Source organism: Devosia sp. SL43, from assembly GCF_021729885.1.
Taxonomy (GTDB): Bacteria; Pseudomonadota; Alphaproteobacteria; order Rhizobiales; family Devosiaceae; genus Devosia.
Map to the genome: position 1 here is coordinate 2,560,056 of NZ_CP063401.1, position 54,124 is coordinate 2,614,179.

The 54,124-nt window shown below is 63.3% G+C and carries 61 protein-coding genes (1 of these 61 running past the window's edge); 28 read left to right on the plus strand and 33 right to left on the minus strand.

Features of this window, described 5'->3' with window-relative positions; translation table 11 throughout:
- Positions 1-677: the 5' portion of a uroporphyrinogen-III synthase gene (locus tag IM737_RS12525; protein WP_236894268.1), read on the minus strand. The gene continues 55 nt to the left of window position 1, outside the view; only the first 677 of its 732 coding nucleotides appear in the window; it begins with the start codon at positions 675-677; its stop codon lies beyond the left edge, outside the window.
- Positions 674-1,615 (minus strand): hydroxymethylbilane synthase, encoded by a 942-nt coding sequence (hemC, locus tag IM737_RS12530; protein WP_236894269.1) that lies wholly within the window; start codon positions 1,613-1,615, stop codon positions 674-676. Before hemC ends, IM737_RS12525 begins: the two co-directional genes overlap by 4 nt.
- A gap of 79 nt (positions 1,616-1,694) precedes the next feature.
- Here hemC and tsaD point away from each other — a divergent pair, with 79 nt between their 5' ends.
- From tsaD to IM737_RS12555, 5 genes are read left to right on the plus strand one after another with little or no spacing between them, the layout of a single operon-like run.
- Positions 1,695-2,753 carry a tRNA (adenosine(37)-N6)-threonylcarbamoyltransferase complex transferase subunit TsaD gene (tsaD, locus tag IM737_RS12535; RefSeq protein ID WP_442874204.1) on the plus strand — a complete coding sequence of 353 codons (1,059 nt, stop codon included), beginning with the start codon at positions 1,695-1,697 and terminating at the stop codon, positions 2,751-2,753.
- The gene (locus tag IM737_RS12540; protein WP_236894271.1) at positions 2,743-3,729 is read left to right on the plus strand and encodes an NAD(P)H-dependent glycerol-3-phosphate dehydrogenase; all 987 of its coding nucleotides are present in this window, start codon (positions 2,743-2,745) and stop codon (positions 3,727-3,729) included. Before tsaD ends, IM737_RS12540 begins: the two co-directional genes overlap by 11 nt.
- 2 nt (positions 3,730-3,731) lie before the next feature.
- Positions 3,732-4,028, plus strand: a complete 297-nt coding sequence (locus IM737_RS12545) for a YciI family protein (RefSeq protein ID WP_236894272.1) — start codon at positions 3,732-3,734, stop codon at positions 4,026-4,028.
- 3 nt (positions 4,029-4,031) lie between these two features.
- Positions 4,032-4,466, plus strand: coding sequence for an EVE domain-containing protein (locus IM737_RS12550; RefSeq protein WP_236894273.1), 435 nt, complete (start codon positions 4,032-4,034; stop codon positions 4,464-4,466).
- A 58-nt stretch (positions 4,467-4,524) separates the two neighbouring features.
- On the plus strand, positions 4,525-4,950 hold the full coding sequence (locus IM737_RS12555; protein WP_236894274.1) for a DUF1761 domain-containing protein: 426 nt from the start codon (positions 4,525-4,527) through the stop codon (positions 4,948-4,950).
- Positions 4,951-4,979: 29 nt separating this feature from the next.
- Here IM737_RS12555 and IM737_RS12560 read toward each other — a convergent pair whose 3' ends face one another.
- The 4 genes from IM737_RS12560 to dapF all read right to left on the minus strand — a co-directional run bounded on the left by IM737_RS12560 (position 4,980) and on the right by dapF (position 9,180).
- Positions 4,980-5,600 (minus strand): septation protein A, encoded by a 621-nt coding sequence (locus IM737_RS12560; RefSeq protein WP_236894275.1) that lies wholly within the window; start codon positions 5,598-5,600, stop codon positions 4,980-4,982.
- Between the two features lie 91 nt (positions 5,601-5,691).
- Positions 5,692-6,909: a signal recognition particle-docking protein FtsY gene (gene ftsY / locus IM737_RS12565; protein ID WP_236894276.1), complete on the minus strand. Its 1,218-nt coding sequence runs from the start codon at positions 6,907-6,909 to the stop codon at positions 5,692-5,694.
- A gap of 154 nt (positions 6,910-7,063) precedes the next feature.
- Entirely contained in the window at positions 7,064-8,329 is a 1,266-nt protein-coding gene (gene mtaB, locus IM737_RS12570; RefSeq protein WP_236894277.1) for a tRNA (N(6)-L-threonylcarbamoyladenosine(37)-C(2))-methylthiotransferase MtaB, read from the minus strand.
- On the minus strand, positions 8,329-9,180 hold the full coding sequence (gene dapF / locus IM737_RS12575) for a diaminopimelate epimerase (RefSeq protein ID WP_236899915.1): 852 nt from the start codon (positions 9,178-9,180) through the stop codon (positions 8,329-8,331). The genes mtaB and dapF overlap by 1 nt, the downstream gene beginning before the upstream one ends.
- Before the next feature lie 290 nt (positions 9,181-9,470).
- Between dapF and IM737_RS12580 the strand changes: the two genes are divergently transcribed.
- Both IM737_RS12580 and IM737_RS12585 read left to right on the plus strand, forming a co-directional pair.
- Positions 9,471-10,430 carry a hypothetical protein gene (locus IM737_RS12580; RefSeq protein WP_236894278.1) on the plus strand — a complete coding sequence of 320 codons (960 nt, stop codon included), beginning with the start codon at positions 9,471-9,473 and terminating at the stop codon, positions 10,428-10,430.
- Positions 10,427-11,644: a GNAT family N-acetyltransferase gene (locus IM737_RS12585; RefSeq protein WP_236894279.1), complete on the plus strand. Its 1,218-nt coding sequence runs from the start codon at positions 10,427-10,429 to the stop codon at positions 11,642-11,644. The genes IM737_RS12580 and IM737_RS12585 overlap by 4 nt, the downstream gene beginning before the upstream one ends.
- 22 nt (positions 11,645-11,666) lie before the next feature.
- On the opposite strand, the gene IM737_RS12590 is transcribed toward IM737_RS12585, so the two are convergent.
- Positions 11,667-12,671, minus strand: coding sequence for a hypothetical protein (locus IM737_RS12590; protein ID WP_236894280.1), 1,005 nt, complete (start codon positions 12,669-12,671; stop codon positions 11,667-11,669).
- Positions 12,672-12,958: 287 nt separating this feature from the next.
- On the opposite strand from IM737_RS12590, the gene ffh reads away from it, so the two are divergent.
- Both ffh and rpsP read left to right on the plus strand, forming a co-directional pair.
- Positions 12,959-14,542, plus strand: coding sequence for a signal recognition particle protein (ffh, locus tag IM737_RS12595; RefSeq protein WP_236894281.1), 1,584 nt, complete (start codon positions 12,959-12,961; stop codon positions 14,540-14,542).
- Positions 14,543-14,571: 29 nt separating this feature from the next.
- Positions 14,572-14,973, plus strand: a complete 402-nt coding sequence (rpsP, locus tag IM737_RS12600; protein ID WP_236894282.1) for a 30S ribosomal protein S16 — start codon at positions 14,572-14,574, stop codon at positions 14,971-14,973.
- A 193-nt stretch (positions 14,974-15,166) separates the two neighbouring features.
- Here the strand turns inward: rpsP and leuB are convergent, their stop codons facing one another.
- The gene (leuB, locus tag IM737_RS12605) at positions 15,167-16,267 is read right to left on the minus strand and encodes a 3-isopropylmalate dehydrogenase (protein ID WP_236894283.1); all 1,101 of its coding nucleotides are present in this window, start codon (positions 16,265-16,267) and stop codon (positions 15,167-15,169) included.
- A 186-nt stretch (positions 16,268-16,453) separates the two neighbouring features.
- On the opposite strand from leuB, the gene IM737_RS12610 reads away from it, so the two are divergent.
- Complete coding sequence (locus tag IM737_RS12610; RefSeq protein WP_236894284.1) at positions 16,454-16,699, plus strand: hypothetical protein; 246 nt, start codon at positions 16,454-16,456, stop codon at positions 16,697-16,699.
- Here IM737_RS12610 and IM737_RS12615 read toward each other — a convergent pair.
- The 12 genes from IM737_RS12615 to IM737_RS12670 form a co-directional block, all read right to left on the minus strand.
- Positions 16,696-17,337 carry a CPBP family intramembrane glutamic endopeptidase gene (locus IM737_RS12615; RefSeq protein ID WP_236894285.1) on the minus strand — a complete coding sequence of 214 codons (642 nt, stop codon included), beginning with the start codon at positions 17,335-17,337 and terminating at the stop codon, positions 16,696-16,698. The two genes, IM737_RS12610 and IM737_RS12615, sit on opposite strands and share 4 nt — an antisense overlap.
- A gap of 109 nt (positions 17,338-17,446) precedes the next feature.
- Positions 17,447-17,836, minus strand: coding sequence for a RidA family protein (locus tag IM737_RS12620; RefSeq protein ID WP_236894286.1), 390 nt, complete (start codon positions 17,834-17,836; stop codon positions 17,447-17,449).
- 7 nt (positions 17,837-17,843) lie between these two features.
- Positions 17,844-18,449 (minus strand): 3-isopropylmalate dehydratase small subunit, encoded by a 606-nt coding sequence (gene leuD / locus IM737_RS12625; RefSeq protein WP_236894287.1) that lies wholly within the window; start codon positions 18,447-18,449, stop codon positions 17,844-17,846.
- Between the two features lie 81 nt (positions 18,450-18,530).
- Positions 18,531-19,139, minus strand: coding sequence for a DedA family protein (locus tag IM737_RS12630; protein WP_236894288.1), 609 nt, complete (start codon positions 19,137-19,139; stop codon positions 18,531-18,533).
- Positions 19,140-19,297: 158 nt separating this feature from the next.
- The gene (gene typA, locus IM737_RS12635; protein WP_236894289.1) at positions 19,298-21,112 is read right to left on the minus strand and encodes a translational GTPase TypA; all 1,815 of its coding nucleotides are present in this window, start codon (positions 21,110-21,112) and stop codon (positions 19,298-19,300) included.
- A gap of 214 nt (positions 21,113-21,326) precedes the next feature.
- Complete coding sequence (locus IM737_RS12640) at positions 21,327-21,539, minus strand: VOC family protein (protein ID WP_236894290.1); 213 nt, start codon at positions 21,537-21,539, stop codon at positions 21,327-21,329.
- A gap of 11 nt (positions 21,540-21,550) precedes the next feature.
- On the minus strand, positions 21,551-21,709 hold the full coding sequence (locus IM737_RS12645; RefSeq protein ID WP_236894291.1) for a VOC family protein: 159 nt from the start codon (positions 21,707-21,709) through the stop codon (positions 21,551-21,553).
- Positions 21,710-21,728: 19 nt separating this feature from the next.
- The gene (locus IM737_RS12650; protein ID WP_236894292.1) at positions 21,729-22,343 is read right to left on the minus strand and encodes an RNA polymerase sigma factor; all 615 of its coding nucleotides are present in this window, start codon (positions 22,341-22,343) and stop codon (positions 21,729-21,731) included.
- 87 nt (positions 22,344-22,430) lie between these two features.
- Positions 22,431-23,093, minus strand: a complete 663-nt coding sequence (locus tag IM737_RS12655) for a ferritin-like domain-containing protein (protein ID WP_236894293.1) — start codon at positions 23,091-23,093, stop codon at positions 22,431-22,433.
- An 11-nt stretch (positions 23,094-23,104) separates the two neighbouring features.
- The gene (locus tag IM737_RS12660) at positions 23,105-23,764 is read right to left on the minus strand and encodes a ferritin-like domain-containing protein (protein ID WP_236894294.1); all 660 of its coding nucleotides are present in this window, start codon (positions 23,762-23,764) and stop codon (positions 23,105-23,107) included.
- A gap of 208 nt (positions 23,765-23,972) precedes the next feature.
- Positions 23,973-26,102 (minus strand): putative bifunctional diguanylate cyclase/phosphodiesterase, encoded by a 2,130-nt coding sequence (locus IM737_RS12665; protein ID WP_236894295.1) that lies wholly within the window; start codon positions 26,100-26,102, stop codon positions 23,973-23,975.
- Positions 26,103-26,228: 126 nt separating this feature from the next.
- The gene (locus IM737_RS12670; RefSeq protein ID WP_236894296.1) at positions 26,229-27,452 is read right to left on the minus strand and encodes an argininosuccinate synthase; all 1,224 of its coding nucleotides are present in this window, start codon (positions 27,450-27,452) and stop codon (positions 26,229-26,231) included.
- A gap of 127 nt (positions 27,453-27,579) precedes the next feature.
- Between IM737_RS12670 and IM737_RS12675 the strand changes: the two genes are divergently transcribed.
- Genes IM737_RS12675 through IM737_RS12685 form a run of 3 tightly spaced genes read left to right on the plus strand, consistent with a single transcriptional unit; the run spans position 27,580 to position 29,594 of the window.
- Positions 27,580-28,047 (plus strand): Lrp/AsnC family transcriptional regulator, encoded by a 468-nt coding sequence (locus tag IM737_RS12675; protein WP_236894297.1) that lies wholly within the window; start codon positions 27,580-27,582, stop codon positions 28,045-28,047.
- Between the two features lie 51 nt (positions 28,048-28,098).
- A complete protein-coding gene (locus tag IM737_RS12680) occupies positions 28,099-28,746 on the plus strand; it encodes a LysE family translocator (RefSeq protein WP_236894298.1) in 648 nt (215 codons plus the stop codon).
- On the plus strand, positions 28,746-29,594 hold the full coding sequence (locus tag IM737_RS12685) for a 23S rRNA (adenine(2030)-N(6))-methyltransferase RlmJ (RefSeq protein ID WP_236894299.1): 849 nt from the start codon (positions 28,746-28,748) through the stop codon (positions 29,592-29,594). Before IM737_RS12680 ends, IM737_RS12685 begins: the two co-directional genes overlap by 1 nt.
- Before the next feature lie 2 nt (positions 29,595-29,596).
- On the opposite strand, the gene IM737_RS12690 is transcribed toward IM737_RS12685, so the two are convergent.
- The 5 genes from IM737_RS12690 to thpR form a co-directional block, all read right to left on the minus strand.
- Positions 29,597-29,995 (minus strand): bleomycin resistance protein, encoded by a 399-nt coding sequence (locus IM737_RS12690; protein ID WP_236894300.1) that lies wholly within the window; start codon positions 29,993-29,995, stop codon positions 29,597-29,599.
- The gene (rlmN, locus tag IM737_RS12695) at positions 29,995-31,203 is read right to left on the minus strand and encodes a 23S rRNA (adenine(2503)-C(2))-methyltransferase RlmN (protein ID WP_236894301.1); all 1,209 of its coding nucleotides are present in this window, start codon (positions 31,201-31,203) and stop codon (positions 29,995-29,997) included. The genes IM737_RS12690 and rlmN overlap by 1 nt, the downstream gene beginning before the upstream one ends.
- A 201-nt stretch (positions 31,204-31,404) precedes the next feature.
- Complete coding sequence (locus IM737_RS12700; protein WP_236894302.1) at positions 31,405-31,908, minus strand: invasion associated locus B family protein; 504 nt, start codon at positions 31,906-31,908, stop codon at positions 31,405-31,407.
- 91 nt (positions 31,909-31,999) lie between these two features.
- On the minus strand, positions 32,000-32,518 hold the full coding sequence (locus IM737_RS12705; protein ID WP_236894303.1) for an invasion associated locus B family protein: 519 nt from the start codon (positions 32,516-32,518) through the stop codon (positions 32,000-32,002).
- 223 nt (positions 32,519-32,741) lie between these two features.
- The gene (gene thpR, locus IM737_RS12710) at positions 32,742-33,281 is read right to left on the minus strand and encodes an RNA 2',3'-cyclic phosphodiesterase (RefSeq protein ID WP_236894304.1); all 540 of its coding nucleotides are present in this window, start codon (positions 33,279-33,281) and stop codon (positions 32,742-32,744) included.
- A 197-nt stretch (positions 33,282-33,478) separates the two neighbouring features.
- Between thpR and IM737_RS12715 the strand changes: the two genes are divergently transcribed.
- From IM737_RS12715 to IM737_RS12725, 3 genes are all read left to right on the plus strand, one after another.
- Entirely contained in the window at positions 33,479-34,249 is a 771-nt protein-coding gene (locus IM737_RS12715; protein WP_236894305.1) for a Bax inhibitor-1/YccA family protein, read from the plus strand.
- 100 nt (positions 34,250-34,349) lie between these two features.
- Positions 34,350-34,847 carry a GNAT family N-acetyltransferase gene (locus tag IM737_RS12720; protein WP_236894306.1) on the plus strand — a complete coding sequence of 166 codons (498 nt, stop codon included), beginning with the start codon at positions 34,350-34,352 and terminating at the stop codon, positions 34,845-34,847.
- Between the two features lie 2 nt (positions 34,848-34,849).
- Complete coding sequence (locus tag IM737_RS12725; protein ID WP_236894307.1) at positions 34,850-35,317, plus strand: AAA family ATPase; 468 nt, start codon at positions 34,850-34,852, stop codon at positions 35,315-35,317.
- A gap of 9 nt (positions 35,318-35,326) precedes the next feature.
- Here IM737_RS12725 and IM737_RS12730 read toward each other — a convergent pair whose 3' ends face one another.
- The 6 genes from IM737_RS12730 to acnA all read right to left on the minus strand — a co-directional run bounded on the left by IM737_RS12730 (position 35,327) and on the right by acnA (position 41,071).
- Positions 35,327-35,806: a GNAT family N-acetyltransferase gene (locus IM737_RS12730; RefSeq protein WP_236894308.1), complete on the minus strand. Its 480-nt coding sequence runs from the start codon at positions 35,804-35,806 to the stop codon at positions 35,327-35,329.
- Positions 35,785-36,252 (minus strand): DUF1176 domain-containing protein, encoded by a 468-nt coding sequence (locus IM737_RS12735; RefSeq protein ID WP_236894309.1) that lies wholly within the window; start codon positions 36,250-36,252, stop codon positions 35,785-35,787. Before IM737_RS12735 ends, IM737_RS12730 begins: the two co-directional genes overlap by 22 nt.
- Before the next feature lie 17 nt (positions 36,253-36,269).
- Entirely contained in the window at positions 36,270-36,614 is a 345-nt protein-coding gene (locus IM737_RS12740; protein WP_236899916.1) for a DUF2794 domain-containing protein, read from the minus strand.
- A 334-nt stretch (positions 36,615-36,948) separates the two neighbouring features.
- Positions 36,949-37,686, minus strand: coding sequence for a DUF1223 domain-containing protein (locus tag IM737_RS12745; protein WP_236894310.1), 738 nt, complete (start codon positions 37,684-37,686; stop codon positions 36,949-36,951).
- Positions 37,687-37,761: 75 nt separating this feature from the next.
- A complete protein-coding gene (locus IM737_RS12750; protein ID WP_236894311.1) occupies positions 37,762-38,310 on the minus strand; it encodes a GNAT family N-acetyltransferase in 549 nt (182 codons plus the stop codon).
- Positions 38,311-38,398: 88 nt separating this feature from the next.
- Positions 38,399-41,071, minus strand: a complete 2,673-nt coding sequence (gene acnA, locus IM737_RS12755) for an aconitate hydratase AcnA (protein ID WP_236894312.1) — start codon at positions 41,069-41,071, stop codon at positions 38,399-38,401.
- Between the two features lie 167 nt (positions 41,072-41,238).
- On the opposite strand from acnA, the gene ccmA reads away from it, so the two are divergent.
- From ccmA to IM737_RS12780, 5 genes are read left to right on the plus strand one after another with little or no spacing between them, the layout of a single operon-like run.
- Positions 41,239-41,871, plus strand: coding sequence for a heme ABC exporter ATP-binding protein CcmA (gene ccmA, locus IM737_RS12760; protein WP_236894313.1), 633 nt, complete (start codon positions 41,239-41,241; stop codon positions 41,869-41,871).
- Positions 41,868-42,521: a heme exporter protein CcmB gene (gene ccmB / locus IM737_RS12765; RefSeq protein WP_236894314.1), complete on the plus strand. Its 654-nt coding sequence runs from the start codon at positions 41,868-41,870 to the stop codon at positions 42,519-42,521. Before ccmA ends, ccmB begins: the two co-directional genes overlap by 4 nt.
- Positions 42,522-42,533: 12 nt before the next feature.
- The gene (locus IM737_RS12770; RefSeq protein WP_236894315.1) at positions 42,534-43,298 is read left to right on the plus strand and encodes a heme ABC transporter permease; all 765 of its coding nucleotides are present in this window, start codon (positions 42,534-42,536) and stop codon (positions 43,296-43,298) included.
- Positions 43,295-43,447 carry a heme exporter protein CcmD gene (gene ccmD / locus IM737_RS12775; RefSeq protein WP_236894316.1) on the plus strand — a complete coding sequence of 51 codons (153 nt, stop codon included), beginning with the start codon at positions 43,295-43,297 and terminating at the stop codon, positions 43,445-43,447. The genes IM737_RS12770 and ccmD overlap by 4 nt, the downstream gene beginning before the upstream one ends.
- Complete coding sequence (locus IM737_RS12780) at positions 43,447-43,977, plus strand: DsbE family thiol:disulfide interchange protein (protein WP_236894317.1); 531 nt, start codon at positions 43,447-43,449, stop codon at positions 43,975-43,977. Before ccmD ends, IM737_RS12780 begins: the two co-directional genes overlap by 1 nt.
- A gap of 142 nt (positions 43,978-44,119) precedes the next feature.
- On the opposite strand, the gene IM737_RS12785 is transcribed toward IM737_RS12780, so the two are convergent.
- A complete protein-coding gene (locus IM737_RS12785; RefSeq protein ID WP_236894318.1) occupies positions 44,120-44,323 on the minus strand; it encodes a DUF1674 domain-containing protein in 204 nt (67 codons plus the stop codon).
- A 153-nt stretch (positions 44,324-44,476) separates the two neighbouring features.
- Between IM737_RS12785 and htpX the strand changes: the two genes are divergently transcribed.
- The 7 genes from htpX to IM737_RS12820 all read left to right on the plus strand — a co-directional run bounded on the left by htpX (position 44,477) and on the right by IM737_RS12820 (position 53,791).
- Positions 44,477-45,460, plus strand: a complete 984-nt coding sequence (gene htpX, locus IM737_RS12790; protein WP_236894319.1) for a zinc metalloprotease HtpX — start codon at positions 44,477-44,479, stop codon at positions 45,458-45,460.
- 9 nt (positions 45,461-45,469) lie between these two features.
- A complete protein-coding gene (locus IM737_RS12795; RefSeq protein ID WP_236894320.1) occupies positions 45,470-46,771 on the plus strand; it encodes an RsmB/NOP family class I SAM-dependent RNA methyltransferase in 1,302 nt (433 codons plus the stop codon).
- Positions 46,772-46,880: 109 nt separating this feature from the next.
- On the plus strand, positions 46,881-48,479 hold the full coding sequence (locus IM737_RS12800; RefSeq protein ID WP_236894321.1) for a heparinase II/III family protein: 1,599 nt from the start codon (positions 46,881-46,883) through the stop codon (positions 48,477-48,479).
- Positions 48,480-48,713: 234 nt separating this feature from the next.
- The gene (gene purH / locus IM737_RS12805; protein WP_236894322.1) at positions 48,714-50,300 is read left to right on the plus strand and encodes a bifunctional phosphoribosylaminoimidazolecarboxamide formyltransferase/IMP cyclohydrolase; all 1,587 of its coding nucleotides are present in this window, start codon (positions 48,714-48,716) and stop codon (positions 50,298-50,300) included.
- A 228-nt stretch (positions 50,301-50,528) separates the two neighbouring features.
- On the plus strand, positions 50,529-51,884 hold the full coding sequence (locus IM737_RS12810; RefSeq protein WP_236894323.1) for a lipopolysaccharide biosynthesis protein: 1,356 nt from the start codon (positions 50,529-50,531) through the stop codon (positions 51,882-51,884).
- Between the two features lie 81 nt (positions 51,885-51,965).
- Positions 51,966-53,372 carry a 3-isopropylmalate dehydratase large subunit gene (gene leuC / locus IM737_RS12815; protein ID WP_236894324.1) on the plus strand — a complete coding sequence of 469 codons (1,407 nt, stop codon included), beginning with the start codon at positions 51,966-51,968 and terminating at the stop codon, positions 53,370-53,372.
- Complete coding sequence (locus tag IM737_RS12820) at positions 53,363-53,791, plus strand: metallopeptidase family protein (protein ID WP_236894325.1); 429 nt, start codon at positions 53,363-53,365, stop codon at positions 53,789-53,791. The genes leuC and IM737_RS12820 overlap by 10 nt, the downstream gene beginning before the upstream one ends.
- A gap of 4 nt (positions 53,792-53,795) precedes the next feature.
- Here IM737_RS12820 and IM737_RS12825 read toward each other — a convergent pair whose 3' ends face one another.
- On the minus strand, positions 53,796-54,095 hold the full coding sequence (locus IM737_RS12825) for a hypothetical protein (protein WP_236894326.1): 300 nt from the start codon (positions 54,093-54,095) through the stop codon (positions 53,796-53,798).
- Between the last annotated feature and the right edge of the window lie 29 nt (positions 54,096-54,124).

Here is a 54,124-nt window from a genome sequence, read left to right on the forward strand (position 1 = left end):
TCGTCAGGCCGGTCGGCCAGGCTGATACGGTGGAAATGCGCTTCGAGCAGCGGCCCGGCCACGGCCTCGCTGAGACACAGCATGGCGATGCGGCGACGCTGGGCCGGATCGAGCGCACCGGCCAGTGTCGCAAAAATTTCCGCCGTGCGACGAGAATAGGCGAGAACCGAGCCGATGCTGCCATCGGCAAGGGCGGCCAGAACCGCATCGGGCAAGGCCTCGATCGCCACCATGTCGTAGATTTTGGCCGTCGCCACCATCACGCCCAGCGGGGCAAGCGCCTTGGCCAAGTCGCCGCTCTGATGGCGGGCCGTGGGATGAAACAGCGGCCCCTTGAGTCCTGAGATTCGGATCGCGTTGACCAGATCGCTCAGGGCGCCGGCAGCGCTGCTGACCTTGGCAAAGCCGGCCTCTTCGGCCTCGCGGGCCGTGCGGTCACCCACCGCCAGCACGGGCAGATGGGCATAATCAGCGAGCACCCCACGATCGGACAGTGACCGGACCGCATTGGCGCTGGTCAGCACAACGGCGGCAAAGCCATCTGGTGGTGGCAGGCTGGCATCGAGCGTCTCGCGCACCATCAGCGGCGCCGCCGTCGCCTCGATATCGAGCGCCCGCAGCCGCGCCAGCGTCACCTGCGCATCCGGTTCGGGGCGGGTGACCAGCATGCGCATCATGTGCGGGCCCATTGCGCCAGCCACTCGGTGCCGGCCTGGGCGATGAGATCGTCGCCGACCTGCCGGCCAAGCGCGATGGGATCGGTGCCGGTCGCGACACTGTCGAAAGCAGTCTTGCCGTCCAGACTCAGGATTTGCCCCTTGAGGGTCAGCGTGTCGCCATCGAACCGGCTGAGCGCCCCGACCGGGGTGCGGCAGGAGCCGTCCAGCACCGCCAGCATGGCGCGCTCGGCCGTGATGGCCGTGTGCGTCGGCGCATGATCGAGCGCTGCGACCAGACCGGCCATGCGCGCATCGTCGCTGCGCACCGCGATGCCGATGGCGCCCTGGGCAGGCGCCGGCATGAAGATATCAGGATCGAGCAGGGCCGTGGCGCGGTGGCCTTCGCCCAGCCGGTTGAGACCGGCCATGGCCAGCATGGTGGCATCGGCCACGCCGTCGAGCAGCTTCTGCAGCCGCGTCCCGACATTGCCGCGAAACGGCACGATCTCAAGATCGGGCCGTACCCGCAGCACCTGCGCAGCACGACGGATCGACGACGTACCGAACTTGGCCCGTTCGCCCAGGTGATCGAGGCTCTGCACCTTCACCGACATGAAGGCGTCACGCACATCCTCGCGCTCGAGGAACGCCACCAGCGTAATGCCATCGGGCAGGCGCGTCGCCACGTCCTTGGACGAGTGCACGCCAATATCGACGCGGCCTGATAGCATCGCGTCGTCGATTTCCTTGGTGAACAGACCCTTGCCGCCGATTTCGACGAGGCTGGCATTGCTGGCCTGGCTCCGATCGCCACCGGTCGAAATCACCTCAATGGCGATATCGTCCTCGCTGACACCATGCGCCTGTGCCAACAGGCTACGCACCAACCGCGCCTGTGTCAGCGCCAGCGGGCTGCCACGCGTTCCGATGCGGGCGAAAGGTGTCGATGATTGCAAAGTCCGAACGTCCTATAGTAGGCAGGGGACAACCCCCTGAGGGAGTAACCAGTTCATCGTGACCGGGCAAGCGCCAGCCATCATCCTCGGCATAGAGACCAGCTGCGACGAAACCGCGGCGGCCATCGTCGTGCGCGACCAATTCGGCAATTCAACGATTCGTTCCAATGTGGTCCGCAGCCAGCTCGATGAACATGCGGCATTCGGCGGCGTGGTGCCCGAACTCGCCGCCCGCGCCCACGTGACCTATCTCGACCACATCATCGCCCAGGCCTGCCGCGAGGCGGGTATCGCACTTGGCGATGTCGATGCCATTGCGGCCACCGCCGGCCCGGGCCTGATCGGGGGTGTGCTGGTCGGCCTGACCACGGCCAAGGCGCTGGCGGCGGCGCTCGACAAGCCGCTGATCGCGGTCAACCACCTTGAGGCTCACGCCCTGACGGCGCGGCTGACCGATGGGGTAGCCTTCCCATACCTCATGCTTCTGGTCAGCGGCGGGCATAGCCAGTTCGTGCTGGTGCGCGGCGTCGGCGACTATGAGCGCTGGGGCACGACCATCGACGATGCGCTGGGCGAGGCCTTCGACAAGGTGGCCAAGTTGCTCAGCCTTGGGCATCCCGGCGGACCGGCAGTCGAAGCCATCGCGAAGTCGGGCGATCCGAAGCGCTTCAAGTTTCCCCGCCCCCTGCTGCGCGAAGCCCGACTCGATTTTTCCTTCTCCGGCCTCAAGACCGCCGTCCGGTTGCAGGCCGAGGCGCTGGCGCCGTTGCGTGACCAGGACGTGGCCGATATCGCCGCCAGTTTCCAGGCTGCGGTGGCGGAGATCGTCGCTGTGCGCGGCCGACAGGCGCTGGCGCGGTTCAAGGCGGAGCTGCCAGGCCATGAACCGAGGCTGATCGTTGCCGGCGGTGTCGCCGCCAACCAGGCAATCGGTGCCGCTTTGCGTCAGGCCTGTGCCGAAGCCGGCGCGAGCCTGATTGTGCCCCCCATCGCCCTCTGTACCGACAATGGCGCCATGGTCGCCTGGGCCGGCGCCGAGCGCTTTATGCTGGGCGCCATCGACCCACTCGATGTCGTCGCCCGCCCCCGCTGGCCATTGGATCTGCCCGACATGAAGGTGACTTCAGATGCCGCTTGAAACCGTCAGCGTCATCGGCGGCGGCGCCTGGGGCACGGCATTGGCCCAGGCTGCAGCCATGGCGGGACGAACCGTGTCGCTGGTCGTGCGCGACCAAGCGCAGGCCGACGAGATCAATACAAAACATACAAACAGCCGGTATCTTGGCGAGCAAACCCTGCTCCCCACCCTTTCGGCGAGCGTTTCGGCAGAGCCGGCCGATATCGTCATCCTCGCCGTGCCGGCGCAATCAAGCCGCTCGGCGCTGGCTGCCCTCGACCCGGCCCTGCTGGCGCACCGTCCGGTCATCCTGTCCGCCAAGGGCCTCGAAACCGGAACGCTTGACCGACAGAGCGAAATCCTGGCCGATATGGCGCCGTCGGCGATCCCCTTCGTGCTGTCAGGCCCTAGCTTTGCCGCCGACGTCGCCGCCGGCCGACCAACCGCGGTAACCCTGGCCGGCGACGACGCCAGCCAGACCTCGGACCTTGCCGCCGCGCTCGCCGGCCCAAGCTTCCGCCCCTATGCCGCCGATGACCGCATTGGCGTCGAGGTCGCCGGTGCCCTCAAGAATGTCTATGCCCTGGCCTGTGGCGCCGTGGATGGCGCCAATCTTGGCGCTTCGGCCCGCTCGGCATTGATCGCTCGCGCCTATGCCGAAATGGCGCGCATGGTCTCGGCCATGGGCGGATCGGCCACCACGCTGACCGGCCTTGCGGGCCTGGGTGACCTGACGCTGACCTGCACCTCGGTGCAATCGCGCAATTACCAGTTCGGCATGGCGCTGGGCCGCGGCGAAACCGTCGAAGCCATCATGGCTTCCGGCGCCAAGCTGGCCGAAGGCGTCAGCACCACGCCGGTTGCCGACGCCCTGGCCCGGAGCCTCAATGTCGACGCACCGCTGATTTCGGCCGTGCATGCCGTGCTGGGCCGCAAGGCCGATATTGCCACAGTGGTGGCGGGACTGATGTCCCGGCCGCTCAAACGCGAGGACTGACAATGCCGCTATTCGCCATGATCGCCAAGGACAAGCCTGATATGGGCGACAAGCGCATCGCGACCCGCCCGGTGCATCTGGAGCATCTCAAAGCCATGGGCGAGAAACTGGTGCTGGCCGGCGCCCTGATGGGTGCCGACGGCAACCCCGAAGGCTCGCTCCTGGTACTCGAAGCCGACACAATCGAGGCCGCCACCGCCTCCTTCATGGCCGATCCATTCGTCGCCGAGGGCATTTTTGGTTCGGTTGAAGTCAAGCCCTGGCGCGTGGCCATCAACCACACAAACCGGGAGTTCTGAGCCATGGCCTATTGGCTGATGAAATCGGAGCCGGACGTCTTCTCGTTCGATGACATGGTGGCCAAGACCAAGCGCGGCGAACCTGAGCAGTGGCACGGCGTGCGCAACTACACGGCGCGCAACAACATGGTGGCCATGCAGCTGGGCGACCTCGCCTTTTTCTACCACTCCAATATCGGCAAGGAGATCGTCGGCATCATCAAGGTGATCGCCCTGGCGCATCCCGATTCCACCGCCGAGCCCAATGACAAGGGCAACATCGTCTGGCAATGCGTCGACGTCGAAGCGGTCAAGCCTCTGCCCAAGCCGGTGACGCTGGCCACGGTCAAAGCTACGCCCGAGCTGGCGGAACTGGAGTTGGTCAAATACTCCCGCCTGTCGGTGTCGAAGGTCAGCGAAGCCGAGTGGAACCTGATTTGCAAGATGGGTGGCCTGTAGCGTCCGCTAAACGAGCGCGCTAATCTCCCCGCGCGCACTCGCGCTTGGGGGACACATCATGATTTCGCATTTCGCCGTCAACTGGCTGGCCGTCGTGCTGGCCACGGTCGCCAGCTTCGCCTTCGGCGCCGCCTGGTATATGGGCCTGTCCAAGCAATGGATGGCCGCGCTGGGCAAGACCCCAGCCGAGCTCAACGTTGGCTACACGCCATTCATCTGGTCAGTGGTCGTCGAGTTCATCATGGCCTATTTCCTGGCCTTGCTGGCGCCGGCTCTGCTTGGCGAGGTGACCGTCCTGGGCGGCGCCATCGTCGGCGCGCATATGTGGCTGGGCTTCGTCATCACCACCCTGATCCTCAACCACCGCTATGAAGGCCTCAAATGGTCGCTGACCATTATCGACGGCCTGCATCTGCTGGGCGTTCTGGTGATCCAGGGTGTGGTTATCGGCCTGTTTGCCGGTGGCGCTGTGCCTGCGGCCTGAGGCACATCAAGCTGGTCCGCGTCTGCGGATCAGCTTTCCACCACGATGGGCGGTACATGGGCCGGCTCGCTGGCCGGGGCATACTTGTTGAGCAGCGACAGCTGGCTGATCGAGAAGATCACCGTCAGCGGCATCACGCCCCAGACCTTGAAGGCCACCCAGATATCGGTCGAGAAATTGCGCCACAGCACTTCGTTGATGATGGCGAGAACGACGAAGAACAGGCCCCAGTTGAGTGTCAGCTTGCTCCAGCCCTCCGGCTTGAGCTTGTAGACATCGCCAAACACGTATTTTAGCAGCGAATGGCCAAACAGCAGGCCACCCAGCAGCACCGCCGCGAACAGCGAATTGGTGATGGTCGGCTTGATCTTGATAAACGTATCGTCCTGCAGCCAGAGGGTGAGGCCGCCAAACACCAGCACCACGACACCGGTCACCAGCGGCATGACGGCGATCTTCTTGAGGATCAACCAGGTCAGCACCAGCGAGATCGCCATGGCGCCCATGAACCAGGCGGTGGCGACGAAGATGTCGGCCCGCGCATTGGCGATGAAGAAGATCACCAGCGGCCCCAGTTCGAGTGCCATCTTGATGATCTGCGGGCGCAGTTCGTCCCAATTGATCTCGGGCTCGGCGGCTTTATCGGTCATGGACAAATCTCAATCGGCAACAGGGGCAATGTGAGCGCAAGCGCAACACCATGCAAGGGCGGGATAGGCCGCAAGCGTGGTAAGATTACGGCTAGTCGCGCCCAGCGATGGCCTTGGCGAAGTCGCTGGCGGTAAACGGTTCGAGATCGCCGACCCCTTCGCCGACGCCAATAAAGTGTACCGGCAGGCCGAATTTCCTGGCGATGGCGACCAGAATGCCGCCCCGCGCCGTGCCATCGAGCTTGGTCATGACCAACCCCGTCACGCCTGCCCGCTGGCCGAAAATCTCCACCTGCTTGAGCGCATTCTGCCCTGTCGTAGCATCGAGCGTGAGCAATGTGGCATGCGGCGCAGACGGGTCGACCTTCTTGATGACGCGGATGACCTTTTCGAGCTCGTTCATCAGCTCGTCGCGGTTCTGCAGCCGTCCGGCCGTATCGATGATCAGCACGTCGCGACCTTCGGCCCTGGCCTGCGTTACGGCATCGAAGGCAAGCCCCGAGGCGTCCGACCCGGCAGGACGGCTGATCACGGTTGCATTGGTGCGCTGACCCCAAATCTGCAGCTGCTCGATGGCTGCGGCGCGGAACGTGTCGCCGGCCGCCAGCATTACCGAACGGCCCTCGGCCGCATATTGCTGCGCCAGCTTGCCGATCGTGGTGGTCTTGCCCGAACCATTCACCCCGATCATCAGGATGATGAAGGGCTTTTGCGCGGTATCGACGACCAGCGGTCGCGCCACCGGGCCGAGCACCTTCTCGACCTCGGCAGCCAGCACGGCCCGCACGTCTTCGCCCGACACATCGCGATCGAAACGATCGCGGCGCAAAGTCTCGGTGATCGCCATCGCCGTCTCGATACCGAGATCGGCCTGGATCAGCACATCTTCCAGTTCATCGAGCGTCGCCGCATCGAGCTTGCGCTTGGTGAAGACCGAGGTGATCGAGCCGGTGAGCTGATCCGACGAGCGCTTGAGGCCGGTGGCAAGACGCGCGAACCAGCCTTGGCGCGGCGCTTCTACGGGCACCTCGAGCACCGCAGGCGGGTCGAGGGCGACCGGAATGGTTTCCACTGCCATGGCCGCAGCGGCTTCCTCGATGTCTTCGACATAGTCAGGCGTGGTTTCTGGCGGACCGGGCAGCGGTACCTCTTCGGGCGCCGGTTGCGGTTCCGGGGCAGGCGTCGGCTCGACAGGCTGTGGCAGCGGAACCGGTTGCGGTGCCGGCACAGCTTCCGGCGGCGCAGGCGGCTGCACCGGCTGCTCGCCGCCGAACAGGCGCTTGAAAAATCCCGGCTTCTTGTCGGTCATAGTTCGCTTTCAGTCTGTGCCACGCACTCGTGGTTCGAGGCTCGTGAAGAACTCGCACCTCACCATGAGGGCTACTCCAAACTCGATGCTCCAGCAGTCCTCATGGTGAGGCGGAAGCACTTTGCGACCCTCGAACCACGAGGGCGTGCCCAGATCAAGCCGCTTCTCTCAGCGCTTCACCGACGAGGCCGTCGGCTAGGGCACCCGTAATCCGAACGGCCAGCAGCTGACCCGGTTGCTCACCCGGCATCGCAACCGGCATGAACTGCTCGGTTCGCCCCAGGCCACCGCGCTCCACCAATACCGATTCGATAACCCCAACCCGCGACGCCGCGAGCTTGGCGAACTGCTTGTCCCCCTCTGCCCGCAACAGCATTGCGCGGTCACGGGCCACGCGCCGGCTGACCTGCGGCATGCGGGCCGCTGGCGTGCCTTTGCGCGGTGAATAGGGGAAGACGTGGAGATAGGTCAGCCCGGCCTCATCAACGATGCGAAGCGTGTTTTCGAACATCGCATCCGTCTCTGTCGGAAAGCCGGTAATGATATCGGCGCCGAACACAATGTCGGGCCGCAGGCTGCGCAGCTTGGCGACAATGGCCAATGCATCGTCGCGCGAATGGCGACGCTTCATGCGCTTCAAGATCAGGTCGTCGCCCGATTGCAGGCTGAGATGCAGATGCGGCATCAGCCGGCGGTCAGACGCCACTGCATCGTACAGAGCCTCATCCGCCTCGATCGAGTCGATCGACGAAATCCGCAGGCGCGGCAGGTCAGGCACATGACGCAAGATCGACTGCGTCAGCTTGCCCAGCGTCGGCTGGCCCGGAAGATCGGGACCATAGGAGGTGATGTCGACGCCGGTCAGCACCACTTCGCGACAGCCATTGGCGACGAGCTTCTTGATCTGCTCGACCACGGCGCCCATCGGCACCGAGCGCGAAGGGCCGCGGCCAAACGGGATGATGCAGAAGGTGCAGCGGTGATCGCAGCCATTCTGCACCTGCACGAAGGCCCGCGTATAGCCGTCCATGCCCTCGATCAGGTGGCCCGCGGTTTCCCGCACGCCCATGATGTCGTTGACCTGCACCTTGTCGTTGAGCGGCGCGCCGAACACCATCGGCTGGTAGCTTTCGGCCTTCATCTTGTCGGCATTGCCGATAACGAGGTCGACTTCCGGCATGTCGCCAAAGGAGCGGCCCTCGGTCTGCGCCGCGCAGCCGGTGACGATGATGCGCGCTAGAGGATTGTCGCGCCGCGCCTTGCGCACTGCTTGTTTGGCATGCTTGACCGCCTCCTGCGTCACGGCGCAGGTATTGACGATGATGGCATTGTCGAGCCCCGCCCTTTCGGCCTCGGCCTTCATCACCCCGGCTTCATAGGCGTTGAGCCGGCAGCCGAATGTCAGCGTTTCGACAGCCATCAGGCCGCGGCCTCGCTGCGCGTCCAGGCGCCGGTGGCCGGATCGAGCGTGCCGGTCCATTCGAGCTCGGCCGGCCCGGTCAGCACGACATGGTCGTCATCGCGCCATTCGATGAAGAGATCGCCACCCGGCAGTGTCACGGTCACGGCACGTCCAGTGCGGCGCGTACGGGCGCCATTGACCACGGCGGCGCAGGCAGCGGTTCCACAAGCCTCGGTAAGGCCGGCGCCGCGCTCCCAAGTGCGCAGGATGATCTTGTCCGGCGCCATCACCTGGGCCAACGAAATATTGGCGCGCTCGGGGAAGATGGGATGGTTTTCCAGCATCGGGCCGAAGCGGTCGAGGGCGTAGCTCCACACATCCTGGTTGACCCAGAAGGTGGCATGCGGGTTGCCCATTGAGGCCACCGACGGCGAATGCAGCACCGGTGCATCGATCGGCCCGATCTGCAGCTCGATCTTGCGCGTATCGGCGAATTCCTCGGCCAGTGGAATGTCGTACCAGGCGAATTTAGGCGTCCCCATATCGACGGTGATCATGCCATCGGGCTGCTCTTCGCCGAACAGAATCCCCGCGACCGTCTCGAAGGTGAAGGCCTGCCGGCCCTGTTCCGCCGTCAAGGCCTGTACCACGCAGCGCATGCCATTGCCGCAGGCTTGCGCCTTGCTGCCATCGGAATTGATGATCTCGATATAGTTGGCCGTGCCCGGCGTGCGCGGATCATGGATGGCCATGATCTGGTCGAACTTGGTTCCTGATGTGGCATTGATGGCGATCGCAGCAGCGGCCGTGACGCGGTCGGCACGACCGCGCATGTCGACCACGACAATCTGGTTGCCCAGCCCGTTCATCTTGAGAAACGGCACGCCGCTCACAGTCTGCCTCGCCCGCAATTGGAAGGATTGGTTCCTATATGGCTGATGATGGCGAAAATTGCCAGTCCGACCGGTTTCCTGTTGAGCCCGAGGGCAAAACAGGCCGGGTGCGAAGTTAAAAATATTCATATATCAGAAGGGTTTCACACTTCATGGCGCCTTAACCAGAGTCCGAGCTTGGCCGCGCCAAAGCTGATCTTGTGCGTTACCTTCCGACCAGATGCTGAGGATCGACCCTTTTCTGCCATCCATTTGGAGCCCGGCCCATGAATATGACCATGCTGACCGACCAGATCATCACCGACTGGCAGCCGCACTTTCCGTCCCTCTTCGGCAATCACTCGCTGGCTATGTCGCATAGCCTGGCCAACTCGCCGCTGTTCACCGATGATGCGCTTGCGGCGTTGATCGACAAGACCCCGCGCGAAGCCTATCACGTCAATTATTCGCAGAAGACGCCGGGCAATCCGCCCAAGCGCCGCGAAGGCGAGATCAAGGGCCTGACCGGCCACCAGGTGCTCGACGTCGTCAAGTCGGGCAATATCTGGGTCAACCTCACCGCCCCGGCCAAGACCGACCCCGCCTATGGCGCGCTGCTCGACAGCCTCTATGCCGAATTTGAGGAACGCGTTCCTGGCTTCAAGAGCTACAAGCGGAACCTGACCATCCTGATTTCGTCGCCGAACGTCTCGGTAAAGTACCATTCTGACGTGCCCGGCCAGAGCCTGTGGCAGGTGCGCGGCACCAAGAAGCTCTATGTCTATCCGGCTTCCAAGCCTTTCATCAGCCAGCCCGCGCTGGAAAAGCTCATCCTGGGCCAGTTGCGCGAAACCGACATGCCCTACGAGCCCTGGTATGACGACTATGCCGAGGTCCACACGCTGGACGCCGGCAAGATGATCCACTGGCCGCTCAACGGGCCGCATCGCGTTGTCAACCATGGCATGCTCAATGTCAGCTTTACCACCGAGCATTGGACCGACGAGCTGCGCAAGCATTACGCCGTCAACTATGCCAATGGCATCCTGCGCTCCAAGCTGGGCATGAACAATCTCAGCCAGCAGGTGACGGGGCTCTCCTACCTCGCCAAGCTGGCAACGGCTGCTGCCGTCAAGTTCACCCCGCTCAATCCTCAGAAGAAGAAGGTCTACAAGGTCGACTTCCAGGTCGATCCGGCCGCTCCTGAAGGCGTGCGCGACATTGAGGGTTATTCCTTCAGCAAATGAGCTCACTCAGCGCCCTTCCCAGAGCCGATGAGCGGCGGCGGTCTACCGCCGCCCTGGTGCGCGATACCGCCAACGCTCGGGCCGTCCGCGCCGACGTCGTGAAGACGCGCGAGGCCTTCGACGCCATCGCCTATCAATGGGAAGGGCTCGAGACTCAGGCCGATGGCGCTGTGCTGTTCCAGGGCAGCGGCTGGGCCAGGGCGATCTTCGATTTCGAAGCGGCCCGCGGCAATGCCGATTTCGACCCTGTTATCGTCGCCATTCTCGACGGCCAGCGCCTGGTTGCTGTACTGCCGCTCGAGCGCATCCGCACGCGGGCTCGCACGGTACTGGCGCCGCTCGGCCATGCCTTCAGCCAATATTCCGACGCCCTCATCGCCTCGGGTACAGACCCCAAGGACGCTGTGTCTCGCCTGCTGCGCGCCGCCATATCAGCCGCCCCATGCGACGCAGTGAGCTTTCTCAAGGTGCGCGACGACAGCGTGCTGGCCAAGGGCATGCCGGCCAATCACCTGGTCACTGGCTCCGAGCAAGGCGCGCCCTACGTGGCGCTCAATGCCTTCGAGGACTATGCCGCCTATTTCCAGACCATCAAGCCCAAGACGCGCAAGAACATGCGCAATGATCGCAATCGGCTGGAGCGCGAAGGCACCCTCGTGCACCACATCGCCGAGACGCCAGAGGAAAAGCTGGGTGTGATCTGCCGCACCCTGACTGGCCGCGCCGAGCGCCTGCGCGATCAGGGCCTGACCTCGCGCGCCTTCCGCGACACCGCTTTCACCGATTTCTGCAAGACGTTGGCCAGCCGCGAGGACATGCCCGTCATGGCCATGTCGCTGCGCCACAATGACCAGCCCATCGCCGAGCAATGGGGCTTCGTCCACAACCAGCGCTATTATGCCTTCGTCGCCTCCCGGGACTTCGGCAATTCCGACGAAAGCCCGGGCAAGCTGCATCTGGGCGAGGTCATCCATGCCTGCGCCAATGCCGACCTCAAGGGCGCCGACCTGATGGTGCCGGTCATGCCCTACAAGCTCACCTGGGCCACCGAAGTCGTCACCGTCCGCGACTATGCCCTTCCGGTGACGCCACGGGGCCTGCTGGTGTTGAACCTCTGGGACAAGACCATGCGACCGTGGTTCAAGCAGCTAGTGCTGAACATGCCCAAGGGCATGCGTGGCTTGCTGATGAAGGCGAGTGGCCGGAGTCTATGACCCACATTCAAACTGTCAGGCCTTACTTCTCATAGGGTACGTCAGGGTCCGCGCAATAATCGTGGCCAAGCTCAGTCTCATTTACTGACAAGATGTCGGCCAGCACTCGGCACATCCGCTTGGGTTGGAGATCGATCATTCCGAAAATAGTGGCATTGCTCTCGACTCTACGGGTCATGAGTTCCTTGATTGGCGCTGCGTGGCTTGCCGCCGCCGCGCCACCATAAGCAAGGGCATAGGCCAGTTCGTAGAGGCGATTCCGGGTGTCCCAGGCGATCACATCATCCTTGGGTAGGGTGGCCAGTAGATCGGCCATCAGCCGTTCAACAGAGTCGAGGGCCCTTGGATGTTGCCCAGCCACCGCGACTTGCGCCGCACCCGTCCCCATCGAGTCATGTGCCGATATCTCGGCAAAAGCTCTCCCGGCAAAGGGCGTGGCGACCAACCCCAGGCTGGCAAGGGTGGCGCGGGCGAGGGGTCGCAGGTCGCGCCGTGCAAAATACTCCGACTCTTGGGGCGTGTCGTTGAAGGCGCTGGCAGCAACAATGGCCACAAGCTCGCTGTGTGGCCCAGGAAGGCGCGCGATGAGGTTCAGCGTATACTCCACCGGACGCCCCCTCCGTAAATGGTCGGAGCCATTGATCAACTGCACCGCCCGTTGGAAGGATTCGAGGCTGTCGCAGACAGGTTGACCCACGTCACGGTACCTGCTGTTCGCAAGGAACTTATGCGCGCCGATCGCTAGACTTCCACCCTCTTGGGCGGAAAAGGACAACACATCAATCGCCGCCAATGTGAGGGCGTATTCTCGCTCGGTGGGAATGGCACAATCGTCGCGACCAGCAAGCAAAAGTCCGGCTGGAGGCTCAGCTCGCACTAATTCATATGCCGGGCTGGCAATCGGTCCAATCCACGTTGTGGGGCTCATTCGGCCAAGCACAAAGCCCGCAGTCAGGACGAGCGCGGACAAACACAGGGCGACCAACAACACAAGAAGTCGCCGCAACCAGGCGGCAAGCGTATTCATTTCTGTGTCCCCTGACAGGCGCTGCGTTCGCCCCAGTAATATGTCCAGCCTCGCTTAACGAAAGCTTGGAGGCGATGACTAAAACCGGCCTTCCTTGACTCTCCCGCCCGTTTCCCCTAAACGCAGCCCATTCATCAGGCCTTGTTCCTGACCAGCCGACCGGGGCGACCGATACCGATCCCGGAGGCCACCATCCACCAGCGCGTTGCGCCCGTGGGTGGGTTTGGCGTTTGGACCGATGGATCCCATATCTCCTCGGATCATCCGAAGAGACAAAGGACGGCACGATGTTTGAAAGCCTGAGCGACCGGCTTGGCAAAATCTTCGAAGGTCTTCGCGGACGCGGCGCGCTCAACGCTGCCGATGTCGATGCGGCCATGCGCGAGATTCGCCGGGCGCTGATCGAGGCCGACGTCTCCCTTGAAGTGGTCAAGGCCTTCGTCGAGCAGGTGCGCGAGCGCGCCGTTGGCGCCGAGGTTACCCGCTCGGTGACGCCGGGTCAGCAGGTCGTCAAGATCGTCAATGACGAGCTGGTCGCCGTACTCGGCGCGACAGCCGTCGCTATCGATCTCAATGCCCCGGCACCCGTGACCCTGCTGATGGTGGGTCTGCAGGGCTCGGGCAAGACGACAACCACAGCCAAGATCGCCAAGCGCCTCAAGGACCGGAACAAGAAGAAGGTCCTTCTCGCTTCGCTCGATACCCGCCGTCCGGCTGCCATGGAGCAGCTGCGCGTGCTCGGCGAACAGGTCGGCGTCGATACGCTCCCGATCGTCACGTCCGAGAACCCGGTCCAGATCGCCCGACGCGCCGAGCGCGAGGCGCGCCTGGGCGGCTATGACGTGCTGATCCTCGATACAGCCGGCCGCACTCATATCGACGAAGAGCTGATGGCCGAGACCGTCGGCATCAAGGACGTCGCCAAGCCGCACGAAATCCTGCTGGTCGTCGACGCCCTCACCGGCCAGGACGCCATCAACGTCGCCCGATCCTTCGACGGTCGCCTCGACATATCAGGCATCGTCATGACCCGCGTCGACGGCGATGGCCGTGGCGGCGCAGCGCTCTCGATGCGCGCGGCCACCGGCAAGCCGATCAAGCTGATCGGTGTCGGCGAAAAGATGGATGCGCTGGAGGATTTCCACCCCAGCCGCATCGCCGACCGCATCCTCGGCATGGGCGACATCGTCTCGTTGGTCGAGAAGGCCGCCGAGCACGTCTCTGCCGAAGACGCGCAGAAGATGGCCAAGAAGCTCAAGAAGGGCTCCTTCGACCTCGACGACCTGCGCAGCCAGCTGATCCAGATGAAGAAGATGGGTGGCATGGGCGGCCTGATGGCCATGATGCCCGGCATGGGCCAGGTCAAGAAGGCCATGGCCAATTCCAATGTCGATGAGAAGGTGTTTGATCGCCAGATCGCCATCATCAATTCGATGACCAAGAAAGAGCGCGCCGAGCCCGACCTGCTCAATGCGTCGCGCCGCAAGCGCATCGCCGCCGGCGCTGGCGTCGAAGTCAGCGAGATCAATAAGCTGGCCAAGCAACACCGCCAGATGGCCGACATGATGAAGAAGGTCGGCAAGGGTGGCATGGGTGCGCTGGGCGGCATGTTCGGCGGCAAGATGGGCAATATGCTCGGCGGCATGCCCGACCTGTCCAAGATGGATCCGGCCCAGCTCGAGCAGATGGCCCGCCAAGCCGGCATCGACCCCAACCAGCTTAAGGGCCTGCCCTCCGCGCAAACCCCTCAACTCGCCGAAAAGCTCCCGACTGACGTCGGCGCCCTGTTCAAATCCGCTGGAACCGGCCTGCCCGGTCTCGGTGGCGCTCCCCGTTTCCCTGGCCTTCCCGGCCTGGGCAAGAAGAAATAATCGAACCTAACTCACTCAAGGATACCAAAATGGCCCTCAAGCTCCGTCTCGCCCGCGCTGGCACCAAGAAGCGCCCGTTTTACCACATCGTCGTTGCCGATGCCCGTTCGCCCCGCGATGGCCGCTTCATCGAGAAGCTGGGTACCTTCAACCCGCTGCTGGCCAAGGACAATGAAGGCCGCGTCGTGCTCGACACCGAACGCGCCAAGCATTGGGTCTCGGTTGGTGCCCAGCCGACCGACCGCGTCCTGCGCTTCCTCGACGTTGCCGGCATCGTGACCCGCGAAGCCCGCAACAACCCCGAGAGCGGCAAGCCCGGCGAAAAGGCTGTCGCCCGCGCTGAAGAGAAGGCCGCCAAGGCTGCTGCCATCGAAGAAGCCAAGAACGCACCCAAGGAAGCTCCGGCGGCTGAAGAAGCTGCTGCCGAGTAATCGGTGGTTCCATGAATTGAAAAAGCCCCGGTGCGATGCGCCGGGGCTTTTTTGTTTGGTCTCGACCTCTTCACAATCACAGGGTCATTCCGGCGTAGGCCGGAATCCATGCGGTGAACCATCCCGCGCACTGCATTTGCAGAGGCATGCGGACATGGATCCCGGCCTACGCCGGGATGACATCGCGCCTGTGTCAGGCCTTGAGCTTACCCAGGATCGCCGCGCCCATTTCTTCCGTGCCAACCGTCTTGCGATTGTCCTGAGCGATATCGCCCGTCCTCAGCCCATCGCTGAGCACTGCCGAGATCGCATTCTCGATGCGCGTGGCCAGCTCGATCTGGCCGAACGAATAGCGCAAAGCCATCGCTACCGACGCAATCATAGCGATCGGGTTGGCAATTCCCTTGCCGGCAATGTCAGGCGCCGAACCGTGCACGGGCTCATAGAAGGCCTTGCGCTTGCCGGTGACCGGATCGGGCGCACCCAGCGAGGCCGAGGGCAGCATGCCCAGCGAACCGGTCAGCATGGCCGCGACGTCGGAGAGAATGTCGCCAAACAGGTTATCAGTCACCATGACGTCGAACTGCTTGGGATTGCGCACCAGCTGCATCGCGGCGTTGTCGGCCAGGATGTGGTGCAGTTCCACGTCCGAATAGTCCTTGGCGATGCCCTTGACCACTTCGTCCCACAGCACGCCGGACTTCATCACGTTCTTCTTGTCGGCCGAGTGCACCTTGTTGTTGCGCGTGCGGGCCAGGTCAAAGGCGACGCGGGCGATGCGGTCGATTTCGTAGGTCTCGTAGACCTGCGTATCGATGGCACGCTTCTGGCCGTCACCCAGATCGGTGATGGTCTTGGGCTCGCCGAAATAAACGCCGCCGGTCAGTTCGCGGACGATGAGGATATCGAGGCCTTCCACCAGCTCGCGCTTGAGCGAAGAGGCATCGGCCAGCGCCGGATAGCAGATGGCGGGGCGCAGGTTGGCGAAGACGGCCATTTCCTTGCGCAGGCGCAGCAGCGCGGCTTCGGGACGATGCTCATAGGGGACATTGTCCCACTTGGGACCGCCCACGGCGCCGAAGATCACGGCATCGGCCGCCTTGGCCTTTTCGGTATCTTCATCGGTGATGGCCACCTGGTGCTTGTCATAGGCGGCGCCACCGGCGAGGCCCGTATCGGTCGAGAAGTCGGTGAGCTGTTCTGAATTCGTCCAGGCGATCAGCTTTTCCACCTCGACCATGATCTCGGTGCCGATGCCGTCGCCGGGCAGCAGGAATAGGGAATGGGTGGCCATGTCGGTCCTCGCCGTACTGGTGGTTACGCCTTGTTGCCGCGCACATAGCGTCATTTCTATCAGGGGCGCAAGGGCGCCCTTGGCGTGAACGCTGACTGAATACCGGGCTCAGTGCGAGTTCAACGCCAAGAGAGCAGAACAGCCTCAACGATCCGGCCTGCATGCCGGCCCACCGAGGACACTGAAATGGTCAAACTGATCCACATTGCCGCCCTGGCGGCCATCACGCTGGTCGGCGTCACCGCGGCCCACGCCAAGGTCAACACGCTGGCTGAATGCTATCAATCGGTCATCGCTGACTGCAACGCGGGCGACCGCCCACAAAGCTGTGCCAATGCCGGCATGGACGAGTGCGACGCGCTCTTCACCACGCCGCTACCCCGCAATCCCGGCCTGTTCTTCGGCGACGAGCCCGGCGAGACGATTCGCTAGACGAAGCCGTTGCGGTCGAAGAAGACCCAGAAGGTCAGCACATTGGTCAGGACATGCGCGATGGCGACCCAGAACACCGATCCGGTGCGCCAGGCGATCCAGCTCCATAGCAGCCCAAGCGCCGCCGCCCCGCCGACCAGGCTGACCCAGCCGCCGTCAAAAGCCACGCCATGGCTCAGCGCCAGCGGGATGTGCCAGGCGGTGAACAGCAGCCAGCCCAACCAGAAACCCAGGCGCGGCTTGTCGACAAACCGCACCATGAAGCCACCACGCCAGGCTGCCTCCTCAAGCGGGGCATTGATGATGGCGATAGCCGCGGCCAGCATGGCGCCGCGCGTCGTCAGATGCGTCGTATTCTGGAAGAATGCCGCGATCCCGATCGCCACCACCTGCAGCAGCAGCAGCAGCGGCACCCACCAGTCGCGCCAGGCGAGCTTTTCCGAGAACAGCCGCCCATCATGGCGCTTCCAACTATGCAGCGCGATGACAGGGATGCAAAAGCCCAGCCAATAGACGGTGAGGCTCAGCAGATATCCGAGTTGGCCACCGAGCGCCTGGGTCAGGGCCGGAACGAGCAGCAGCAGCGCTGCGATCACCACGAGCGCGTGAAGGACGAGCGTCGACTGGCTTCGGTTCATCAGTAGACCTCATCCTGAGCTCGTCGAAGGACGAGGTCGTGGCGGGATGGCGGGCACGACCTCCTGGTTCGACAAGCTCACCATGAGGTCTACTGGGAGGCCGTCTATCCTAGCTTTTGGCTGCGCCGATCCGAGCGGTGACTTCGATCTCGATCTTCATGCCGGGCTCGATCATCTGCACGATCAGCATGGAAGCAGCTGGCCGGATGTCTTTGAAGACGGGACCCACGGCCGCGACCACCGCGCTGACGTCATTGCGGTCGCCGACATAGTAGACCACGCGGACCGTATCCTGGATGGACGAGCCGGCTTCCCTCAGCGCCTTGTCGATGGTGGTCAGGGCATTGGCCGCCTGCTGGCCGACATCGTCGGGCATAGTCATGGTGGCATAGTCATAGCCGGTCGTGCCGGAGACATAGACCGTGTCCTCGTGCCGGACCGCACGGGAATAGCCAAAGGTCGCCTCGAAGGGCGATCCGGTGGAGACGCGCTGTACCATCAGAACCTCAGAGCCAGGGGCGGTCGGCCGCCATCTTGTTTTCGAAAGACGAAATCGACGGATCGGACTTCAGCGTGCCGGCGATATCGTCGAGGCCTTCGAGCAGGATCTGCTTGCGGCTCGGATCGATATCGAAATGCAGCGTGCCGCCATCGGGGCCCTTGATGGTCTGGCTTTCGAGATCGACCGTCAGCGTCGCGTTCGAACCGCGCTCGGCATCGTCAAGCAGCAGCTTGAGCTGCTCGGGCGTCACCACCAGCGGCAGGATGCCGTTCTTGAAGCAGTTATTGTAGAAGATGTCGGCGAAGCTGGTGGAGATGACGCAGCGAATGCCGAAATCGAGCAAGGCCCAAGGCGCATGCTCGCGGCTCGAGCCACAGCCGAAATTGTCTCCGGCCACGATGATGGTGGCGCCGCGATAGCCGGGCTTGTTGAGCACGAAATCGGGGTTCTCGGTGCCGTCTTCGTTGTAGCGCATCTCCGAAAACAGCGCGGTGCCCAGACCCGTGCGCTTGATGGTCTTGAGATACTGCTTGGGGATGATCATGTCGGTATCGATATTGATGATCGGCAGGGGCGCCGCGACACCGGTCAGACTGGAAAACTTGTCCATGAGGAAACCTCGCTTTGAAGAGCGTATTCGCGCGAAAGCGCGGCTCAGGTCAAGCCGCGATGCCGCAAATCCGTTCGCCGCTCAAACGGCCTGCTTGCTTGGCTTCCAGGTGGCGACCTTGAACAGGTAGAGCAGGACGACGAGGCCGAGCACGATATAGCTCAGCGGATCGAGCACAACTTCGATCGTCTCGTAGTGCTCATGCAGGATGTAGCCGGCCAGTGTCAGGATGGTGTTCCAGATCAGCGCGCCAACCGTCGAGGCCAGCAGGAACACCGGCAGGCTCATGCGGGCGAGGCCCGCCGGAATGGAAATCAGCGTCCGGATGATCGGCATCAGGCGGCCGAACAGCACGATTACGGGGCCGAAACGGGTAAACCAGCTCACCGCGGTGTCGATCTCATCGGCATTGAACGCCATGATCCGGCCGAAACGATCCGCCAGCCAGCGCACGCGCTCCAGTCCGAACAGCCGCCCGGCGAAATACCACGGCAGCATGCCGACCACCGCGCCCAAGGTTGCCGTGGCGATGACACCGAACAGGTTGAGATCGCCATTTGCGGCAGCGAAGCCGGCAAACGGAATGATCAGCTCGGACGGAATCGGCGGAAAGATCGATTCCGCCAGCATGACCAGGAAGATGCCGGCGTAACCCCAGTTGGAGATGGTCTGGATGATCCAGTCGGTCATGGGGTTTCCTCCGGATACCCCCCACCTAGCCTCCCCCTGAAGGGGGAGGGACAGTGCGGTAGGAGGGGCAGCATCTTGCCAACAACTGGATGGGTTCCTCCCCCTTCAGGGGGAGGTTAGGTGGGGGTGGGGCAAAGCCCACCGCCCTCCGGCGAACCTTACGCCGACTTGGCGGCGCGGCTCATGCGCTTGCGATCGTTGGGGTCGAGCCAGATCTTGCGCAGGCGGATCGACTTGGGGGTCACTTCCACATACTCGTCTTCGGCGATGTAGCCGAGCGACTGCTCCAGCGTCAGCTTCTTGGGTGTGGTCAACCGGACCGCTTCGTCCTTGGACGTGGTGCGGATGTTGGTCAACTGCTTGCCCTTGAGGGCGTTCACTTCGAGATCGTTCTCGCGGGAATGCTCGCCGATGATCATGCCTTCATAGATATCGACGCCGGAGTCGATCATGATCGGACCGCGGTCCTCGAGATTCCACAGCGCGAACGCCACCGAGGTGCCCGTACCGTTGGAGATCAGCACGCCAGTGCGACGGCCCGGCAGGTCGCCCTTATAGGGCACGAAGGCGTGGAACAGACGGTTGAAGATCGCCGTGCCACGGGTGTCGCTCAGCAGTTCCGGCTGGTAGCCGATCAGCGAGCGTGTGGGAACCAGCAGCTTGATGCGGGTACGGCCGACGCCGGACGGACGCATATCGGTCAGCTCGCCCTTGCGCTCGGTCAGCTTCTGCATGACCGTGCCGGTGAATTCGTCATCGACGTCGATGATGACTTCCTCGATCGGCTCGTGGCGCACGCCGTCGATATCCTGCATCAACACCTTCGGGCGGCCGATGGTCAGCTCGAAGCCTTCGCGGCGCATGTTTTCGATCAGCACAGCCAGCTGCAATTCGCCACGGCCGGCCACGTCATAGGAGTCGTTGTCGTCACCGGGCGTCACCTTGATGGCGACATTGCCTTCGGCTTCGCGCATCAGGCGCTCGCGGATGACGCGGGACTGCACCTTGTCGCCTTCGCGACCGGCCAGCGGGCCGTCATTGATGCGGAAGGTCACCGACAGGGTCGGCGGATCGATCGGCTTGGATGCGATGGCCTTGGTCACCGACGGGGCGCAGAGCGTATCGGCCACGGTCGAGGTCACGAGACCCGCAATGGCGACGATGTCGCCGGCTTCGCCGATGTCGACCGGCGTGCGCTCGAGGCCACGGAAGGCCAGGACCTTGGAGATACGGCCCTTCTCGACTTCCTTGCCCTCACGGTTGAGCGTGTGGATGGGATCGTTCGCCTTGACGGTGCCCGACGTGATGCGGCCGGTCAGGATACGGCCCAGGAAGGGGTTGCGCTCGATGGTGGTGACCAGCATGCGGAACGCGCCTTCTTCGACGGTCGGCTGCGGCACGTGTTCGACGACCTTGTCGAGCAGCGGGCCCAGGTCGTCCTTCGGACCAGCCGGGTCCATGGCCATCCAGCCCTGCTTGGCCGAACCGTAGAGCACCGGGAAATCGAGCTGCTCGGGCGATGCGTCCAGCGCGATGAAAAGATCGAAGATTTCCTCGAGCACTTCGAGGTGGCGCTCGTCGGCCTTGTCGATCTTGTTGATGGCAACGATCGGACGCAGGCCCTGGGCCAGCGCCTTGCCGAGCACGAACTTAGTCTGCGGCATCGGGCCTTCGGCCGCGTCCACCAGGATCACCACGCCGTCGACCATCGACAGGATGCGCTCGACTTCACCGCCAAAGTCGGCGTGGCCGGGGGTGTCGACGATATTGATGCGGGTGTCCTTCCACAGCAGCGACGTGACCTTGGCGAGGATCGTGATGCCGCGCTCGCGCTCGATATCGTTGCTGTCCATGGCGCGTTCTTCGACGCGCTCGTTTTCACGGAACGAACCGGACTGCTTGAGCAGGACGTCGATCAGCGTGGTCTTGCCGTGGTCAACGTGGGCGATGATAGCGATGTTGCGCAGCGTCATAGGGGTCAGGCCTCTTTGGCATGATCCCAAAACCTTGGGCCGCGAGAAGGAGCGGCGACATCAGGCTGAACCATGCTGGAATAACAAGCGCGCCAACTTGCCGTCAGAAGGACGGGATTGGCGCATTTGGCGCTGCCATACAGGAACAATGGGTTTTCCACAAGCGCAGGGCACGCAAGGGTGGGTTGCGACCGGCCTGAACCGGCCGCCATGGTTACTTCAGCGACCGCGGCAAGTCCCCCGATTGCCAGAGCCCGAGGCCAAAGCCATCCGGGTCCAGAAAGTCGCCGCTCCAGCCGCCCGGAGCCTCCGACACCGGCGTGACGATAGTGACGCCCTGCTCAACCAGCCCGGCGACGATGTCGTCGATGCCACCCTCATCGACGGTAAAGATCAGCGCCGGCGTATTGCCGCGCACGCCATCCATTTCGAAGAAGATCAGCTCAAGTCCGCTGGCCAGCCGGCCCTGCAGCCAGAACGGTTCGGCCCCTCCTCGCGGGTCAGTTCGAGACCCATGGTCTCATTATAGAATTTCTCGGTGCGGACGATATCGCTGACATAGAAGACGACGCTGGCACTTTTTGGTTTGAAGCTCATGGAGCCCTCCTGAGTTGCTTTACGCTTCCAGTTGCCGTGGCACCGGCTTTTGTGAGCGCCGGACGATAAAAAGATGCCCATCCGGATCATGGCTAGCAAACACCCCGCCATCGCGCAGCAGGTGCGGCAGCAGCGCATCGCGAATGCGGCCATAGGCCAGATCGAGATTGAGGCCCGGCAGGTCGCTGGGTAAAGCCAGTCCTGCCTGCACGATTTGGCGCTTGAGCGCCACGATGCGCTGGCGCAGGGCCGGGTCGGACAGCTTGAGCAGATAGGCGATCTCGCGCCGCCTGTGGCCGGACAGGATCAGCGCGGCGACCGCCTTGAGCGACGACGGCAGCGGCGCAACGAGCTTGGCCAGTTCGCTATCCTGCTCGGTCGGCTCTGAAGGCGACGAGGCAGCGAGCCATTGCCCGTCGCGACTGCGCCGCCGAGCCGCGCTGCGGGCAGCCATGCGCGCTTGGTTGCGTAGCGTGCCGACCAGCCAGCGGGCGTTGTCGGGGCGCTCGAAATCGGTGCGGCCGGCCAGCACCGCCGCCAGCAGGGCCTCCTGCACCATGTCTTCAGCCGCGCTCACATCCCGGCCTTCGCGGCGGGCAACGGCACAAAGCTTGGCATAATGGCTGGGACGCATGCGCCAAATTGGCAAAGCGGGCCGACAAACGCAATCGCCGCGCTCCCGGGGGAACGCGGCGGTCGGTTTCAAGCCTGTAGGCGACTGTCAGGCGAGGAAGGGTGTAGCGGCAGCGAGGACTTCTTCCTTGGTCATGGGCTCGTCGAAAGCACCATCCCAGGGCTTCTTGCCACCGATCTTGCGGACGATGGCCGCGTGGCGGGCCTCGACCGAATGGATCTGCAGCGCCACCGTGAGGATGTCGTCATTGACGGCAACCACACCGGCCTGGCCCTTGTAGGCCGCGACGCCCAGATCCTCGAAGGTCTGGCTCAGCGTCAGGTAGGTGTCGAAGTTGCTCAGCGCGTCGGCATACTTGCCGCCAGCGGTGAGGTCGAGCGCCGGACGCTTGATGGCGGCCGAACCCAGGGCCGTGGTGAGGAAGGCCACATGGGCTGCCTCATGCTTGCCGATCTGGTTGAAGATGCCGACATACTCGTCCGGGATGAGGCCAGCGGTCTCGAGGCCCGAGCGATAGAAAGCGTCCTCGATATGCTCGAGCGTCAGTGCGAAAACCAGCACATCGACGACCTCCTGCGGCAGGTCCTGGCCGAAGGCGTTCTGTGCCGTCATCGCCAGCAGCACCGGCGCCGAAGCCATAGCGCCGAGCTTGAGGGCAGACGAGCGGAAGAATTCGCGGCGGTTGGAGACCAGGATGTCCTTGATTTCGGGATCAAGGCCGGCGATCAGGTGGTTGGTTTGATTGATCATGATGGCTCTCCTCAAACCAGCGCGTTCGCGGTGACTTCGGTCTTGATGAATGGATCGGCTGCGGTCAGGACCGTGAGCGGATCGTTGACCACATCGAGGCCGTTTTCATCGACGACATCGTCGCCGGCAAAGGACACGCTGTTGGGGTTGAGCAAATCGCGGATGGCGGCGGCATGACGAGCCTCCACCGAGACGATACGGCCCGCTTCGGCCAGATAGGCAACGTCTTCGATGAGCTTGCCGGCGCCGTTATAGGCCGAGACGCCAAGGTCTTCGAAGACCATCGCAGTGCCCAGTACGCTGGCACGGTCGGTGAAATCCACGGCCGAGAAATCGACTTCCAGATCGGGAATAGCGCCATCGGCAAGCGCGCCCTTGAGGAAATCGCGGTGCTCGACCTCGTGATCGCGGATATCGGTCAGAAGCGCGGTTTCTTCGGCAGTGATACCCTCATAAGGGCTCTCGATGACCTTGGTGTAGAAGGCCGCTTCGAGCTGCTCAAGAGCGTAGGCATAGTTGAGAATGCCGACATCGCCTTCGCCCAGATCGGCGGCGAAAGCGGCTGACATGCCGAAATTGGGCAGCCAGACACCAGAGACGGCAACGGTTGCAGCGGCAGCCCCACCCCACTTGAGCAGGCGACGTCGAGACGTATCGTGCGTGATTTCCATTTTGAAAATATCCCGTGTTGCAGGACGTACGCCCTGCGGCTTCTTGACTGACGCTTACGTTCAGTTACGGCCCACAACAGAAGAAGTTTCAAAAATGTTAAGGCGATCCCGCGCATATATATTGCTGGAATACTTCAGAATATATGGAACGGTACGTGCCAATTCAACGTTTGCGCGAGCCAATTTGAAGTGACAATTGGCTGCAAGGCTATGAAGCCTTCTTGCGATCGACCTGCGCCTTGACGGAATCCGAGTGCAGCAGGTTGGCCAGTGCCGCCGGTGGCAAAGGTGGCGAGAACAGGAAGCCCTGGACTTCGGTGGCGCCGTGCTTCCGCACCATTTCGAGCTGTTCTTCGGTCTCGACGCCCTCGGCTGTCGTCGTCATGCCCAGGCTTTTGCCCAGTCCGATGACCGCCTGGATGATCGCCTGGCTGTCGCCCCGCGTGGTCAGGTCGCGCATGAAGGAGCGGTCGATCTTGATCTTGTCGAAGGGGAAGCTGCGCAGATAGCTCAGCGACGAATAGCCAGTGCCGAAATCGTCCATCGAGATGCGGACACCCATGGCGCGCAGCTCGTGCAGCGCCTTGAACGTCGTCTCGTTCTCTGCCAGCAGCAGGCTTTCGGTAATTTCGAGTTCGAGCCGCGTGGCCGGCAGATGCGCATCGGCAAGTGCCGAGCGGACCAGGGATGTTAGGTCGCGGCTTTTGAACTGGATGGGAGAGAGGTTGACGGCAACGCGGACATCGCCCGGCCAGGTGGCGCAGGTCTTGAGCGCTTCGCGCAGCACCCACTCGCCGATAGCGACAATCAGGCCGGTCTCTTCGGCGATCGGGATGAACTCGACCGGCGAAATCGTCCTGCCGTCATGGTCCCAGCGCAGCAAGGCCTCGACGCAGGTGACGCGGTTTTCGGCCAGTCCCAGCAGCGGCTGGAAGACGAGCCGCAACTCTTCGCGCTGCAGCGCCAGCCGTAGGCCCGCTTCGATCGAGCGGCGCTGCTGCAGCTCGGCATCCATGCCGGTTTCGAAGAAGTGGTAGGTCGAGCGCCCCTCGCTCTTGGCCTTGTAGAGCGCCAGATCGGCATTCTTGACCAGCGTGTCGGTCTTGACGCCGTCGCCCGGCCCCACGGCAATGCCGACGCTGGCGCCGATCTCGATCTGCTGTCCACCGATGATCATCGGGGCGCCAATCGACTTGATGATGCGATCAGCTACCTTGGCAGCATCGGAGACATGCTCGATCGGCCGCATCAGCAGGGCGAATTCGTCGCCACCCAGCCGCGCCAGGACGTCGGTCTCGCGCGTCGTGCCCCAGAGCCGCGCCGAGGCCTGCTTGATCACTTCGTCGCCTACGGCGTGGCCCAGCGTGTCGTTGACTGCCTTGAAGTGATCGAGGTCGATATAGAGCACGGCGGCCATTTCGCCGCGGCTCAGGCCCGCCTCGGTCTTGGCCATCTGTTCGAGGAATTCGATGCGGTTGGGCAGGTCCGTCAGCGCATCATGCCGCGCCAGGTGGCGGATGCGCGCCTCGTTCTGCTTCTGCTCGGTAATGTCCTCATGCGTCGACACCCAGCCACCATCCTTCATCGGATGGTGCTGCATCATGATGGTGCGGCCGTTGAGCTCGTGGACATTCTTGCCATATTCGCGGCGGGCGATGACATCGCGGCGCCAGGCGATATATTCCTCGCGGGTGCCGCCGGCACTCATGCCCATGTCGAACAGGTGGCTGAGGATGTCTTCTAGCTGGGTCCCCGGCTTGATCAGCCGTTCGGGCAGATTGTAGATGCGCGCATAGGGCTCGTTGCAGATGATCAGCCGCCCCTTGGCGTCCATCATGCACAGACCCTGCGAGATGTTGTTCACCGCCGCATCAAGGCGAATATTCTGCCGTTCGAGCTCTAGCTTGCGCTTCTGCACCACTTCGGTGCGGGCGATCTCGTCGGTGATGTCCTCATGCGTCACCACCCAACCCAGAGCCGGCGAGAAGACATGCGCCGTCTCGATGGTGCGCCCGCCATGCACCACTTCCTGGTTCTTGGTGCGGGCGCCGCTCCTGTTGGCCAGCAATTGACTGGAATAGGCCTCGTAGAATTCGTCGGGACTCTGGCCGGGATGGTTGCCGAGCTGGGCGCTGAGCTGCACCACTTCTTCAAGGCTCATGCCGCGATAGATAGCCTCGGCAGCAAAGCCGTAAAGGTCGCGATAATGCTTGTTCCACATCACCAGGCGGAACTGTGGCGACCAGACGCAGAAGCCATAGGGAATGTTCTCGAGCGCAGCGTCGAGCAGCAAGGCCTCAGCCATTTCGCTCAAGCTGCCAGCGTCTTCTGCTCGCACTCGTCGATTCCCCAATATCAATGCTTCTGCATGACGCTTTGGGAAAGCTAGTTCGTTCCGCTTAACGAGCGATTAAGTTCTGGGCGTCAATCCCGCCAATGTGATCGGCGGGCTTGATCGTTTCGATCAGCGACCGGCCTTCTTGTTGCGGGCAGCATAGGTCTTGAGGCGCAGACCGTTGAGGCGGATGAAGCCCTCGGCATCCTTGTGGTCATAGGCCACGGCGCCTTCTTCGAAGGTGACGAGGTCCATGTTGTAGAGAGAATAGGGCGAGGTACGGGCGATGACACTGGCCGAGCCCTTGTAGAGCTTGATGGTCACTTCGCCGGTGACGAAGGCCTGGCTCTTGTCGATCAGCGCCTGCAGCATCTCGCGCTCGGGGGCAAACCAGAAGCCGTTATAGATCAGCTCGGCATATTTGGGCATCAGCTCATCCTTGAGATGCGCCTCGCCACGATCGAGCGTGATCGATTCGATGCCGCGATGCGCCACCAACATGATCGTGCCGCCGGGGGTCTCGTAGAGCCCGCGCGACTTCATGCCGACAAAGCGGTTCTCGACCAGATCGAGCCGGCCCACGCCATGCTTGCCGCCCAGTTCGTTGAGCTTGGTAAGAAGGTTAGCCGGGCTGAGCTTGACGCCATTGACCGAAACCGGATCGCCCGTCTCAAAGCCGATAGTGATGATCTCGGCCTGGTCAGGCGCCTTTTCCGGATCGACGGTGCGCTGGGCCACATAATCGGGCGCGGGCACCGCCGGATCTTCCAGCACCATGCCTTCGGATGAGGTATGCAGCAGGTTGGCGTCGACCGAGAACGGGGCCTCGCCACGCTTGTCCTTGGCAATCGGGATCTGGTTGCGCTCGGCATATTCGAGCAGCTGGGTGCGGCTGCGCAGGTCCCACTCGCGCCACGGCGCAATCACTTTGATCGCGGGATCGAGCGCATTGGCGGTCAGTTCGAACCGTACCTGATCGTTACCCTTGCCGGTGGCGCCATGCGAAATGGCATCGGCACCGGTTTCCTGGGCGATTTCGACCAGGCGCTTGGCGATCAGCGGGCGGGCGATGGAGGTGCCCAGCAGATAGACACCCTCATAGACCGCATTGGCGCGGAACATCGGGAACACGAAATCCCGCACGAATTCCTCGCGAAGGTCTTCGATGCGGATATCCTTGATGCCGAACATCTCGGCCTTCTTGCGTGCCGGCTCGAGCTCCTCGCCCTGGCCGAGATCAGCGGTGAAGGTCACCACCTCGCAATTGTAGGTCTCCTGCAGCCATTTGAGGATGATGGAGGTATCGAGCCCGCCCGAATAGGCCAGCACGACTTTCTTGATTGGGTTCGCCATTGGCATCCGCTCCAGTTCTAGTTAGTGACAGGATAGACCAGCCGTTGCGCAATGAACTTGCGATTATCGCAGGATTGGCGCACATTTTGGCACATTCTGCCAACTATTGAAGTCCAAGCAGCCGCAAATGCCAGAACAGCTTGACGCTATCGACCGCCGCATCCTCCGAGCATTGCAGCGCAATGCCCGCATCTCCAATGTCGAGCTGGCCAACGAGGTGGGCCTGTCGCCCTCACCCTGCCTGCGCCGGGTCAAGCTGCTCGAGGACCGGGGCATCATTGACCAGTACACCGCCATTCTCAATGGCCCGGCGATCGGCCTCGGGCTCACCGTCTTCGCCCGCATCTGGTTCAAGACGCAGGGGGCTGAGACGACCAACCAGTTTGCCGAGACGGTGCGCAAATTCCCTGAGGTCGCCGAGTGCTACCTCACCACCGGGGAATGCGATGCGATCATGCGTATCGTCACCGCAGACCTGCACGCCTATTGGCGGTTCCAGTCGGACTACCTGATGCGCATTCCCAGCGTGCAGAGCATCAAGACCGACGTGCCGATGGAGACGATCAAGCGCGGATTCGAGCTGCCTTTGGCCTAGCTACTCTCCTCAGCTTTGGTAGAAGGGTGTACCACCCAGCGGAACGCGCCCATGCCCGCCTTCATCCCCGACCTGTCCGTCATCCTCGCCTTTGCCCTGGCCACCGTCGTCCTCGCCATCACGCCAGGACCTGACATGGCGCTGCAGATGTCCCGCGCCATCAACTATGGCCGCGCCCATGGGCTGGCTGCGATGTTTGGTGCCATGGCCGGTATTCTGGTCCACACCATGCTGGTGGCCTTCGGCGTCTCGATCCTCATCATCGCCGCGCCGCCGCTCTTCCTGGCGCTCAAGATCGCTGGCGCCGTCTATCTGCTCTATCTGGCCTATCAGGCGGTGTTCCATGGCGGGGGCCTGCGCCTCGCCGAAGCGGCCAAGAAGCCACCGACCGTGCGGCAGAGCGTTGCCACCGGCATCGGCATCAACCTGCTCAATCCCAAAGTGGTGCTGTTCTTCGTCACCTTCCTGCCCCAGTTCGTCGACGCGCATGATCCCGGTGCCACCGGCAAGCTGATCTTCCTCGGCCTCGAATTCGTGGCCCTGTCGATCCCGCTCGGCATCGTCACGGTGCTGCTGGCCGAAAGGCTCGCCGCCGCCTTCCGCTCCAGCAAATGGGTCGAACGCGCCCTCAACTGGAGCTTCGCGGCGATCTTCACCGCCTTCGCTGCCACCATTCTCACCGCACAAGCGCGCCACTGATGAACTATCGCCACGCCTTCCACGCCGGCAATTTCGCCGATGTGGTCAAGCATCTGATCCTCGTCCGCATCCTCGACTACCTCAAGCGTAAGGATACCGCCTTCCGCGTGCTCGATACCCATGCCGGCGTAGGGCTCTATGACCTGCAAGGCGACGAGGCCGGACGCACTGGCGAATGGGTCGATGGCATCGGCCGGCTCATCGAACAGGGACTGACCGGTCCCGCCGCAACGCTGGCCGCGCCCTATCTCGATGCGATCAGCGCACAAAATCGCGAAGGCGGCCTGCGCTTCTATCCCGGCTCGCCCCTGATCGTCAGGCACCTGCTGCGCGAACAGGACCGCCTCTTCGCCCTCGAACTGCATCCTGACGATGCGGAAGCCCTGCGCGAAAACTTCGCTGGCGACATCCAGGTCCGCACCACTCATCTCGACGGCTGGGCCGCTCTGGGCACCCATCTACCGCCCAAGGAAAAGCGCGGCCTCGTCCTGATCGATCCGCCCTTCGAGAAAGCCGGCGAGTTCGACCGCATGGTGGCGGGCCTGATCAAGGCCCACCAGCGCTGGCCCGGCGGGATCTATGCCTTCTGGTATCCGGTCAAGGACCCACACGAGATATCGGAATTCATCGACAGCCTCGAACGGACAGGCATCCGCAAGATCCTGCGCATCGAACTGAATGTGCGCCCGTTCTCAACCCCACCACGCCTGCACGGCACAGGGATGATCGTGGTCAATCCGCCGTATACGCTCGAAGCGGAGCTCAAGTTGTTGCTGCCGGAATTGGCGAGGCTGTTGGGCGAGGACGGCAAGGGCAGGGTGCGGATGGAATGGGTGGCGGGGGAGTAGCGCTACGACAAAGTTTCGAAGAACCTCAAGAGGTAGCCATCCGGGTCGGTGACGCAGAACTGACGCTGCGCAACGTCGCCGGCCAACGTGCTGTAGGTCTTCGTTTCCAGCGGCAGGAAAGGCGCGATGCCGGCGACAGCTAGCCGATCGAGAATCGGTGCCACAGCATCAACCTCGATCTGAAAGTTGACGCCACGACCAAAGGGCCGTTCCAGCGGAGCAGTGATCCATTCGCGGCCGGTGCCGAGTTGGTCGAGCATCAGCTCTGCGGCTCCCAGTTCCAGATACGCAAAGCCCTCTTCCGGACGCTCATAGCGCAGCGCAAAGCCAATGATGTCGCAATAGAACCGGCGACTGACCGTCATGTCGGAGACGGAAAGCTCGGGAACCAGGGCGGCCATCAAACCCCCGCCAGCGCGTCCCGATCCTTCTTGCTCATCCGCTCGCTCTCGCTCTTGAGCTGCCCGCATGCCGCAAAGATATCGCGCCCGCGCGGTGTCCGCACTGGCGACGCATAACCAGCCTTGTTGACGATATCGGCAAAACGCTCGATGCGCGAGCTCGGCGACGTACCGTAGTTCGCACCCGGCCAGGGATTGAACGGGATGAGGTTGATCTTGGCTGGAATACCGGCCAGCAGCCGCACCAATTCGCGGGCTTCGGCGTCGCTGTCGTTGATGCCGTCGAGCATCACATATTCGAAGGTGATGCGGCGGGCATTGCTGAGGCCGGGATAGTTGCGGCAGGCTTCGAGCAGTTCTTCGAGCGGCCACTTCTTGTTGATCGGCACCAGCACGTCGCGCAGATCGTTGTTGGTGGCATGCAGCGAGATCGCCAGCTGCACGTCGATCTCGCGCCCGGTCGGCTCGATGAACGGCACGACGCCCGAAGTCGACAGGGTGATGCGGCGCTTGCTGATGCTCATGCCGTCGCCGGCCGAGGCGATCAGCAGCGCCTGCTTGACGTTGTCATAGTTGTAGAGCGGCTCGCCCATGCCCATCATCACGATATTGGTGATGGCGCGGGTGTCGCCATTGGGCACGAGTCCCCCGTCGTCGGGGCGCACGCCGCCGGGGAAATCGCCCAGCCGCTCGCGCGCCATCAGGATCTGGCCGAGGATTTCGCCCGCTGTCAGGTTGCGCACCAGCTTCTGCGTGCCGGTATGGCAGAACGAGCAGGTCAGCGTACAACCCACCTGGGACGAGACACACAGTGTCCCGCGATCCTGCTCGGGGATGTAGACGGTCTCGACCTCGACGGGCGGATAGGCCGGGTTGGCCGGATCGCGGAAGCGGAACAGCCATTTGCGGGTGCCGTCAGTCGACACCTGCTCGGTAACGATCTCCGGGCGATCGAGGATAAAGGTATCGGCCAGCTTCTGCCGCACGGGCTTGGCCACGTTGGTCATACGGTCGAAATCGGTCGTACCGTTGACATAGAGCCAGTTCCACAACTGGTTGGCCCGCATGCGCGCTTCCTTGTCCGATGCGATGCCAGCCGTGGTCAGCGCCTCAGCCAGATGCGGCTTGGAGAGACCGATCAGCGACGGCCGGCTGGCCGCGGCGGGGCGGATAGCGGTCGAATGGTCAAGGTTCAGCGCAATGCTCATGGCGTGGCGAAAGGTCCGGAAGATGCGGGATTGGCGCGGCCAATAGCATATGGGGATGAAATGCGCAAAGTCACGCCTGTGGAACCAAGCATTGCGAAGGACGCATCAGCCAAATTCGATCGTCACCCTCGGGCCTGACCCGAGGGTGTTTCACTGCCGGAAATGGAGAGTGTAGTGCCCTCGGATCAAGCCCGAGGGCGATCAGCACTCGCTGCCGATCGACTGCTGTGCCGCTGTAGCGCCCGAGAGCGAATAGGCCTGCACCACCTTGATACCCGCCGCCGTCGTGCCTTCGACGGTCATCGACGAACCGGCGCGGATGGCGCTGGCCAGGGCGTCGGACTGGCTGGCGTCGTCGAGCCAGGCAGCATCGTTCTGGGTGAAGAGGTTAAAGGTCTGGCCGCCAACACTGACCGTGGCGACACTGTCGGGCTGAAAAGCGAAGCCAGCGACGAGGTTGAACTCGCTGGCCACGTTTTCGGTCGGTCGATTGGTGATGTAGATATAGGCTTGGCTATAGCCGTCGGGCGTGGGCGTCACGCTTTCGGGCTTGGTCATGGCGAAACAGACCGCACCGGCCGCGTCGCTGGCGCCATAGCTCGACCAGGCCCGGTGTTCGCCCAGAAGCCGCACCTGCTGGGCGCTCGCGACTGATGTGAGGGACAGGGTCGCGACAAGGGCGAGTGCCAGGGTGGACTTGGTCATCGGGGCCTCAGAAAAGACTTTGGGCGAGGGGCCGCAAGACCCACCGCCCAGTTATGGCGGATTGCCCCGACCGGGCAACCCGAAAAATGGCCTATTTGCAGGCCGTATCGATGGCGTTCATCGCCGCAGTGGCGCCGCTCAGCGAATAGGTATCGCTGGTATTGGTGCCGCGCTGGCTGGTGCCCTTGATGACGAGGTTGCTGCCGGCCTTGAAGGCCTGCACGAACCCGCCTTCATCACCCGTCGAAGCAAGCCATGCGGCGGAGCCTTCGGTGACCATGGGGTAGGACTTGCCATCGACCGCCGCGCTCGCATTGGGCGTGGTGGCATTGTACGGATAGCCGATAATGGTCTGCACTTCGTTCTTGGTGCCCATCCCCTTGCGGTGGATGATCATGAAGTGGATCGGATCGCGATTGGCGCCGGCTGGTTCGCTCTTCTGCGGTGTGGCCGAGATATAGCAGATCACGCCAGAGGCGTCGGTGGCTTGCCAGGCGGTCCAGGCATTGAAGGTCCCAAGCTCTGTGGCCTGCTGTGCCTGCGCGGCAGGCGCCAGAGCCATGATCGCGCCGACAGCGAGCCCAAATGCGAGGCTACCGGTTTTCGTCATCGCCAATTTCATCCTCATTCTAAGGGTCCGCTATTGGGGAGAGCTGCCCGCCAAGTCTGCCCTGAACATGGTTACCAAGATGTCAAATGCCGCCACATCCGACTGGATTTGCATCAATAGCGAGGCAATCACGGCGGCATTTTGACGGGACCGGACACGTTCACTCCGGTTTGCGCCGCCAGGGTTAACATTTGGCTAACAGTTGCGTGACCGTGATCGGCGCTCACGCCGCCAGTGGATAGCTCTGCTCGACCACATAGGGGCCGCCGCCCACCGAATCCTTGCTCGAAAACAGCACGAAGCGCCCGACCGGAAAGCTCAGCGGCTCGAACCGCCCGGCAGCGGCAATGAACTGCGCCACTTCCATCGGCCCGCCGCCACGCAGGCGCGCCAGCGACACATGCGGCACGAACTTGCGACCCTCCGGCGGCAGCCCGGCCCGCTGCAACACCCGCTCCTGCGCCGCCTGCAGGCGGGTCAACGCCTCGCTGGGCTCGACTCCGGCATAGAGCGCGCGGGGTTTGTCGCCGCCGAAGGTACCCAGGTGGGTGAGGCGCACGGAGAATCGCAGCGAGTTCGACAGCCGGTCGAGACTGTCGGCCACCTCGTCAGCAGTCTGGTGATCGACGTCACCGATGAATCTCAAGGTAATGTGATAATTCTCGGCATCGATCCAGCGCGCGCCGGTGAGCCCGCCCCGCTTCAGTGACAGGGCAAATCCCACATCGGCCGGGATTTCGAGGCCGGTGAAGAGCCGGGGCATAGGGCCCTCCTCTGTCTAGGATCAGCACGATTCGCCCTTCGACCGTAGCACAAGCGATCTTCTCGGCCAGTCGATTCGTCGCAGCGGGGCAAGATCACTTGTAAACAACTGGCACCGCATCCATATTGCCTCATCAAGTGGCAACCAATGCCCACCGGCGGTGCAAGAGACCGCATTAATTGGGAAAGGAACCGACTATGGCTGAATATGACCGTCAGACCCTCGGAGCTCGGGCCGGCTCGGCCTTGGCCATCGACGAGGGCCTTCGCAGCTACATGCTGCGCGTCTACAATTATATGGGTATCGGGCTGGTTGTGACAGGCGTTGCGGCCTACTTCGCCGCCGCCGCCGCCATCACCACCAACCCGGACGCCGCCGTTGGCCAGCTGGCCAATGGACAGCTCGTGACCCAGTGGGGCGCATTGCTGTTCGCAAGCCCGCTGCAGTGGGTTGTGATGCTCGCGCCGCTCGCCTTCATCCTGGTGCTGAGCTTCGGCATCAACAAGCTCTCCGTGCCGGCCGCTCAGGCCACGTTCTGGGCGTTCTCGGCCGTCATGGGCCTGTCGCTGAGCTCGATCTTCCTGGTCTATACCGACGCTTCGATCGCCAAGGTGTTCTTCATCACCGCCGCGACGTTCGGTGCCATGAGCCTCTACGGCTACACCACCAAGCGTGACCTGACCCAGATGGGCAGCTTCCTGATGATGGGCCTGATCGGCCTGATCATCGCCTCGCTGGTCAATATCTTCATGCAGTCGTCCATGCTCGAATTCGCCATCTCGGCGGTCGGCGTGCTGATCTTCGTGGGCCTGACCGCCTACGATACGCAGAAGATCAAGGAAGGCTACTCGGAGTCCTACGGCGCCGATGTACTGGCCAAGGGCGCCATCATGGGCGCGCTGAACCTCTACCTCGACTTCATCAACCTGTTCCTGATGCTGCTCCGCCTGTTCGGCAACCGCGAGTAAGCACCAGAGCGCTTGATCCTGGTATCAAGCAATTTGGTTGGACGATATCTCGGACCGCAGCCTACAAAGGCTGCGGTCCTTTTCATTGTGCCCGAGCATCATGTCCGACGTTATTCTGCGCGCCTTCGCCTGGAGCGACATTCCCGCCATCACGGCCATCTACCGGCACTATGTCGATAACACCGCCATCACCTTCGATACTGAAGCGCCGGGCGAGCCCGCCATGGCGGAAAAATTCGGGCACCTGGTGGCACTGGGCCACCCGCTGATCGTGGCCGAACAGGACGGCCAGGTGCGGGGCTATGCCTATGCCAGCTTCTACCGGCCGCGCGCCGCCTACCGTTTCACCTGCGAAGATTCGATCTACCTGCACCCCGACGCCACCGGGAAAGGTCTCGGCCGCATCATGCTCACCGAACTCATCGCCCGGTCCAAGGCCTTCGGCTTCAAGCAGATGATTGGCGTCATCACAGCCGATACGAAAAACTCCATCGCCATCCACGAGAAATTCGGCTTTCGCTATGTCGGCAAGTACGAGGCCGTCGGCTACAAGTTCGACCGCTGGCACGACATCGTGCACCTGCAGCTGACGCTGTAGCCGTGGCTGTCCTGACCCTGATGGTCGGTTTGCCAGGATCGGGTAAGACCACGCGTGCCAAGGCACTAGCCGAAACGACCAAAGCCCTGCGGCTGACCCCCGACGAATGGCAGACGCGACTGTTCGACGACGACATGCATCACCCGGACCATGATCGCCGGCATGAAGAGATCGAAGCCATCATGTGGGAGATTGCCGCCTACACGCTCTCCCGAGGCGGCGATGTCGTCTTGGATTTCGGACTTTGGACCCGTGAGGAGCGGCGGCAGTTTGCGGCCAGGGCGGCCTCGCTTGGTGCCATGTGCAAAGTCGACTTCGTGGCCGTCCCGCTCGAAGAGCTTGAACATCGCATTTCCGACCGGAACCAGCTGGTCGGAAGCCACTTCGCCATCCCTGTCGCAATCCTGCGGGATTGGGCGAAGTTGTTCGAGGCACCAGACGCAGAAGAGCTTGCAGGGCGGTTCGGCTAGAAGCTCGATTCATCCGCTGCCCTGGAGCGTCTTGCTCATCGGGTAGCCCGCTTCCGGCGTGCCGCCATCCTCGTCGATCCAGCCGATGCCACGATAGAAGTCCCGTGCCGTCGCGGTGCTGTCGAGCCTGCCGCGCACAACACCGCCCGCAACCATCGCGGCCTCCAGAGCGACCATGAGCGCTTTGCTTATGCCACGGAAGCGATGATCCGGATGCACATAATTCAACGTGACCTTGTCGCCGTTGATGCCACCGACGGCAACCACCACGCTCTCGCATTCCGCCACTATCAAGGTCACATCCGGACGCACCAGGAGTTGCCGAAAGGTCTCGACAGACTGGTTGTTGACCCAGCGCAACACCGTCGCCGGGTCGTCGCCGTGGTCCGGCCTGCATAGCTCGATGATGGAGTCCGCGCGTATCTCGTTCATCACGACGCAATCGTCGTGCTCAGCCAGCCGGATTGTCAGCTGCGGAAGCGGATGCATTCGTCGATGGCCTCGAGCGCCTCGTCCGAACCCTCGAGGCTGATATCGCCGAGTTGCTGACCGTCCAGGCTGATCTGCACGCTCTCACCATTGCGCATGGCCGACACCAGGCCCTGTGTCAGAATCGAGCCCTCCGCCTCGCGCATATAGGCAAAGGTATCGCTGCTGCCGGGCTCGAGCTCGATGGGCAAATCGAAGGTCTCTGCCCCGATCGTGAATGTCAGGTAGGTCAGCGGCTGCTTCTTGTTGAAGCTGGCCCCCGCCGCAGGCGTGAACAGCAGGTAAAGTTCGCCGAAATTGCTGAGCCCACCTTGTGGATCGCCGCATTCCAGGCTGAGCCAACCCTCTTGCTCGCTACCACCGCCGGCGGCAAATGTGCCCATGTTGTAGTCAGTACCCCAAGGCGCAGCCAGGGCGGGCACCGCCAGCGTGAGGCCAGCTAGCACGCTTATCGCCAACCTGATCATCCAACCACCGCCAGTTGTGGATCAAGCACCCGCAGCACGAGGCCGAGCTCATGCCCGCGCTTGAGGATACGGCCCTGCTGGTTGGTCACCGCGTATTGCCCCTGCCGATTGCGCAGGCGCGGCGTCTTCTCGATGATGAATAGCGGGCGTTCCGAGACACGCGCATAGATCGAGAACACGGCACGGTCGCGCAGGAAGTCCATCGCATAGTCACGCCACTCCCCCTGGCCCACCTTGCGGCCATAGACATTGAGGATCAGCGCCAGTTCCTTGCGGTCGAACGCCACAATGGCCGGGATCTTGGATGGAAAATTTGTTACCGGCTCGCTGGCATGCACCAGCGAGAGGGAAATGGTCTTGTTATCAGGCGTGCGACCCTGCACCGTTCCGATAGTCTCCGTGTCAACGCATTGTCATGATTGCGGCATTCGCCCGCGGATGCAAGACCAAGCCGATGCCCAAGTAAAATTCCCCATTCCGGTCACAATTTGTCCCTGAACGCGCCAGATTGACGCATCAGGGTGTGGTCATTGCCTCCAGTGGCTGGCGCCAGGGCTGACCGAGCCCCCAAACCTTGAAGTCCCGGTGCCAGCCGCCCTTATTTTTAGTTGACCAGTCAGTACTGTCCCGTCCTTGCCCCAAAGGACGGGACTTTTCTTTGTGCGCTGCGTTTGATCAGGGCTCGAACGAAGCAGCGCCCAGAATCGGGCCGGGCATGCCGTTGCGTTCCTGCTGCACGATCACGGCGATGCCGGTGCTGTTGTCTGATAGCACTTCGGGAATGGGCAGCTTGAGATTTGCGCCGGTAGCGCCCTCCCACATGCCCAGCACCTGCCGGTTGGTCACCACCTGGGTATAGACCATCGACTTGCCGGCATTGTCGCCCTTGTCGATCGTCACATCGGCCCGATCGAGATAGGTCACCATCCACACCACCGCATCGTCGAGCGAGGTATTGGGCGGGATGGCGATCTTGAGCATGTCGCCATAGCGCGAAATATCGACGGCCAGCGGCAGGCTGGCCCCATCGAGCGCCGCATGCACCTCGCCGCGACGCGATCCCACGACACCCTTGGCGCCATTGACCACCATCTGCGGCGTATAGATACGCGACGTACCCCAGCTCTCGTTATAGGCGCGCTGGCGATCGGAAAAATCGGCGTCGCCGAATGTATCTTCCCAGCCCACATAATCCCAATAGTCGACGTGATAGGCCAGGGCGATCACATCGCCTTCCTCGGCAAGACTGGTCAGTAGCGCATCGGCCGGCGGGCAGGAGGCACAGCCCTGGCTGGTGAACAGTTCCACCACAGCCTTGGGCCGTGCGCGCATGTTTTCGGCGCTGGCCGGATGGACCAGGGCAACGAGCGTGACGATGCCAAGGACGGTGCCAAAGAGGGGTCTAAGCGTCATGGGCACGGTTGTAAGCCGGGGCGACAGAGCCCCGCCAGTCAAAAGAGGGTGAGAGGCGGAGAATCTCGCGAAGCTTCAGAGTCTCCGCCAGCGCTCGACCGTGATGGCGTAGAGCGTCGCATCGAACTCATCGTCACCATCCCGAAGCCTCGCCTCGTGAAGGCAACTCATGCCAAGCCGCTGCATGACCGCGATGCTGCGGTGATTGGGCGTATCGGCCATCGCGACGATGCGGTCTCGACCGAGGACCTCGAAGCCATAATCCATCCAGGCGCGGCCCGCCTCGGTGGCATAGCCCTGGCCCCAATAGGCGGGAATCAGTCGCCAACCGACCTGCAGGTCATCGGGATACCACTGCTGTTCCACGCCGAGACCAGCGGCACCCAGGAAGACGCCATCGCTCCGGCGCTCAACCGCCACCATACCCTCGCCGCCGCGGGCACCGGCATTGGCACGGCCCATCGTGGCTTCCGTCCGTTCGGCACTCCACACCCCACCAAGAAACTTCATCACCTCGGGATCGGCACAAATCCTCTGGTAGAGCGGCACGTCATCGCGGCGGAACATGCGCAGGATCAGGCGGTCGGTGGTGAGGATGGTTTCGCCGGTCCAGATGTCTGCCATGTCATTCACTCACAGGGTCATGTAGTCAGGCGCCCCAAACAAAAAAGTGGCGGCCCGAAGGCCGCCATTGCAACTCAATTCGATGCCCCTACGCCGCGACGAGACTGCGCAGCACAAAGTGCAGAATGCCGCCATGCTTGTAGTAGTCGAGCTCGTTGGCCGTATCGATGCGGCACAGCGTTTCGATGCTGACCACGGAGCCATCGGCCCGGGTGATCTTGACCGTGACCTTGGCGCGCGGCGCGATTTCGGTGACGCCTTCGATATCGATGGTTTCCGACCCGTCGAGCCCTAGCGTCTGCCAGCTCTCGCCATCGGCAAACTGCAGCGGGATCACACCCATGCCGACCAGGTTCGACCGGTGGATGCGCTCGAAGCTCTGGGCAATGACGGCGCGCACGCCGAGCAGGTTGGTGCCCTTGGCGGCCCAGTCACGCGACGAGCCGGTGCCATATTCCTTGCCGGCGAAGATCACCAGCGGCGTGCCGGCTGCCTGATAGGCCATTGCAGCATCGTAGATCGCCATCTGCGAACCGTCGGGTCCCTTGGTATAGCCACCCTCTACACCTGGGAGCATCTGGTTCTTGATGCGGATATTGGCGAAGGTGCCGCGCATCATCACCTCGTGGTTGCCACGACGGGCGCCGTAAGAGTTGAAGTCGCGCGGCGCGACCTGACGCTCCTCGAGATACTTGCCGGCCGGTGTGCTCGCCTTGAACGAGCCGGCTGGCGAAATATGGTCCGTCGTAATGGAATCGAGGAACAGTGCCAGCACCTTGGCCCCAGCGACATTGGTCACCGGCTTGGGCTCCATCGACATGCCTTCGAAATAGGGCGGGTTCTGCACATAGGTCGAGCTGGCATTCCAGCCATAGGTCTCGCCACCTTCGATGGCGATGTTCTGCCAATGCGTGTCGCCCTTGAATACATCGGAATAGCGGCCCTGGAACATTTCCTTGGTCACGTGCTTGCGCACGATCTCTGCGATCTCGTGGTTGGTCGGCCAGATATCCCTGAGATAGACCGGCTGCCCATTGCTGCCGACACCCAGGGGCTCGGTGGTGATGTCGATCCTGACCGAACCGGCCAGCGCGTAAGCCACCACCAGCGGCGGCGAGGCGAGGAAGTTCGCCTTGACGTCCGGATTGATGCGGCCTTCGAAATTGCGGTTGCCCGACAGAACCGACGTCGCGACCAGATCGCCAGCCTGAACAGCCTTGGAGATTTCAGCCGGCAGCGGACCGGAATTGCCGATGCAGGTGGTGCAGCCATAACCGACCAGGTTGAAGCCCAGCGCATCGAGATCTTCCGACAGGCCCGCGCTATCGAGATAGTCGGTGACGACCTGGCTACCGGGCGCCAGCGACGTCTTGACCCACGGCTTGCTGACGAGGCCGAGCGCCCGCGCCTTGCGAGCCAGCAGGCCCGCCGCCACCAGCACGGAAGGGTTTGACGTATTGGTGCAGGAGGTGATTGCGGCCACCACCACGTCGCCATGGGTCAGCGTATAGTCCTGGCCATCGACCTGGATCGCCGGATCGTCGGTCTTGCCGAATTCCTTGGGCAAAAGCTCAGTGAACTTGGCCTTGGCATCAGCCAGCACGATGCGATCCTGTGGCCGCTTGGGCCCCGAGATCGACGGCACCACGGTGGTGAGATCGAGTTCGAGCGTCGCGGTGAACACCGGATCCGGCGAATTGGTTTCGCGGAACATGCCCTGGGCGCGCGAATAGGCCTCCACTAGCGCCACGCGCTCCGGATCGCGGCCAGATGTAGTCAGGTATTTCAGCGTGTCGGCATCGACAGGGAAGTAGCCGCAGGTCGCGCCATATTCGGGCGCCATATTGGCGATCGTCGCCTGATCTTCGAGGCTCAGGTAATCGAGACCCGGCCCGTAGAATTCGACGAACTTGCCCACCACGCCCTTCTTGCGCAGCATTTCGGTGACGGTCAGCACCAGGTCGGTGGCGGTAATGCCTTCGTTGATGCGGCCCGTCATCTTGAAGCCGACCACTTCGGGGATCAGCATGGTGACCGGCTGGCCCAGCATGGCCGCCTCGGCCTCGATACCACCAACGCCCCAGCCCAGCACGGCGAGGCCATTGACCATCGTCGTATGCGAGTCGGTGCCGACCAGCGTATCCGGATAGGCAACAGTTTCCCCGTCCTCTTCCCTGGTCCACACGGTCTGCGCCAGGTATTCGAGGTTCACCTGGTGGCAGATACCAGTGCCGGGGGGCACGACGCGGAAATTGTCGAAAGCCGACTGGCCCCAGCGCAGGAACTCGTAGCGCTCGCCATTGCGCTCATATTCGAGCTCCACATTATCGTGGAACGAGGAGGCCGCGCCAAAGCTGTCGACCATCACCGAGTGATCGATGACCAGGTCCACCGGCACAAGAGGATTGATCTTCTGCGGATCGGCGCCGAGCTTGGCCGTGGCATCGCGCATCGCCGCCAGATCGACCACGGCGGGCACGCCGGTAAAATCCTGCATCAGCACGCGCGCCGGGCGATACTGGATTTCGTATTCGGACGTCCGCGTCACCAGCCAGTCGGCAATAGCCTGGATATCCGCCTTCTTGACCGTGCGGTCGTCTTCGAAGCGCAGCAGGTTTTCCAGCACCACCTTCATGGAATGCGGCAGTGCCGAAACACCCTTGAGGCCGTTCCTTTCGGCTTCGGCGATGGAATAGTAAGTGTAGGTCTTGCCGCCGACCGTGAGGGTCGATTTCGACTTGAAGCTGTTTACCGAGGTCATGGTTTCCGCCTGTTCTGTCGCTGCGGCAGGCGCGCCGGCTTGGGGCAAAAGGCCCGAAACCGCTCAACAGCGCTGCCTTTGCTGGAATGACTCCAAACTACAAGGACATATAGAGAAACGCGATTGGGCTTGCCAGCGTTGCCTTTGGTTCAATACGAGATGGGGTCATGACGCCAAGGCAAGTCCATCCCCCGATTGTGGCGCGCGCGCAGGGACTTGCCTGTGGTCGCGGCGGCATGGTCCTGGCCGAGGGGCTCGATTTTTCTGTCACCAACAGCCACTGCCTGCTGCTGCGCGGACCCAACGGCACCGGCAAGACCACGCTGCTGCTGACGCTGGCCGGCATCGTCGCGCCACTGGCGGGGTCCTTTGCCCTCAATGGCGCCGATCCCGAGCTGCCGCAGTTGCACTATTGTGGCCACCGCAATGCTATCAAGCCCCGCCTCAGCGTCGCCGAAAATCTCCAGTTCTGGGCCGAGGTCAACGGCCCGACCGGCATGCCCGCCGCCGATGCCATCGTCGAAGTGGGCCTGGGCGGTCTTGACGGGCTCGACGCTGGCTACCTTTCGGCCGGTCAGTCGCGGCGACTGGCGCTGGCGCGGCTTCTGGTCAGCCAGCGCCCGCTCTGGCTGCTCGACGAGCCCACCGCTGCCCTCGATATCGAGGGGCATGCGCTCGTCACACGGCTGATCGATCAGCATCTCGATAGGGGTGGCCTCGCCATCGCCGCCACGCACGATCCGATCACCCTGCCCGATCCGGCTCGCATGGAAACCCTGGCGTTGGGTGGCGTGCCATGAGCGGCTTTGCGGCAATCATCCAGCGCGAACTGCGCCTCTCGCTGCGCGGCGGCGGCGATATCCTGACGCTGGTGCTGTTCTTCGTCATCGTTGGCGCCATCGTCCCCTTCGCCGTGGGTCCGGACCGGACCCTGCTGGCCACCATCGCCCCCGGCATCATCTGGATATCGGCCTTTCTCGCCATGCTGCTCGGGCTCGACCGGCTGTTCCGGCCCGATCATGAAGACGGCTCGCTCATCCTGCTCCGCCAGGCCGACTTGCCTCTCAGCGCCGTGGTTGCCGCAAAATTGATCGCCCACTGGCTGGTCTCGGCTGTGCCGCTCATCGTCGCGTCGCCTGTGCTTGCCGTACTGCTCGCCATGGAGCTCGACACCTTCTGGCGCACCCTGCTGTCGCTGCTGCTGGGCACCCCGGCGCTGGCCGCCTTCGGCGCCATCGGCGCCGCGGTTACCGTGGCCATCCGGCGCGGTGGCCTCATCGCCCCCATCCTCATCGCGCCGCTTTCGGTACCCGTGCTGATCTTCGGCGTCGGCAGCATCACCTCGCCGCAATCCTCCGCCGCCCTGCTGTTTCTTGCGGCATTGAGCCTCATGGCTGTAGCACTGGCTCCCTTCGCCGCCGCCCTTGCGATATCATCGGCCGAGGACTAGAGCCCTAAGCCCATGAGCATCGATAGCGCGCCCAAGCAAAGCTGGTGGAACCGGATCGCCAATCCGGGGCAGTTCGTCGCCTGGACGACGCCCCTGCTGTGGCCGCTGACCATCCTCACGGCCGTACTCTTCGCGCTGGGTCTGTGGTTCGCTTTCTTCAACTCGCCGACCGAAACACCCAATGTCGGCAGCACCTTGCGCATCATGTACGTGCATGTGCCCAATGCCTGGTTGAGCCAGTTTGTCTATGGCGTGATGGCTGTCTCCGCGCTGGGCACTCTGGTCTGGCGCCATCCCATGGCCGATGTCTCGATGAAGGCGGCTGCCCCACTCGGCGCCCTCTTTACCGCATTGGCCCTGTTCACCGGCGCCCTCTGGGGCCGCCCCACCTGGGGCACCTTTTGGGAATGGGATGGCCGCATGACTTCGACGCTGGTCCTGCTGTTCATCTATCTCGGCATCATCGCCCTGTGGCGCGCCTTCGACGACCAGCTCCGCGCCGCCCGCGTCATCGCCGTCTTCACGCTGGTCGGCGCGATCAATATCCCGATCATCAAGTTCTCGGTCGACTGGTGGAGCACCTTGCACCAGCCGGCATCCGTCTTTCGCCCAGACGGTCCACGCATGCCGGGCTCCATCCTGATGCCGCTGTTCCTGATGTTCTTTGCCTTCACCTTCCTGTTCCTGGTGCTGCACCTCAAGGCCATGCATACCGAGGTCAAGCGCCGCCGCGTCATGACGCTGCAGCGCAAGGCCGCGCAGGCGGTGCGCGCATGATCGATCTCGGACCGCACGCCGTCTTCATCGTCTGGGCCTATATCGGCGTCGCCATCGGCGTTGTCGGCCTCGTCGGCTGGACCATGCTCGATGCCCGCGGGACGGCTCGGAAACTGGCCGACCTCGAAGCCAACAGGCCCACCCGCTGATGCGCTACGTCCTCTTCGGCCTGCCATTGCTCCTGCTCGTCGGCCTTGTCGTCGTCTTCGCGCTGTCGATCGATCGCGATCCCAACCTCGTGCGATCCGTGCTGATCGACAAGCCGGCCCCAGCTTTCGCCATGGACGCTGTTCCCGATCTCGGCGTGCCCGGCTTCGACACAGCTTCCCTCAAGGGCGGCGTGACCGTCGTCAACGTCTTCGCCAGCTGGTGCATTCCCTGCCGCGACGAGCATCCGCTGCTGATGGCGCTCAAGGACGTCAACGACATCAGGCTCTTCGGCATCAACCAAGCCGACGCCCCCGAGAACGCCCGCGCCTTCCTTGCCGAACTGGGCAATCCCTACGACGCCGTCGGCGCCGACCGCGACCGCCGCGTCTCCATCGACTGGGGCGTCTATGGCGTGCCGGAAACCTTCGTGGTCGACGCAGACGGCGTGATCACCTTCAAGCATGTGGGTCCATTGACGCCGGAGACGATCGAGATGGAGCTGCTGCCGGCGATCGAGGCGGCGCGCTGAACCACATTCATCCTCGGTGTCATTCCGGCGAAGGCCGGAATCCATGTCCGTGGTCCACCGACGCACCCAGCGCCAGGGGCGTTCACCGCATGGATCCCGGCCTCCGCCGGGATGACATCGCGTGTGAGGCGGAATACGAGCCTCAAAAGTCGCTGGTCAGCCCCTTGATCTCCCAATCCCCATAACGCCCGGGCTCCAGCCCACCGCGACCGCCCTGCTCTTTGGGCGCAAACGCGCCCTTGGCATCGATCTCCGCCCGCCGCGCCTTGGCCTCGGCCAGCGCCCGCTTCGCCGCGTCACTGAGCGGTGGTCGCGGGGCCTCTTCAACAGTCTCTTCGTCGCTCATCGGTCATTCCGGATTACGATTTGGTCATGCCGCTTGCATGGAACCTCAGTGTACCCAACATAATTGGTCAGAGCCCGCTTGGAAACGCGCTGCGGCGAAACAAGTGGCGGTGCTTCCAAGCGGCTCTAGAGAACACGAACCCAAGGGCTCCTGATGTTCAATGCGTTTCGAACCACGATCCTGCTGGCAGCGCTGACCGCGCTGTTCATGGTCGTTGGCTATTTCATCGGCGGCACCAGTGGCATGGCGATTGCCTTCGTCTTTGCGCTGGTGACCAATCTCTTCGGCTACTGGAACTCCGACAAGCTGGTGCTGCGCATGCAGAATGCCGTGCCAGTCGAGCGCTCCCGCGTGCCCGAACTGTACGACATGGTCGATATCCTGTCGCGCAAGGCCGGCATTCCGACGCCCAAGGTCTATCTGATCCAGTCCGACCAGCCCAACGCCTTCGCCACCGGCCGCAATCCGCAGAATGCCGCGGTCGCGGTCTCGGCCGGCCTGCTCAAGCATCTCGAAACCCGCGAGGTTGCGGCCGTGGTCGCCCACGAGCTGGCCCATATCCGCTCGCGTGACACGCTGACCATGACCATCACCGCCACCTTTGCCGGCGCTATCTCGGCTTTGGCGCAGTTCGGCCTGTTCTTCGGTGGCGGCAACAACCGGGACAATCCGCTGGGCGGCGTTGGTGCCCTCCTGATGGTGTTCCTCGCCCCCGTCGCCGCCATGCTGGTGCAGATGGCAGTCAGCCGCACCCGTGAATACGAGGCCGACAAGGATGGCGCCGAGATCTCGGGCGACCCGCTGGCGCTGGCCTCCGCCCTGCAGAAGATTGCAGGCTTAGCCGGCCGTCAGGTCAATGTCGCGGCCGAGCGCAACCCGGCCATGGCCCATATGTACATCATCAATCCCCTCTCCGGGCAGCGGATGGACAACCTGTTTTCCACCCACCCCGATACCGGCAATCGCATCAACCAGCTGCGCAAGCTTGCAGCCGAGATGCAGGTGGACGATAAGGGCCGCAGGCCTCAGCCTCGCCCTGCGCCGGTTTCGACCGGTCGCGACATCGGCGGCGGCTGGCGCGTGCCGACCGTCGGACGGACCGACGAGGACGGTGGACAACGCGGTCCCTGGGGATAGAACAGAAGCGTGGCGCATAACAAACCTGATCCGGCGGGGCTCAAGCTCCGCCTCGTCGCGGCCCAGCGACTCAAAGACGTCCTGGCCGGCGACAACTTTTCGCCGCTGACCGCGACGGACCTGGCCGACGGGCGCGACCGCGCTTTGGCCAACCGGCTGATCACCACCGCACTGCGGCGCCAGGGCCAGCTGAATTTCATCATCCACGCCTTGCTCGACAAGGGCATGCCTGGCAAATCGGGCACGTTCGAAGCCGTGCTGCGCCTGTCGCTGGCTCAGCTGGTTTTCCTGCCTGATCTCGGCGCCCACAGCGCGCTGTTCCTCGCCGTCGAAGCCACCAAGCGCGATCCCAAGGCCCGCCATCTCAGTGGCCTGATGAACGCCGTCCTGCGCAATGCCCAGGCCAATTCGGCCAAGTTCGGCATGCTCGACGATGATCTGCTGATCCCGGATACCTTTGGCGATACCTGGCTCGAAGCCTATGGCGAAGACGCCATTGACGGCTTTTCCGGCGCCCTGCTCGCTGGCGCCGCGCTTGACCTCACCCTCAAGGACAGTGATCCGGACCTCATTGACCAGCTCGGCGCCGAGCCTGTCATGGCCGATACGGTCCGCATCGAACAGCGCGACCGGCCCGTCGAAGCCCTGCCCGGTTACAGCGAAGGCCGCTGGTGGGTGCAGGACGCCGCCTCGGCCATTCCGGCACGGCTGCTCGGGCTGTCGGCTGGCGCCCGCGTCCTCGACCTCTGCGCCGCGCCGGGTGGCAAGACTGCCCAGTTGGTCAAGGCGGGTCACCTGGTGACGGCGCTCGACAGCGATGCAAAGCGAATGGAGCGGCTCAAGGAAAACCTGGCCCGCCTCGACTACAAAGCCGAAATCATCGTCGGCGATGCCGGTACTTTCGCGCCCAATTCGCCCTATCAGGGCGTGCTGCTCGATGCGCCCTGCTCGGCCACCGGCACCTTCCGCCGCCACCCCGAAGTGATCTGGCATCGCTCGGTCGGCGACGTTGCCGGCCGCGTCCGGTTGCAGCGGGCGCTGCTCACCAACGCCTTCCGCTGCCTTGATGCGGGCGGAGTCCTCCTCTATTGCGTGTGTTCGCTCGAACCGGCCGAGGGCGAGGAACAGGTCGACTGGGCGCTGCAATCGCTGCCGGGACTGGAGCTCTGGCCGGTGACAGCAGAGGAACTCCCCGGACTTCCTGAGGCGGTTTCCGCCAGGGGACTGGTCCGGACCCATCCGGGCATGGCGCCGGGTGGACGGGACGGAGGAATGGACGGATTCTTCGTGGCGCGCTTCCGCCGCCGCTAGAGATATCACAGGCGTCTGGGGAGGCGCCGAACAAGGAACTGGGTCGTTTGACGGGCAGACACACAGCGACGCTGGCTGGTTGGGCCGCGCGGCGGACGGAGGCGGCCTGATGCTGGCCCGCCTGCGCTACGCCACGCGCCGCTTCGCCTATGGCTTTGCCGATACGCTGGTCACCTTGCCCATTCTGCGCTGGACCTGGCGCGGGCTGGCCGACGACGCCTTTGCCGGCGACCTGCCCGAATTCCGCCCCGCCGACCGTGACGCCGTGCGCGACATGATGGCCGGGCGGTACCTTCTGGCCAGCAAGCTGGTCGAAACATCAGGCGCTTCGCCCTTTTCGCTCGATGTCGATCACCTCGACTGGTGGCTCAACCTGCACGGTTTTTCCTGGCTGCGGCACTTCCGCGATATCAGGGATAATGGCGAGCGCCGCTTCGCCCGCACCCTGGTGCTCGACTGGATCGGCCGCGAAGGCCAGTTCCAGCGCGACACGTGGGCTCCGGCGCTGACCGCGCAGCGCGTGCTCAACTGGCTGCGGCACCTGCCGCTGCTGCTCGACGGCGCCACACCCGAGCAGGGCAAGACCATCCAGCGCGTGCTGGGCGCCCAGATCCAGAGCCTCAAGCTGCGCGGACGCCTTGCCAGCGACCCGACCGATGAGCTGTTTGCCGCCATTGCCCTATTGGGGGCCGAGCATTGCGAGCAAGGCGACAAGACCGACGTGCCGGGTAAAGTGGAACGGCTCAACGCCATCCTCGCCACCCAGATCAATGCCGATGGCCTGCACCTATCACGCAATCCCAAGCTGCAATTGCAGCTGCTGGTCGATCTGCTGAGCATTCGCCGGATTGCCGCGGCCGGCAAGTCCGAGGCCGCAAATGAACTTGGCGCGCAGATCGATCGCATGCATGAAAGCCTCGACGCGCTGACCCTGTCGAGCGGCGAGCCGGTCTATTTCAATGGCTGCGGCCACCTGCCTCACGACGTGCTGATCGCCATCCAGTCCAACAGTCCCGGCCGCCGCCGCCGCTCCACCATGCTGGGCGGCTACGGCATCCTGCGCGATGGCGAGACCGTGGTCATCGCCGATTCCGGCGTCGCGCCGCCATCGGGCTTCGACACCGATGCCCATGCCGGCGCGCTGGCCTTCGAATTCTCCCATGGCAGCGAACTGGTCCTGGGCAGCGTCGGCCCGGCTCCATCAGACTTGCTGGGCAGCAAGGCGCTGTTCCGCCAGGGCGTCGCCCATTCCGGCCCGACCATCGATGCCGAAGACGCCGGCGCCCAGCCGCCGCCGGTCATGACCCTCGATGCCGCCGATCAGCTGCTGACCCTGACCACATCCGGCTATGCGCGGCGCTTTGGCGTCGATATCGAGCGCCGGATTACGCTCCTGTCCGAAGGAACGACACTGGTCGGGCAGGACCGCATGATTGCCCGGGGCACTCCATCGGGCCTCTTGGCCGTGCGCTTCCACCTGGCGCCCGGCGTCATGGTGCGGCGCAATCGCGGCGAGGGCATCGTGCGGCTGGTTCTGCCCAATGGCGCGGTGTGGAGCTTTCTCTGGGAAGGGGCAGAGTTCCGCGAAGACGAGAGCGTGCGCCAATCGGCCTATGTCGGGCTGCAGAAGACGCGCCAGCTGGTGCTCGAGGCCGACGTCGCCGCCGATGCCGAAGTGGCGTGGATCTTCACGCTCGAGCAGCGCTGACTCCAGCTCCCCGGCAACCCCCTCATCCGGCGCTGCGCGCCACCTTCTCCCGCAAAGGGGAGAAGGGGAGCTGACTGAGAATTCCGAGTTGTCGCCTTCTCCCCTTGCGGGAGAAGGTGCCCGAAGGGCGGATGAGGGGCGGGGCACCGCAGCCAAAGTTCGCGCCAGCGATTGGCACCACCCCCGCTTCGTGCTAGCGAGCGCGCCAATCACATCACAAGGCGAAACTTCCTCATGGGCAAGACGGTCAAGGTCGGGCGGGCGCTGCTTTCGGTATTCGACAAGTCAGGCATGGTCGAATTTGCGCGGGGCCTCAGCGCTGCCGGCGTGGAACTGGTCTCGACCGGCGGCACACACAAGCTGATCAAGGATGCGGGCCTGCCTGTCCGGGAAATCGCCGACCTCACCGGCTTCCCCGAAATGATGGACGGCCGCGTCAAGACCCTGCACCCCAAGGTGCATGGCGGACTTCTGTCGGTCCGCGACAATGCCGAGCATACCGCCGCCATGGAGACCCATGATATCGGCGGCATCGACCTGCTGGCTTCCAACCTCTATCCCTTCGAAAGGACCATCGCCTCGGGCGCCAGCTATGACGAGGTCATCGAGAATATCGACATCGGCGGCCCCGCCATGACCCGCTCGGCTGCCAAGAACCACGCCTATGTGACCGTCGCCGTCGATCCTGCTGACTACCCCGCCATCCTGGCTGCCATCACCGAGACCGGCGGCGTGCCCTATGAAATGCGCCAGAAGCTGGCGGCCAAGGCCTTTGCCCGCACCGCTGCCTATGACAGCGCCATCTCAACTTGGTTCGCCAAGACCCTCGACTACCCCGAAATCCCCTATCGCAGCTTTGCCGGCAGCCTGCGCGAAGTCATGCGCTATGGCGAAAACCCGCATCAATGGGCTGGATTTTACGCCAATGGTGAGAACCGCCCCGGCGTCGCCACCGCCACCCAGGTGCAGGGCAAGACGCTGAGCTACAACAACATCAACGACACCGACGCCGCCTTCGAGCTGGTCTCCGAATTCGATCCGGCCGAAGTCGCTGCCGTCGCCATCATCAAGCACGCCAATCCCTGCGGCGTCGCCGTGGCCAGCGACCTAGTGACCGCCTACCACAATGCCCTGCGCACCGACCCGGTCTCGGCCTTTGGCGGCATCGTCGCCACGAACAGAGAGATCGACGCCGCCACCGCCACCGAGATCGTCAAGGTCTTCACCGAGGTGATCGTGGCGCCGTCGGCCACACAGGAAGCCCAGGACATCATCGCCGCCAAGAAGAACCTGCGCCTGCTACTGACAGGCGGCCTGGCCGATGCCAAGGCCGATGGCTTGGTGGTCAAGTCCGTTGCCGGTGGCCTTCTGGTCCAATCGCGCGACAACCGCAATGTCGATGACTGCGACCTCAAGGTCGTGACATCAAGGCAACCCACAGCAGCTGAAATGGCCGATCTGCGCCTGGCCGCCAAGGTGGCCAAGCACGTCAAGTCCAACGCTATCGTCTATGTCAAGGACGGCGCCACAGCAGGCATTGGCGCGGGACAGATGTCGCGCGTCGACTCTGCTCTCACCGGTCATCGCAAGGCCATCGACGCGGCCAAGGCGGCGGGCATCGAGGGATCGCTAAGCCAGGGGTCGGTTGTCGCCTCCGATGCCTTCTTCCCCTTCGCTGACGGTCTAGAGGCCCTGGTTGCGGCCGGTGCGACGGCCGTGATTCAGCCCGGTGGCTCGATGCGCGACGACGAGGTGATTGCTGCTGCCGACGCGGCTGGCATCGCCATGGTGATGACCGGGATGCGGCACTTCCGGCACTAGGCCCTTTTGACCTCTCCCTGGGGAGAGGTCTGCGGCGCAGTCGACGGGTGAGGGGGCTTTGCCAAAGCACCTCACCCGGTATAGGCCGGCCCTGGGGCGGGTCGACGCCATCCCTTCATTACCGATCCGTAATTTGCGCCACCCGCGGAAGGTAAGAGCTTCCTAAGGTTGGCATGGCAGATTGCCAAGGTCGCGGCGGTGCCAGTCGCGGCCCAGAGGCCTCTCTAGATGCGGTTACCGATACCCTCCGACCTCAGCGCTGTGCTCCATGCCGGGCTCTGGCGCTCGGTGGGTTCGCTCGGCATCAAGGTCGCCACCGCCGGCCTCACCTATCTGACCTACGTGGTTCTCTCGCGTACCCAGACGGCCGACGAATATGGCCATTTTGCCTTCGGCCTGGCCCTGGCAACGCTGCTGGCCATCGCCGCCGGCATGGGGCAGCCGACGGCCATCCTGCGACTCTGGTCCGAGGAAACCGTCGCCGGTCGCAAGGACAAGGCTGTCGATGCCGTACAGGCGGGCTCGATGCTCACCATATCAGCCAGCATCGTCATTGCCCTGGCCCTCTGCGCGTCGACCTGGCTCGTTCTGCTGGTCGTTCCACTTCAGGGCACCGCCAACCATTTCTACGGCGCTGCGTTCCTGATCCTGCCTATGGCCCTGGCCGAATACAACTCGGCTGCCCTGCGCGCTCAGGGCTCTTTGTGGACCGCCCTGGTTCCACGCGACATCATGTGGCGGATCGCCTTTCCAGCCCTGGTCATCGGTTGCTTTGCGCTGGGCTATGTGTTCAGCGGACCCGACGCCCTTGTGCTCTCGGCGTCGCTCCTGTCCGGCATGCTGGCCTTGCAGTTCTGGAGCGCCATCAAGCGCGGCTATATCCTCGCGCCCAAGCGCGGCGTCACCCGCACCTATTGGCGCGAACGCGGCAAGATCGGCACCTGGCTCTTGCTCGGCGCTGTGATCGAAACCGCCGCGCTTAATGCCGACGTCATCCTGGTCGGCCTCATGCTCAACCTCGAGAGCTCCGGCATCTACTTCAACGCCTTCCGCACCGCCGGCCTGATGACGCTGTTCACCTTCGCCATCGAGCTAGTAATCGCCCCCATGGTCGCGCAGCACTTCCATGCCGGCGACATGCGCAAGGCCCAGGCCATCACCGCGCTCGGCGCCGGCGCCGGCTTCGTCTTCTCGCTGGTGGTTTTCGTCGCCTTCGTTGGCTGGGGCGACTGGATCCTGAGCCTGTTCGGTCCCGCCTACGAAGAGGGCACGCTGGTCCTGGTCCTGCTATCGCTCGGCCTGCTGTTCGACGCGGCCACCGGCCCCTCCAAGATCGTCATGATGATGACCGGCCACGAGCGCGCCTATGTCATCATCTTCGGCTCCATCATGGCCGTCGGATTCCTCGTTCAGATCCTCGTGATCCCCACCTATGGCATCGTCGGCGCCGCGGCCGCCAATATGGGCGCCCGCATCGTCGCCCAGCTCGCCATCGCACTGTGGTGCCGCCTGCGCATCGGCCTCGACACCAGCCTGCTCGGCGTCATCGCCATCCGCACGATCAAGGATCGCACAGCGGCGTAACCGTACCCATGAGTACGGTTACGCTTGACCCCCGGCGAGTCACGGCTTAGAACCACCCCAAACTCCAGCCGGAATACCGCTATGACCAAGGCTCGCACGCTTTACGACAAGATCTGGGACGACCATCTGGTGCAGAACAACGAGGACGGAACCTCGCTGCTCTATATCGACCGGCATCTCGTGCATGAAGTGACGAGCCCGCAGGCCTTCGAAGGCCTGCGCATGAACAACCGCAAGGTGCGTCATCCCGAGCGCACGCTGGCCGTGGTCGACCACAACGTCCCCACCACCGACCGCTCGCTGCCCAATCCGGACCCGGAAAGCGCCATCCAAATCGAGACGCTGGCTGAGAACACGCGCGATTTCGGCATCGAATACTTTGACCCCTTCGACAAGCGCCAGGGCATCGTCCACATCGTCGGCCCCGAACAGGGTTTCACCCTGCCCGGCATGACCATCGTCTGCGGCGACAGCCACACCTCGACCCACGGCGCTTTCGGCGCGCTGGCCCACGGCATCGGCACCTCGGAAGTCGAACACGTTCTGGCCACGCAGACGCTGATCCAGCAGAAGGCCAAAAACATGCTGGTGCGTGTGGATGGGAAGCTGCCGCCCCATGTCACCGCCAAGGACATCATCCTCGCCATCATCGGCGAGATCGGCACTGCCGGCGGCAATGGCCACGTTATCGAATTTGCCGGTGAAGCCATCCAGGCGCTCTCGATGGAAGGCCGCATGACGGTCTGCAACATGACCATCGAAGGCGGCGCCCGCGCCGGCCTGATCGCCCCCGACCAGACCACCTTCGACTACGTCAAGGGCCGCAACCGTGCGCCGACAGGCAAGGCCTGGGACATGGCGCTCGATTACTGGAAGACCCTTTATACCGACGAAGGCGCCGTCTACGACAAGGTTGTCATCCTCGACGCCGCCAAGCTACCGCCGATCGTCAGCTGGGGCTCCTCGCCCGAGGACGTTATCTCGGTCACCGGCGTCGTGCCCAATCCTGATGACATCCAGGACGAGAACAAGCGCGCCTCCAAGTGGCGGGCACTCGACTATATGGGCCTCAAGCCCGGTACCCCGATTACCGACATCACGGTAGAGCGCGTCTTCATCGGCTCCTGCACCAATGGCCGCATCGAAGATCTGCGTGCCGCCGCTGCCGTCATCGGTGACCGCAAGGTCGCTGCCGGCGTTGATGCCATGGTCGTGCCCGGCTCGGGTCTGGTCAAGGACCAGGCCGAGGCCGAGGGCCTGCACACGGTATTCCTCAATGCCGGCTTTGAATGGCGTGAGCCGGGCTGCTCGATGTGCCTGGCCATGAACCCCGACAAGCTCAAGCCGCAGGAACGCTGCGCCTCGACCTCGAACCGCAATTTCGAGGGCCGCCAGGGCTTCAAGGGCCGCACCCATCTCGTGTCGCCCGCCATGGCCGCCGCCGCCGCGATTGCCGGCCACTTCGTCGATATCCGCGAGTGGCAGTAAGCGTTGCTGACTGGGGGGCGCGGTTCGCGCCCACCCTCGACGATATCGAGGCCCTGGCCAGCCAGGCGCTGAAAGAGCTGCCCGAGCCGTTCAAAGGCCTCGCGGCCGACGTCACCTGCTCGGTGGCCGAATTCGCCGAGGATGATGTGCTCGAGGGCTTCGGCATGGAGAGCCCGTTCGAGTTGATGGGCCTGTTCGTCGGCACCGGCCTCACCGAAGACGGCGCCGTGCCACAGACCGGGCAATTGCCCAACACCGTCTTCCTCTACCGTCGCGCCATTCTCGACTACTGGGCCGAGAATGACGACAACACGTTGGGCGAAGTTGTCACCCACGTTCTGATCCACGAACTGGGCCACCATTTCGGCTTCAGCGATGAGGACATGGAAGCCATCGAGGCCGCGGCCGACCGGGAGTGAAGACCTAGTCGCGTGGCACAAACTCGAACTCCGCCTCGCTGCCGCCGGACGGATCGTCCGACACGCGCAAGGCAAGCTTGTTGGCTTCGAGGGCCTCAAACCACTCCGTCCAACTGACCAGCTGGAACCCGCCGACCCGATCAGGACCCTGATTGCCGTCACTATTGAGCGCCTCCTGGCCGAATGTGAGCTGCAAAAGCGTGCGGCTGCCGGTGCCCTCGGGTGTATCCATCAGCATGGGACTGCCGGCGCGCGCGATGGCCCACTGGCGGATGTCTTCGCGGTCGATGAGTATTTTGGCCATTATCGGCTCCCTGCTTCTGTTGTCTCATC

What these genes read in the sequence shown, in the direction of transcription:
- IM737_RS12630 (WP_236894288.1), bottom strand. Translation starts at nt 19,139, where the DNA reads ATGACCGACTGGATCATCCAGACCATCTCCAACTGGGGTTACGCCGGC.
- ccmA (WP_236894313.1), top strand. Translation starts at nt 41,239, where the DNA reads ATGACGCCAAGGCAAGTCCATCCCCCGATTGTGGCGCGCGCGCAGGGA.
- IM737_RS12650 (WP_236894292.1), bottom strand. Translation starts at nt 22,343, where the DNA reads ATGCGTCCCAGCCATTATGCCAAGCTTTGTGCCGTTGCCCGCCGCGAA.
- thpR (WP_236894304.1), bottom strand. Translation starts at nt 33,281, where the DNA reads ATGCCCCGGCTCTTCACCGGCCTCGAAATCCCGGCCGATGTGGGATTT.
- IM737_RS12675 (WP_236894297.1), top strand. Translation starts at nt 27,580, where the DNA reads ATGCCAGAACAGCTTGACGCTATCGACCGCCGCATCCTCCGAGCATTG.
- acnA (WP_236894312.1), bottom strand. Translation starts at nt 41,071, where the DNA reads ATGACCTCGGTAAACAGCTTCAAGTCGAAATCGACCCTCACGGTCGGC.
- IM737_RS12770 (WP_236894315.1), top strand. Translation starts at nt 42,534, where the DNA reads ATGAGCATCGATAGCGCGCCCAAGCAAAGCTGGTGGAACCGGATCGCC.
- ftsY (WP_236894276.1), bottom strand. Translation starts at nt 6,909, where the DNA reads ATGACCGACAAGAAGCCGGGATTTTTCAAGCGCCTGTTCGGCGGCGAG.
- ccmB (WP_236894314.1), top strand. Translation starts at nt 41,868, where the DNA reads ATGAGCGGCTTTGCGGCAATCATCCAGCGCGAACTGCGCCTCTCGCTG.
- IM737_RS12585 (WP_236894279.1), top strand. Translation starts at nt 10,427, where the DNA reads ATGAGCTCACTCAGCGCCCTTCCCAGAGCCGATGAGCGGCGGCGGTCT.
- IM737_RS12700 (WP_236894302.1), bottom strand. Translation starts at nt 31,908, where the DNA reads ATGACCAAGTCCACCCTGGCACTCGCCCTTGTCGCGACCCTGTCCCTC.
- IM737_RS12645 (WP_236894291.1), bottom strand. Translation starts at nt 21,709, where the DNA reads ATGAGCTTCAAACCAAAAAGTGCCAGCGTCGTCTTCTATGTCAGCGAT.
- IM737_RS12660 (WP_236894294.1), bottom strand. Translation starts at nt 23,764, where the DNA reads ATGGAAATCACGCACGATACGTCTCGACGTCGCCTGCTCAAGTGGGGT.
- typA (WP_236894289.1), bottom strand. Translation starts at nt 21,112, where the DNA reads ATGACGCTGCGCAACATCGCTATCATCGCCCACGTTGACCACGGCAAG.
- IM737_RS12610 (WP_236894284.1), top strand. Translation starts at nt 16,454, where the DNA reads ATGGTCAAACTGATCCACATTGCCGCCCTGGCGGCCATCACGCTGGTC.
- IM737_RS12620 (WP_236894286.1), bottom strand. Translation starts at nt 17,836, where the DNA reads ATGGTACAGCGCGTCTCCACCGGATCGCCCTTCGAGGCGACCTTTGGC.
- IM737_RS12800 (WP_236894321.1), top strand. Translation starts at nt 46,881, where the DNA reads ATGCTGGCCCGCCTGCGCTACGCCACGCGCCGCTTCGCCTATGGCTTT.
- ffh (WP_236894281.1), top strand. Translation starts at nt 12,959, where the DNA reads ATGTTTGAAAGCCTGAGCGACCGGCTTGGCAAAATCTTCGAAGGTCTT.
- IM737_RS12590 (WP_236894280.1), bottom strand. Translation starts at nt 12,671, where the DNA reads ATGAATACGCTTGCCGCCTGGTTGCGGCGACTTCTTGTGTTGTTGGTC.
- IM737_RS12555 (WP_236894274.1), top strand. Translation starts at nt 4,525, where the DNA reads ATGATTTCGCATTTCGCCGTCAACTGGCTGGCCGTCGTGCTGGCCACG.
- IM737_RS12690 (WP_236894300.1), bottom strand. Translation starts at nt 29,995, where the DNA reads ATGGCCGCCCTGGTTCCCGAGCTTTCCGTCTCCGACATGACGGTCAGT.
- mtaB (WP_236894277.1), bottom strand. Translation starts at nt 8,329, where the DNA reads ATGGCTGTCGAAACGCTGACATTCGGCTGCCGGCTCAACGCCTATGAA.
- IM737_RS12680 (WP_236894298.1), top strand. Translation starts at nt 28,099, where the DNA reads ATGCCCGCCTTCATCCCCGACCTGTCCGTCATCCTCGCCTTTGCCCTG.
- IM737_RS12670 (WP_236894296.1), bottom strand. Translation starts at nt 27,452, where the DNA reads ATGGCGAACCCAATCAAGAAAGTCGTGCTGGCCTATTCGGGCGGGCTC.
- IM737_RS12720 (WP_236894306.1), top strand. Translation starts at nt 34,350, where the DNA reads ATGTCCGACGTTATTCTGCGCGCCTTCGCCTGGAGCGACATTCCCGCC.
- leuD (WP_236894287.1), bottom strand. Translation starts at nt 18,449, where the DNA reads ATGGACAAGTTTTCCAGTCTGACCGGTGTCGCGGCGCCCCTGCCGATC.
- dapF (WP_236899915.1), bottom strand. Translation starts at nt 9,180, where the DNA reads ATGAACGGGCTGGGCAACCAGATTGTCGTGGTCGACATGCGCGGTCGT.
- IM737_RS12685 (WP_236894299.1), top strand. Translation starts at nt 28,746, where the DNA reads ATGAACTATCGCCACGCCTTCCACGCCGGCAATTTCGCCGATGTGGTC.
- leuC (WP_236894324.1), top strand. Translation starts at nt 51,966, where the DNA reads ATGACCAAGGCTCGCACGCTTTACGACAAGATCTGGGACGACCATCTG.
- IM737_RS12540 (WP_236894271.1), top strand. Translation starts at nt 2,743, where the DNA reads ATGCCGCTTGAAACCGTCAGCGTCATCGGCGGCGGCGCCTGGGGCACG.
- rpsP (WP_236894282.1), top strand. Translation starts at nt 14,572, where the DNA reads ATGGCCCTCAAGCTCCGTCTCGCCCGCGCTGGCACCAAGAAGCGCCCG.
- ccmD (WP_236894316.1), top strand. Translation starts at nt 43,295, where the DNA reads ATGATCGATCTCGGACCGCACGCCGTCTTCATCGTCTGGGCCTATATC.
- IM737_RS12745 (WP_236894310.1), bottom strand. Translation starts at nt 37,686, where the DNA reads ATGACGCTTAGACCCCTCTTTGGCACCGTCCTTGGCATCGTCACGCTC.
- IM737_RS12785 (WP_236894318.1), bottom strand. Translation starts at nt 44,323, where the DNA reads ATGAGCGACGAAGAGACTGTTGAAGAGGCCCCGCGACCACCGCTCAGT.
- IM737_RS12705 (WP_236894303.1), bottom strand. Translation starts at nt 32,518, where the DNA reads ATGACGAAAACCGGTAGCCTCGCATTTGGGCTCGCTGTCGGCGCGATC.
- IM737_RS12580 (WP_236894278.1), top strand. Translation starts at nt 9,471, where the DNA reads ATGAATATGACCATGCTGACCGACCAGATCATCACCGACTGGCAGCCG.
- IM737_RS12550 (WP_236894273.1), top strand. Translation starts at nt 4,032, where the DNA reads ATGGCCTATTGGCTGATGAAATCGGAGCCGGACGTCTTCTCGTTCGAT.
- IM737_RS12730 (WP_236894308.1), bottom strand. Translation starts at nt 35,806, where the DNA reads ATGCATCCGCTTCCGCAGCTGACAATCCGGCTGGCTGAGCACGACGAT.
- leuB (WP_236894283.1), bottom strand. Translation starts at nt 16,267, where the DNA reads ATGGCCACCCATTCCCTATTCCTGCTGCCCGGCGACGGCATCGGCACC.
- IM737_RS12825 (WP_236894326.1), bottom strand. Translation starts at nt 54,095, where the DNA reads ATGGCCAAAATACTCATCGACCGCGAAGACATCCGCCAGTGGGCCATC.
- IM737_RS12640 (WP_236894290.1), bottom strand. Translation starts at nt 21,539, where the DNA reads ATGGATGGCGTGCGCGGCAATACGCCGGCGCTGATCTTTACCGTCGAT.
- IM737_RS12715 (WP_236894305.1), top strand. Translation starts at nt 33,479, where the DNA reads ATGGCTGAATATGACCGTCAGACCCTCGGAGCTCGGGCCGGCTCGGCC.
- IM737_RS12545 (WP_236894272.1), top strand. Translation starts at nt 3,732, where the DNA reads ATGCCGCTATTCGCCATGATCGCCAAGGACAAGCCTGATATGGGCGAC.
- IM737_RS12560 (WP_236894275.1), bottom strand. Translation starts at nt 5,600, where the DNA reads ATGACCGATAAAGCCGCCGAGCCCGAGATCAATTGGGACGAACTGCGC.
- htpX (WP_236894319.1), top strand. Translation starts at nt 44,477, where the DNA reads ATGTTCAATGCGTTTCGAACCACGATCCTGCTGGCAGCGCTGACCGCG.
- IM737_RS12780 (WP_236894317.1), top strand. Translation starts at nt 43,447, where the DNA reads ATGCGCTACGTCCTCTTCGGCCTGCCATTGCTCCTGCTCGTCGGCCTT.
- IM737_RS12810 (WP_236894323.1), top strand. Translation starts at nt 50,529, where the DNA reads ATGCGGTTACCGATACCCTCCGACCTCAGCGCTGTGCTCCATGCCGGG.
- IM737_RS12655 (WP_236894293.1), bottom strand. Translation starts at nt 23,093, where the DNA reads ATGATCAATCAAACCAACCACCTGATCGCCGGCCTTGATCCCGAAATC.
- IM737_RS12750 (WP_236894311.1), bottom strand. Translation starts at nt 38,310, where the DNA reads ATGGCAGACATCTGGACCGGCGAAACCATCCTCACCACCGACCGCCTG.
- rlmN (WP_236894301.1), bottom strand. Translation starts at nt 31,203, where the DNA reads ATGAGCATTGCGCTGAACCTTGACCATTCGACCGCTATCCGCCCCGCC.
- purH (WP_236894322.1), top strand. Translation starts at nt 48,714, where the DNA reads ATGGGCAAGACGGTCAAGGTCGGGCGGGCGCTGCTTTCGGTATTCGAC.
- IM737_RS12615 (WP_236894285.1), bottom strand. Translation starts at nt 17,337, where the DNA reads ATGAACCGAAGCCAGTCGACGCTCGTCCTTCACGCGCTCGTGGTGATC.